We start from the raw sequence: 43,689 nt of genomic DNA on the forward strand, positions 1-43,689 counted from the left end.
GGGCGAGCTGCCCACCGTCCGCGCCGCGGACATCCTCGGCGAATGGCAGGGCGCCGCCTTCCGGACCGGCCATCCCCTGTGTCGCGCCCTGGACCAGAGCCGCTGGCACGGCAAGACCTTCGTCTCGACGATGGACGCCAAGCCCCTGATCTGCCGGGCCGAGGACGGCACGCTGTTCTCGAACCTCGAACTGGGTGGCGGCGAAGCCACACTGTGGGACATCGAATTCCGCGGTGAGGTCACCGCGACGATGGTCTACGACGGGCGCGCCGTATTCGACCACTTCAAACGGCTCGACGACAACACGCTGATGGGCATCATGAACGGGCGTCCCGAACTGGTGCTCGCGGGCGGCGAGTTCTTCTACTTCCTGCTCGAACGGAGCTGAGCGGTGCCGCTCACCACCGCCGCCCTGTCCCGCGATCCGCGAGGGCCCTTCGCCGTCGAAACCGTCGACATCGACGACCCTCGTGGCGACGAGATCCTGGTGCGGATCGAAGCGTCGGGTATCTGCCACACCGATCTGGTTTCCCGCGCTGCCGGCACCGCCGATCGCCCGGTCCTGCTCGGACACGAGGGTGCCGGAACAGTGGAAGCGGTCGGCGCGGAGGTGACCACCGTGCGACCCGGTGACCGGGTGGTGCTGACCTACCGGCATTGCGGCAGCTGCCGCAATTGCCGCCTGGGCCGGCTGCCCTACTGCGCCCGGTCGAGCGCCCTGAACCAGTTCGGTGCCCGGCCCGATCGCAGCGCCCGCGTCACCGTCGACGGGAGCCGGGTCCGCGACGGCTTCTTCGGGCAGTCGAGTTTCGCCGGTTACGCCTTGACCACCGCCGACAACACCGTGCTGGTCCCCGCCGGTACCGATCCCGTCCTCGCCGCTCCCCTGGGCTGCGGATTCCAGACCGGAGCCGGTGCGGTCCTGAACGTACTGGCCCCGGAACCGGATTCGCAGTTGGTGATCTACGGGGCCGGCGCGGTCGGGATGGCGGGACTACTGGCCGCGGGCACCCTGGACTCCACCGCGGTGATCGTGGTCGAGCCTTCGGCCACTCGACGCGCACTGGCGATCGAACTGGGCGCGAGCGCGGCCCTCGACCCCGCCGACGGCGATACCCGTTCCGCCATCGGCGATCTCACCGGCGGTGGCGCCACCCATGCGCTCGACACCACCGGTCGACCCGACGTCCTGGCCGACGCGGTCACCGCACTGACGGTCGGCGGCGCGGTCGCCGTGGTCGGGCTCGGAGCCGGCGTACCCCAGCTGGACTTGCGCGATATCGTTTTGGGCGGCAAGACCATTCACGGTTGCCTCGAGGGCGACGCAGTGCCCGAACGGTTCATACCGGAGCTCCTGGCACTATATGCGGCCGGGCGGCTACCACTCGACCGGCTGATCCGAACCTATCCGCATACCGAGATCACCGCGGCACTGGCCGATCATCACGCGGGACAGGTCGTCAAACCCGTCCTGACCTGGTAACAGCCAGCCGCGACCGGACCCGGCGCCGGTCTGGTTCCCGGAGAATCGTCGACCGGTCCGCCGTGTCGCGATTTCCACCGGACGGCGCATAATCGACTGGTATGCGGGCACCCGGGCCGGTGGATTCCGATTCGGGCCGAAGGCGATACGGAGACGAGAATGGACCTGTCGAGCACACCCGTCCATCCGGCCGCTCCCCGGCTACTCACCGAGCCTCGGCTGCTGTTCGCATCGACCTCGTGGTGGAACGGTAGTGCTGTGAGCGTGCGCTGATGATCGAGGCCCGCCGACAGGTACCCAGCTCGATCGAGCAGGTGTTCGCTGTGCTCGCCGATGGCTGGTCCTATGGGCACTGGGTCGTCGGATCGACCCATATTCGCGCCGTCGACGCCGGATGGCCACAGGTGGGCACCCGGATTCATTACAGCGTCGGCGCGTGGCCGGTGACCGTCCAGCAGACGACGACGGTGTGTGCGGTGGATCCGCCGCACCGAATCGAGCTGGAGGCCGAACTCCAGCCGCTCGGCAGCGCATGGATCTGCATCGAACTCACCGCGGTCGGTGCGTACCGCACCGAGGTGACGATGTGCGAAAAGCTCGTTCGAGGGCCGGGGCGGTTCATCGCGGGCCCGGTTCAGGCCCTCGCACTCTATCCGCGCAACACCGAATCACTGCGTCGACTGGGTGAGCTGGTCTCCGGGCACTACGGCCACTGAACCACGATGCCGGTCACGGCGACAGGCGTGGAATACGCCGCACGCCGATCGCACGTACTGGTTTCACCCGCGGTGTGCGGGTAGCCGACCGATATGACGATTTCAGGACTGCGTGAGTTGACCGAACATCGGGGGCCGTTCGCATCGGTGTACGTCGGCACCGTGAGCGATACCGAGGATGCCGCACAGCAGCAGCGGCTGCAGGTGCGGGCGGTACGCGAAGCCCTGAGCGAGGACGGCGCGCAGGCCGATGTACTCGACGCCGTCGAACAGGGGCTCGCCGACCTGCCGCCGGGGCGCGCGGGCCAGGCGGTGATCGCCGACGCCGACGGGCTGCTCCTGGCCAAGCAACTCCCCCAACCGCCCGACCGGACCACCACCCGGGTGTCGCCGATGCCCTATCTGCTGCCGTTGCTGCGGCTGCGCCGCGCGACGCAGCCGCATGTCGTCGCGCTCGTCGACGAGCGCGGCGCCGACCTCTACACGGTGGATGCGCACGGGGTGCGTACCGATCACACGCTCGAAGGCACTCAGCACCCGGTGCACAAGGTGCGTGGCGGCGGCTTCGCACATCAGTCCATGCAGAGCCGGGTCGAGGAAACGGTGCGCCGCACCATCGACGCCACCGCCGAGGACGTGGAACGACTCGCCGACCAGGTCGGCGCGGCGTTCGTCATCGTCGCCGGTGAGATCACCGCCCGTACCGCTCTGGGTGGCGCACTGGCCTCACATCGACACCATGTGGTGCAACTGGAGGGTTTCAACCGCCAGGATCCGCCCGGCCGCGCCGAGTTCGAGCAGCGGGTGGACCAGGTCATCGACCGGCAGGCCGAGGATCATCTGCACGAGGTCGCCGCGCGGTTCGAGCAGGGCAGCGCACACGAACTGGCTGTTCAGGGGGTACCCGCCACCGCCGACGCGTTGGCCCGACGCAATGTGGAGACCCTGCTCATCGAGCCCGGCTCCCTCGGCGATCGCGACGTGCATGTCGGCTCGGACCCGACCTTCGTCCAGGCGGACGATCCCCGGACCGGTGACAGCGTGCGGCGGCGCGCGGACGAAGCACTTCCACTGGCGGCGGTCGCCGCCGACTCCGAGATCGTCGTCGTCGACCCGGAGTTCGGGCTCACCGAGGGCGTCGGAGCGGTGCTGCGGCACAGCTGACCGACCGAGGACGGAAGGAGACCATCATGGATCGAGGTAATGCCAAACACGGTGCGCGCCAGGATGATCAGTTGCGACACGAACTGGAGGGAACACTGCGCGGCAACCGTTCCAGCCGCGCCGAGGAATGGCGCGATCCGGAGCCTCCGGCCGACGACGACCCCGAGGTCGCGACCTCGGGCAAGCTCACAACGGAGACCCGGGAGCAGTAGCACACCGACGATGAGAAACCGCATCGGACTGTCACGGATATCAGCCTGCGACCAGCGGATTGCTCCGCCCCACGCCGGGTACTTCCTCTATACCGGGAACAATCCGGCAACCGCATCGGGCCCGTCAACGGCGACGGTCACTCGCATCAGGTCCGGCACAATGGCGTGTACGGGAGCGAAAAGCGATGTGGGCAGCGGATTGTCCATCTGGTCGAGGCGGTGGACCCGGCGCATCACAGGTATTCGGTAGCCACGGACGCCATTGTCGGTAGGACCGGGGTCGGCGTTAGTGCCGATGTCGGCCGGTGGTACCGACAATGTTGTGCCAGAGTTAGTTTGCGGGGTATTGCCCCACTCGGGTTTCGGCAGCGAAGGCTGTGCCGGCGGTGGGGAACCCACGATCGGCGGACGTCGGCTACGACCTCGGGTTACACCGCCTCGGTCCCGGCCTTCGGCTACGGTGCTTCACCGAGAGGCGCTTCACTGAGACGGCGAAGTTCCGAGGCCGCCGGGGCGGCGGCCTCGGAACGAGCTGTCGATCCGGCCCCGGCCTCAGACCAGGGTGACGATCAGCGCGATCGCGACCACCAGGAAGACGATCACGACGGCGACGGTCACGCCGACAGCGGTCACGCCGGTGGGCGGGAACCGATGACGGGTACGCGGCTCGGGCGCCGACAGCCCCGAAGTTTGTGCTGTTTCCGGTGGTGTGGAACCCGGGGGCACACCACCGCCGGGCTCGAGGTCGGGAGTCCGGGAAGGATCCGGGTCCATCGTCGACATGATCGCGTCCTGTCCGGGGCACCGTATGCCCCTTGCTGTTCGCTACGGCTCGCTACGTCCGGAATTCGGCGACGGTCTCGGCGAGCAGCCGATCCCATCGCTGTGTGAACGGCGCGAGGCCGAAATGTGTTGTCGCCCAGTCGCGTGCTGCGAGGCCGGTGTGTTGGGCGAGAGCCGGGTCGCCGACGAAATCGTCGATCGAGGCGGCGAGCTCGTCGATGTCGGTGGAGACCACGCCGGCTTGTTTCGGCACCGCCCACGGTGCCGCGGTGGTGCCGACCGCCACCACCGGCATCCCGACGAACATCGCCTCGAGCAGGGACAGTCCCAGTGAGGTCCAGCGTGCCGTGTGGACGAACACCCGGCGCCGGGCGATCTCGCTGTGCAGCTGTTCCTGGCCGACATCACCCGCGCCGTACACCTGGGTGGCCGGGCAGTGTTCCCATTTGTGCAATTCGCAGGTGTCGATGCCGAAGACGTCGATCGGTACGACGCGGGACAGTTCCTCGAGCAGATCGGTTCCGGTGATCCGCCACCGCCGCACCGGCTCGTTGACAATGGATGCCGCGCGGTCGAGTTCACCGGTGTACCGGTAGCCGGGATCGACCACTCCGTGCGGGATCACCGTTGTCCGGCAGCGGCCGTTGTCCCACATCAAATGGTTGAAATCCGTGACGTGGACCAGGGTGACATCACCACGGTCGGCCATCGGATGCCGGCTGGTGGCCGCATGCTCGCGCGGCGTGTCGTGCTCCACGTAGATCACCGGAATCTCCGGACCGGGCACCCGGCCCAGCCAGTCCCGGGCCAGCTCGAACTCCTCGGGGCGTTGCACGACCACGACGTCGACCGGTTCACCGGCCAGCTGCGCCGGGGAGATCTCGACGGCGTTGTCCGGCCACGGGCGTCCGCAGCGGCCCAATGCCCACGGTGGATGCTCCGGCTCACTCGGCACCAGATAGGTGTGGCTGCCGTGTACGAAGGAGGTCGTCCACGACCCGTGCACGTGCCAGACCAGCACGCGTATCGGGGTGGGAGCCGTTGCCGGAATGGAGCTCACTGCCAAAACGCCTCCGTCTCGGCGCGGGCGCCGGTGACATCGCCGCGCGCACGACGTGATTCGTTCATTCGGCTATTCCTCCTGATATCGGTGAACAGTGGTGTCAGTGCACGGACCAGGCCATATCGCCGGCCCCGGCCGTCGCTGCTGCACGGCGGTAGGCCGCCGAGGTGTCTCTGGAGACCCGGTCCCACGAATAGCGAGCGCGGGCGCGCTGCAGCCCCGCGTCGCCCATGGTCCGCCGCTCCCGTTCGGCGCCCAGCAGACCGGACAGTGTCTCGGCCAGGGCGGCGGGATCGTCGGGCGGAACGAGACGACCGGTCACCCCGTCGAGGACCGTGTCGAGCATCCCGCCGACGGCGGTGGCGACCACGGGCTTCGCACAAGACATCGCTTCCAGCGCAACGATGCCGAAGGGCTCGTACCAGGGTGTGCACACCACCACATCCGCCGAACGCAACAACGCCGGCATATCGATGCGCCGAACCGAACCACGTAGCTGGACCTGTTGTGCCACTCCGTATTCGGCCGCGACGGCGCGTAACCGCGCGTGTTCGGCCGCATCCTCGGCATCGGTCGATCCGCCCGCGACGACCAACTCCGTATCCGGTAGTTCGGACAAGGCCGCGATCGCGGTGTCGAAGCCCTTGCGTCGCACCATGCGCCCGACCGAGACGATGCGGTGCGGGTACCGCCGATCCTCGGCCGGCCCGTCGGGGGTGAACAGCGACAGGTCCACACCGCACGGCACCACCGAGGTGCGCGACTGTGCGACGCCCATCTTCGCCAGTTCGTGCACCTCGTCGGAGCAGGTGGCGACGATATGCGTGGCCTCGGCCGCGACGACGCGTTCGGCAGCGATCCGGAATCGCGGACTGGTGTCGGCCGGTCCCTGGTGCCGTCGCTTCACGGTGCCCAAGGCGTGAAAGGTCAGGACCACCGGGATATCGAGGTCGCGGGCCGCTCGTTCGGCCACGATTCCCGACATCCAGAAGTGTGCGTGCACCACCTCGGGCGGATCCACCACCCAGTGCCGATGCAGGAAATCGGCGAATTCGCCGAGATACGGCGGGATATCGTCCTTGGCCAGACGATGCGGCGGCCCTGCCGGAACATGAACGACTCGATACCCCGGCGCGACGATCACCTCGGAGGCCAGTGCCACGTCGTCACCGCGGGTGTATACCCGCACATCGTGACCGAGCCGGGTGAGCCCCGCGGCGAGTTCGGCGACGTGCACATTCTGTCCGCCCGCGTCGACACCCCCCAGCGGGGCGAGTGGACTGCCGTGCTCGGACACCATCGCAATCTTCACGCTTCCTCCGATTCACGTATAGCGCTCGGTGGATGCCGTCCTGGACGTACCGAACCCGACCCGTCATCAGGGCGAGAGCTGTTGGTCACCGCGACACTTCCGCCGGCGGCCCCAGTTTGGGCAGGATCGCCTGGCACAGCTGCTCGCAGCGGTGACAGGCCTGGGCGCAGATCGCGCAGTGCGCCATATGTTCGGCATGGGATGCGCACTCCTCGGCACATGACGCGCACGCGGTCGTACAGGCCGCCACCAGCGGCCCCGCGACCAGCGGATCGAAGCCCGTCTGGCGAGCCAGCACCCGGGCGGTCGCCGCGCAGATATCCGCGCAGTCGAGATCCTGCCGGATGCACTGCCGCAGCCGGTCCACCTCTGCTTCGGCCAGGCAGGCGTCCGCGCACATCGAACACGTCAGGGCACACGACAGGCACGCCTCGATACAGGCTGCCAGTTCATCGGTGCTGAGAGTGGCGGGCCCGCTGGTGCCCTGCGGGTGGGTTTTCAACATGTCGATCACGGGGGTCATAGCCACTCCTGAGTGTCACGATCCATCAGGCCGCCTGGGCCTGCCACATCCAGTGCAACTGCTCCAAGCGGGCCGCGATGTCGATGAGCAGATCCTGCGTCACCGGATCGGCCTTCTCGGAGGCGTCGATCCGCTCCCGCAGCCGGCGCACCACCGCGGCCAGCGTCGAAACGATCGACCGGATCACGTCGCCGTCCTGTTGCCACCCCTCGGGGAAGGGGTCGGCGCCCGAATCCGCGGCGACGGTCCGGGCCCGCCCGTCGGGGCTGACGCCGATGGCGGTGGCGCGTTCGGCCGCCGCGTCGGTGAATCCGCGGGCTGTATCGACCAGTTCGTCCAGTGCTTCGTGGACGGTGCGGAATCGGGGACCGATCACATTCCAGTGTGCCTGCTTACCGATCAGGCTCAGGTCGATGAGATCGACGACCGTGGCGCACAGCGCATCCCCGGCGATCCGTTGCTGTTCGGGTTCCAGCACCGTCGAGATCGGATCGGTGATCGCACCGTGTTTGTTCTTCCCGGACTTGGACTTGGACGATTCGGCCACGAGTGTCTCCTTCCTGACTGACTCCGTCTGCCTGCGTCTGCCGCCGTACCCGCTCTCCCCGCCGTCAAACGGCAGGCACGATCAGCCGGCCCCCTCGGCCATCGCCAGGTACACCACCATCACGGCGAACAGGAACCACCCGGCGCCCTGCCAGACCGGCCACGGGCGACCGGCGCGCCACTGCCGGATGGTGATCACGAAGGCACCGATCCCACCCAGCAGCAGCACGATGCCCGGTGCGAGTCCGACCACCAGGCGTGCGGAGGTGTCGCAGAGCACCTGCTCGGCGTTCGCGCACCGGTCCCGCGAGGCCGCCCAGCCGAATGTCGCACCGGCGAGCACGGCGGCGAGCACCAGGACGGCGCCCACGTAGGTCGCCGCGTGCCGGAAACTGGGCGGATCGCTCCAACGCGTACTCACCTCGGGCACTCGCGTCACCTCCTCGACCACACCTGACGCACTGCCGGCCGCGGGTCTCGCGCGGCAGCCGCACTCCTTCGCACTACCCGCGACGGCCGTCGTTATTCGGGACAGCGCGGAGCCCGTTTGCACACCGGCCTGCCGGGTAGGCGCACTTCTGAGAAGGGGGCCGATGTGGGTTCCCGGCCCGTCCACCGTCTCACCGAGCTGCGCGCCGCGGCGGTGCCGGCCGGTATCGACCCGGAGGTGATCCGATGCGCGTGGTGGTGACAGGAGCGACGGGCAATGTCGGTAGCGCGGTGCTCGAGGCGCTGACGCAGCGCAGTGCGGTCGATTCGATCGTGGGCCTGGCCCGGCGGTTGCCGCGCCCTTCGGCCGGCGCGGTCGAATGGGTCCGCGCCGATGTTCGCGACGCCGATCTGGCCTCGGTGTTCCGGGGCGCCGACGCGGTCGTCCATCTGGCCTGGGTCTTCCAGCCGACACACCGCCCCCTCGAGACGTGGCGAGCCAACGTCGGCGGCACCGAGCGGGTCCTGGACGCCGTCGCGCGGGCCGGGGTGCCGACGCTGGTCATCGCGTCCTCCGTCGGCGCGTATTCTCCGGCCCGGCACGACGATCCGGTCGGTGAGGACTGGCCGACCGAGGGCTGGCCACCGGCGGGGTACATGCGCGAGAAGGCGTATGTGGAGCGACTGGTGGATCTGTTCGAACGCGACCATCCGGATCGGCGGGTGGTGCGGATGCGGCCGGCGTTCACCTTCCAGCGGGGCTCGGCGGCCCAGCAGCGGCGGCTGTTCATGGGCCCGCTGGTGCCCGGGAGTCTGCTGCGCCCGGAACTCGTGCCGATGCTGCCCGTTCCGTCGGGGATGCGACTGCAAGCGGTGCACAGCGACGACATCGGTGCGGCCTACGCGTCGGCGGTGACGGGCACCGATGTCCGGGGGGCGTTCAATCTCGCCGCCGACCCGGTGATCGATCGAGCGAAACTGGGTGAGCTGTTCTCCGCGCCCACGGTCGCGGTCCCGCCCTCGGCCGTGCGCGCTGCTCTCGCGATCGGCTGGCGTATGCACCTGGTACCGGCGCCGGTGGAACTGTTCGACGCGATGATGCGCCTGCCGATCATGGACACCTCGCGAGCCCGCCGGGAATTGGAGTGGTCCCCGCAGGTGGATGCCATGTCCGCACTGCGCGAGGTGCTCGCCGGGATGCGCAGCGGTTCCGGCGGCCCGACACCGCCGCTCGCGGCCGATGCGGGCGGGCGTTTCCGGGTACGCGAGTTCACCTCCGGAGTCGGCGGGAGCGATCCGGTGGACTCCGATTGACCATCCGAACTGGGTTTTCGTATGGTTATGTGAGCGACGGTTCGAGAACCCGGTGAGAATCCGGGACGGTCGCGCCACTGTGAGCATCCTCGTGGATGTGAGTCAGGTCATCGGATCGACGCGGTCAGCACCGTCTAGCGGGGACGCGTAATCCCCGGAGGAGAGCACCATGGCGACGTCGTACGTTCCCGAATCCCGTACCGAATCGATTCCCCTCTCGATTCCCACCACGGCGCTGTGGCTGGCCGGAACCACCGTCCTGGCCCTGCTCGCTCTCTATTTCATCGGGATCGACCAGGGGGCGGTCTCGATCTTCGGCAGGGATATGCACGTGCACGAATTCGTCCACGACGCACGCCATTTCCTCGGCTTCCCTTGCCACTGAGTGCGGGACCGAGCAGTCATAATGGAAAAACGAATCATTGCTCGCGGCGTCGCGCTGGGTGCCCTGGGCGGGCTGTTGGCGTTCGTCTTCGCCCGGATCCTGGCCGAACCGATCATCGCGCGAGCCATCGACTACGAAGGTGCACGCGAGGCCGCGCACACCGAAATGCGCAGGGCCGGCGGCCACACCCACGGTGTGGAGGAGGCCGAGCTGTTCACCCGCACGGTGCAGGCCAATCTCGGTATCGGGTTCGGCATGGTCGTGTTCGGTGCCGCGATGGGCGCCTTGTTCGCCGTCGTGTACTGCCTGCTCATCGGCCGGGTCGGAAAGCTGAGCCCACGCAGTCTCGCACTGTGTGTGGCCGGCGGGATGTTCGCGGTGCTGTATGCGGTCCCGTTCTTCAAATATCCGGCCAACCCGCCCGCGGTGGGTAACGGGGACACGATCGGAGAACGCACGGGCCTCTATCTGCTGATGGTGCTGATCTCCGCGGCCGGTGCGGTGGTGGCGGTCTGGGCAGGCCGTAAACTGCAAGCGCGACTGGGCAACTGGTCGGCGACCGTCGTCGCCGGCATCGGTTTCGTCGTGGTGGTGACCGCGATCGCGGCGCTGCTACCCTCGCTGGGACATCTGGCGGCCAACCGCGAGCTCGGCACCGTCGGTGAGACACCGGGCCCGCTGCGTGGTCCGGACGGGCAGATCCTCTCTCCCGGTTTTCCCGCAGACGATCTGTACTACTTCCGGTTCTATTCGTTTGCGGCGCAGGCCCTGCTGTGGTCGGTGATCGGGTTCGGATTCGCGACGCTCGCGCCGCGACTGTTCGGGCGGATCAGCGAACCGGGTACCGCGCCGGCACCGCTGGTATGAGCACCCGCGGCGCCTCGGTCACCCGGCTCACCCTGGTGAGTCATGCGATGACCGAGGCGATGCGGGTGGCCCGGTTTCCACTCGACGAGCCGGTCGACGACCGTGCGGGCGCCGCAGTCGGCGCCACGGCGCTGCGGGCCGATCGGATCTTGATCGGCCCGGAACGCCGCGCGGCACAGACCGCCGCCGTGCTCGGATTGCCCGGCACGGTCGACCCCGCGCTGCGGGATCTGGACTGCGGCGAGTGGGCCGGGCGGCCCATGGGCGACCTCGATCCGCTGGAACTGATGTCGTGGATGTCCGACCCGAATTTCCGGGGCCACGGCGGGGAGTCGGTGACCGAGGTGATCGAACGGGTCCGACAGTTCCTCGATACAGTCGCCGACCGGCACGAACGCATTGTCGCGGTCACCCATCCCGCGATCGTTCGCGCGAGCGTACTCGTCACACTCGCCGCGCCGCCGGAATCGTTCTGGCGCATCGACATCCCACCCTGTAGTGCTACCGCACTGCACCGTCGGGGTCCGGGCTGGACACTGCGGCACACCGCGCAACCGCTCTGAAGCGGACTACGCCTGCACCGACGAACCGGATACGTCGGCAGGTCCGCCTACTTCTTCCCGTCGATGAGGCCCGCGAGTACCGTCGCCTCACTGATATCGATCCGTTTGGTGGCCGACAGCAGAGTCAGCGTGCCCTGCCCGGCGAGTTCGCGGAGATGGGCGAGCGCGTCGGAGCGTTCCTGATCCTTCAGCTCGTCCCGATAGCGGCTGCCGAACTCCTCGAAGCGGTCCGGGTCGTGGGCGTACCACTTGCGCAGTTCGGTCGAGGGGGCGACCTGTTTGCACCATTCGTCGAGGTGCGCGCGTTCCTTGCTGATGCCGCGCGGCCAGATCCGGTCGACCAGCACCCGGGTGCCGTCTCCCGGATCGGCATCGTCGTAGATTCGCCGGACCCGGACCTGTCGTCGCGTGCTCGCCATCGGGCCTCCCTTCGCTCGCCGCTCACTCCGTTGCGCACCCCCTGCCCCGGCACGCGTCCATGCTCTTCCCGAGCGTAGTCGCGGTACGCCCTGCTGCCGAGGGTGCGCGCACCCGGCCTACCACACCGGGGCCAGGGCCCGATTCGTGAACGGCCAACCTACCTACGATGACGTAAGTTACGGTAGCGTAGGTTGCATGCACTCCTCGACCGCCGCACCCCGCATCCCACCGCCGGTCGAATTCGACAACCGCGACGCCGTCTACGACTACTACCGCACCCACCAGCCACAGCTGTGGCGCGCGCGCATGAACTGCGCCGTCACCGCCTACCGCGCCCGGCCGGAGGTGCACTACACCGCCGGTGCACGCGAGCAGATCCGCGCGCTCATGCACGCCGACCGCCGCCTGATCATCGTCATCAACCACCTGAGCGTGGACGACCCGCGCATGGTCGCCGGTTACGCCTGGCGCAGCGTATTCCGTTCCCGCATCGGGCATATCCGCGTCCTGGCCAAGGACGAACTGTTCGCCGAACCGCGACAGCGTGCACGCATCGAGACGATGGGTGCGATTCCGGTGTTCCGCGGCAAGGATCACGGCCCACGCGCCGCCTACGATGCCGGACAGCAGCTGATGGATGTGTGCGTGCAGCGCATGGTCGGCGGCGACGACCTGGTGCTGTTCCCGGAGGGTACCTGCAACGACACCGATCCCGCCCGCGTGCAGACCGTCGGCACCGGCGTCGGGCATATCGCGGCCCGAGCCAGGAAGGCCGGCGCCGCACCGGCTTTCGCCTTCCTGGGGCTCAGCTACGGCACCGGTGGGCGGGCGACATTCCATCTCGACCTGCCGCTGGCGGACTTTCCGGAACGACCGGCACAGATCACCCGGACCGTGGCCGCCCGCATGCAGCAGGCGCTCGACAGCGCGGTGGCCGCCACCCGCTGAGTGCGGATCAGCCGGCCGGGCGGGTGCGTACGCCGGGCCCGGCGACCGATCCGGCGACCGCGCGGAACGACTCGAATTCCGCCGCCGACCGCACGCCCGCAGCATCGAGGGCATACCCCTTGAAGGCGGCGGCCGCCCGAGTGGGTACATACCGGGTCGGCGCGGAGTGTGGGAAAGCTCTTTCGCCGTAACCGATATCGCCCCAGAAGCGCACCTCGGTCCGTGCGCTGCGCATATATCGCTCCGCCCATTCGCGGGCCGCCACCCCGAGTGCGGAGACCTCACCGGCGATCGAGAAGGCCTGTGGTGCCGGCAACTGTTGCCGGCAGCTCAGCACACATCCCAGGTCGGCGACGCCCAGGCCGAGAATGGCCAACGGCCGGACATCGACCGGCGACTCGACCGCCACGGTCACCTCCCAGCCCTCGGCCGCCCGATCGAAGAGCCAGCCACCCGCCCACGTGACGACGTCGACCGGATCGGCGGCGACCACGACCAGCCGGTAGCGCAGCGCCCGCCGACCGGCTTCGGCGAGCACACACTCACCAGGGGATTCCGCCACTCGAGCGCTTGTACGAGACCAGTGCGATACAGCAGACATAGCACTTCCGTTCCGATCAACCACGACTGAACTCCCCGTTCGGACGGCCCACATCGTCCGGTCCGAAGAGTAGTTCATTTTTCCCCGACGGGAGAAAATATTCGCGAAACTCGTATGTCGCGAGGTGGGACGCGATGTCCGATATCCGGTCGACGGTCCGTAACCTGAGGGAGTGGACGGCGCGAACGCAATCAAGCCGGGGGCCGATACCGCGATGCCATCACGACGCGGGCGGGGCCGCCCGCCTCGCCTGAACCGCGAACGAATCGTCGCGGCGGCACGCACTCTCGCACCGGAGACGCTGACGATGCGAGCGGTCGCCGACCTCCTCGGCGTCGATCGCAAATCGCTCAACTATTACGTCAGCGACCGCGAGGGACTACTCGAACTGGTCGCTCTGGACGCGTTCGAAACAGCGTTCCACCGCCTCGAACTGCCCGCCGACGGTGACTGGCGCGACCTGCTGCGCCTGTTCGCCACCGCCGTCGCCGAGGCACTGACGCAGGTGGGCGTCCTGATCTGGCATGTGCGCTTCTCCGGAACGGTCGGCATGTCGGTGCTGGCGGAGATCGAGCACATGATCGAATCCCTGGTCGAGGCCGGTTTCGACGCGATGGAAGCCGGTCGCACCATGCGCCTGCTCGCCGATGTCGCCTTCGCGGCGGCGCGGGAAGCTCTCCAGGCCGAGCGCGGGCATATCGACCTGCAGGCCGAACATGTCGCACGGACCCTGAATTCGGAATCGGGACACGGTTTTCCGCTGCTGCGCGAGGTGGCCACCACCCGCGAGGCGGCCGCCGGCATCGGTGACCAGTTCGCATTCGATCTCGAGCTCGTCATCTCGGGACTCGAGCGACGACTGGAATCACGCAGACCGTAATCCCGGTTCGCCGACGACACCGCAGTACAGCGGACCGCGACGGGCGCCGCTCCCCCGACTCGGCCGGTGTGGTGCCGCCGCCCGGCCGGTGCGGTCCTCTAGTCTTTGAGCGCCCGTGGCCGACGATCGGAGTCCCGTGAATCTGTGGAACTACATCCGGGGGCGGGGTGACACGCTGGCGTTCCTCACCTACCAACATGCCTCCCTGGCCTTTCAGACCGTGCTCGTCGGCACCGTCGTCGCGATACTGGTCGCGGTCGCGGTCTACCGGCTGCCGGTGTTGTCGCAGCTGACACTGACCTCGAGCCGGGTCGCGCTGACCATCCCGTCGCTCGCACTGCTCGCACTGCTCCTGGTCCCGTTCGGCCTCGGTGTGGTCCCCTCGTTCGTGATGCTGGCGTTCTTCGCGGCGTTGCCGGTGATCGGCAATGCGATCGTGGGCCTGCGCTCGGTGCCGCCGACTCTGGTGGAATCGGCGCGCGGTATCGGTTTGTCGCGGCGGCGCATTCTGCTGACCGTCGAGTTGCCGATCGCCTGGCCGGTGATCCTCACCGGCATCCGGGTCTCGACCCAGATGATCGTCGGCGTGGCCGCGATCGTCGCCTACGTGCTCGGCCCCGGCCTCGGGTCGCTGATCTTCAACGGCCTGTCCCGGCTCGGCGGCGCGAACGCCCTCGAGATGGCGCTGACGGGCACCATCCTGATCGTTGTCGTCGCGCTGGTGTTCGACGCGCTGCTCGTGCTCCTCGGACGCCTCACCATCGCGAAGGGACTCCAATGACCGACGTGACCAGCCCCCCGGCCGCCGAACGCACCGTCACCGGGGCCGCCATCACCCTGGATTCGGTGGTGAAAAGGTATCGGGGCCAGGAGAAACCCGCGGTGGAACGGCTCGACCTGGAGATCGAGGCCGGACAGATCGTCGCATTCGTGGGGCCGTCCGGATGCGGTAAGACCACCACCCTCAAGATGATCAACCGCCTGATCGAGCCCACCGAGGGCCGCATCTTCATCGGCGGCCGCGACGTCACACACGAACATCCCGACAAGCTGCGACAGTCGATCGGTTACGTGATCCAGTCCGGCGGGCTGTTCCCGCACTGGTCGGTCCGCAAGAACGTCGGTGCGATACCGCGAGTGCTGGGGTGGGACCGCAAGCGCATCGCCGAACGTACCGACTATCTGCTGGAGTTGGTGGGCTTGGATCCCGGCGACTTCGCCGACCGGCTCCCCAAGGACATGTCCGGTGGGCAGCAGCAGCGGGTGGGCGTCGCGCGCGCACTGGCGGCCGATCCGCCGGTGCTGCTGATGGACGAACCGTTCGGCGCGGTCGACCCGATCACCCGGGTCCGCCTGCAGGACAGCCTGATCGCGATCCAGCACGAACTCGGCAAGACCGTCGTCGTGGTGACACACGATTTCGAGGAGGCCACCAAACTCGGTGACAAGGTCCTCATCCTGTCCGAGGGCGGCCACATCGAGCAGTACGCGCGCCCGGAGGAGATCCTCACCGCGCCCGCCACCCCGTTCGTGGAGGAGTTCGTCGGCTCGGGTGCCAAGCTCGCGTACCTGACGGTGCAGCGGGTGCGCGACATCGCCTCCGACGCGGTGGTGACGGCGCGGATCGGCGAGCCCGCCCAGCAGGTGATCGACCGGGCGAAGGCCGCCGGGCAGACCTGGGTGGTGGTGGTCGACGCGGCCGGGCGGCCCCGATCCTGGCCCACCCTGGACGAACTGGCGACCAAACCGGAGGTTTCGGACTTCCTCGATCGCCGGCTGCCGGTCGTCGCGCGTTCCTCCACCCTCAACGACGCCCTCGACGCCATGCTCGCCACCAGCCAGGGCGCCACATTGGTCACCGACGGTCGCGGCGCGGTGGTCGGCTCGCTGAGTATCGGCTCGGTGACCGAGGTGATCCGGGACAAGCTGGCCGACGTGCGCGGCGACCGCGAGGCCCCGTCCTACGAAACCTATGTCGACGGAACCGATCCCGCGCCGACACCGGTGATCGCGGCCGACGACGAGCACGATTCCGGTGAGCCGTCGTGACGCGGCGGCGCTCGATTCCGATGGACGTGTGGTTCGAACCGCTCGTCATCGCGGTCATCGGCATCGGCTACGTATTCTGGTATCGCGCACAAACGTTCACCTCGACCGAGCAGGCCTCGCTCGCCTGGGCCACGCTGCGTACCACCATCCGCTCCCATATCGAACTCACCGTGATCGCGACGCTGATCGTGGTACTGGTGGCGATTCCACTGGGAATCGCGCTGACCCGGCCGGCACTCGCGCGGTTCGAGCCGGTCGCGGTCAATATCGCCAACATCGGTCAGGCCGCGCCGGCGGTCGGGCTGCTGGTGCTGTTCACCTTCTGGCTCGGCACCGGATTCCGCACCGCGATCGTCGGCCTGGTCGTCTACGCGATCCTGCCGATCCTGCAGAACACGATCATCGGTCTCCGGCAGGTGGATCGGCGAACCATCGAAGCCGCGCGTGGGATCGGCTTCTCCGCCGCGCGCACCCTGGTGCAGGTGGAGTTGCCGCTGGCGGTCCCGGTGATACTCAACGGTGTTCGGACCGCCCTGGTGATCCTGGTCGGCACCGCCACCCTGAGCACCTTCATCGGCGCCACCAGCCTCGGCACCCTGATCACCACCGGGGTCACGCTGTTCCTGCCCAAACTGCTGGTGTCCGGCGCGATTCTGGTCGGGCTGCTGGCCTTGACGATCGACTGGCTGGGCCGGTTGGTCGAGTTGGCCGCGACTCCGCGGGGTGTGTCGTGAGGGCGCCGCAGGCACTGCTGGGTGCGCTCGCGGCCGCGGTGGTCGCGATACTGCTCACCGGATGCGGTCTGGTCAGTTCGTCGGGCACCTTCCACGATGCGCGACTACCGAACGGTGAGCAGCCGCTCGACGGCGCGAAGATCGTCGTCACCTCGAAGAGCTTCACCGAGGGGGTGCTGCTGGGCAAGATCACCGCGACCTACCTCGCCGCCGCGGGCGCGAAGATCACCGACCTGACCGGTGCGCCGGGATCGGCGTCCTCACGCCAGGCCCAGTTGAACGGTGACGCCGACGTGCTGTGGGAGTACACCGGCACCGGCTGGGTCACCTACCACAACGAGACCGAGATCATCTCCGACCCGCACGAACTGTGGCAGCGCGTCCACGACGTGGAGCAGCGCGACAACCAGCTGATCTGGCTACCACCGGCGAATTTCGACGACACCTACGCATTCGGCGCGTCCGGGCCCACCGCGCAGCGGCTCGGGGTGCACTCGCTCTCGGATGTGGCGGCGCTGCCCGTGGCCGATCGCACCTTCTGCGTCGACGACGAATTCTTCAGCCGCAGCGACGGTTTCCTGCCGATGCTGGAGAAGTACGGCATCCCCTACAACACTCCCGACGGTGTTCCGGCCGGGAACGTCACCCGGATGGACGCCGGCGTGGTGTACACCGCCACGGCGAACAGTTCGCCGTGCAACTTCGGCATGATCTACACCACCGACGGCCGGGTGAAGAATCTGCATCTGGTCGTCCTCGACGACGACCGGAAGTTCTTCCTGCCGTACAGCGGAACCGCCGTGGTGCGCGAGGAAATCCTCGACCGGTACCCGCAGATTCGGCCCCTGATCGCCACCCTGTCCGAGCGCCTGACCAACGATCTGATGCAGGACCTCAATGCACGCGTCGACATCGACGGCGAAGACCCCGCCGACGTCGCCTACGACTGGCTGAAGAGCGAAAAACTGGTGCAGTAGCCGGACTCACGTGGCTGCGGCGAGGCGCGGGATGATTCCGCCGGCGAGCACGTCACGCACCTGCCGTTCCGACAGCCGGTGACGGGCTGCGATATCCACACCGGCGGTGACGTTGTGCACCGGCACCGATTTTCCGGCCGCCAGCGCCTCGCGCAATCCGTCGATACGCAGCACATCCCCGGCGCTGATCCGGTCGTAGTCGGCCGGATCGTCGAACTCCAGGGCGACGATGCCGAAGTTGGCGAGATTCTGCCAGTGGATGCGCGCATAGGATTTCGCGAGCACCGCACGCAGACCCAGGTACCGCGGCGCGATCGCGGCATGTTCACGCGAGGAACCCTGCCCGTAGTTCTCTCCACCCACGATGACGTGCCCGGTGCCACTCGATATTTCCGCTGCCTTGCGTGGGTACTCGGGATCGATACGGATGAAGGCGAATTCGGCCAGCGCCGGAATATTCGACCGGTACGGCAGTGCGCGTGCCCCGGCCGGGGAGATGTCGTCGGTGGAAATGTTGTCACCGACCTTCAGCAGCACCGGTGCCTCGATCACATCCGGGAGCGGGTCGAAGACCGGCAGCGCCGAGATGTTCGGCCCCTTCACCAGTTCCACCGTTGCCGCTTCGTCGGCCGGCAGCGGCGCCACCAGCATCGCGGTGTTCACCGACGCGTGGCTCGGCAGATCCAATGCCGGGTAGTCGAGGGCGAGATCCTCGGCGAGATCACGCGGATCGGTGATCTGCCCGGTCAGCGCCGACGCAGCAGCGGTCTCCGGCGAGCACAGCCACACCGAGTCCTCGTCGGTGCCCGAACGTCCCGGGAAATTGCGGGGCATGGTGCGCAGCGAATTGCGGCCCACCGCGGGAGCCTGCCCCATCCCGATACAGCCCATACAGCCGGACTGGTGGATGCGGGCCCCGCCGCGGATCAGTTCGAACGTCGCGCCCATCCGGGTGAGATCTTCCAGGATCTCCCGCGAGGTCGGGTTGACGTCGAAGCTGACGTCGTTGTGGGTCTGGCGGCCGGTGACCATGGCGGCGGCGATCGCGAAATCACGCAGGCCGGGGTTCGCGGACGAACCGATCACCACCTGCGCCACCGGCTCACCGGCGACCTCCCGCACCGGCACCACATCACCCGGTGAGGACGGTTTCGCGATCAACGGTTCGATCGTGGTGAGGTCGATGTGCTCCTCGATGTCGTAGCCGGCTCCCTCGTCGGCGCGCAGTTCGCTGAAATCGCCGGCGCGGTCCTCGGCACGCAGGAACTCCTGCACGGCGTCGTCGGCGGGGAACACCGTGGTGGTGGCGCCGAGTTCGGCACCCATGTTGGCGATCACATGCCGGTCCATCGCGGTCAGCCCGGCCAGGCCGGGGCCGTGATATTCGATGATCCGGTTGACGCCGCCCTTCACGTCGTGGCGGCGCAGCATCTCCAGGATGACGTCCTTGGCCGAACACCACGGCGGCAGCTCGCCGGTCAGCTCGACACCCCAGATCTGCGGCATCGTGATGTGCAGCGGTTCGCCGGCCATGGCCAGTGCCACCTCGAGCCCGCCGACGCCGATGGCGAGCATGCCCAGCGATCCGGCTGCCGGAGTGTGGGAGTCGGAGCCGACCATGGTGACGCCGGGTTTGCCGAACCGCTGCATATGTGTCGGGTGGGAGACACCGTTACCGGGTTTGGAGAACCACACGCCGTAGCGGCGGGAGGCCGACAGCAGGAACTCGTGGTCCTGGGCGTTCTTGTCGTCGGTCTGCAGCAGATTGTGGTCGACGTACTGGGCGCTCAGGTCCGTCCGCACCCGATCCAGCCCCAGTGCCTCGAGTTCCTGCATCACCAGGGTCCCGGTGGCGTCCTGAGTCAGGGTCTGATCGATGTGGATGCCGATCTCCTCCCCCGGCACCATACGTCCCGAAACGAGATGGCTCCCGATCAATTTCTGCGCGACGTTGCGCGGGCCGTTGTCCTGGCCGTCCGTGCCGGTCATCTGCCTTCCTCACCGCCCGCCGCGGCCGCGGCACGGGCACGATCGTGGGTGTCTGGTCCAGTCGTGGTCGGTGTACCACCGACACCGCCCCGCAATCCGATCCGCGAATGCGGTATAACGTTCGTTATAGACAGGGAGGTGGGCATGACCAACAGGCCGGCAGCGAACACGCCCCGGGATTCACGAAGCAGGCTGGTCGCCGGCGCCGCCGAGATGATCCGCCGCCGCGGACTGTCCGCGACCAGCGTCCGCGACCTGGCCAAATACGCCCACGCTCCGCTCGGTTCCACCTACCACCATTTTCCCGGCGGAAAATCCGAAGTGGCCACCGAGGCCGTCGCCTTCGCGGGCGAGATGATCTCGGACGCACTCGCCCGCGCGCTGCAACGGGGCCCCGTCGACGGCCTGCGCTCATTCCTCACCGAATGGCGCGGCAACATACTCGACAGCGAGTTCCGCGCCGGCTGCCCCGTACTGGCAGTAGCGATCGAGGATGTCCCCGATGCCGAGGGCGCACCCCGCGCCGCTGCTGCGATCGCGTTCGCCCGGTGGACCGATCTCTTGGCCGCCTCGCTGCGTGAGCACGGCGCCGATCCGGTCACCGCCGAGAACACCGCGACGCTGATCATTGCCGCATTCGAGGGCAGTCTCGCGATGTGCCGGGCCGAACGCAGTACCGCACCCCTCGACCGCATCGGTGCCCAGCTCGACACCCTGGTATCCGCCGCGATCGCCCCGCACCGGGATCACCCGATTCCCCCGCCCGAAGGAGAAACACTGCCGTGAATTCGACCGAGATCCGTACGCACCCATTCGATCTCGCCACCGAGCTGGTGGCCGCGGGTGCGGGTCGCTACGAGGGTCGCACCACCGCGCCGTATGCGAACATGGTCGGCCCCTTCGGCGGTGTCACCGCCGCGACCGCGCTGCGGGCCGTGCTCGACGACCCGCGCTGCGCGGGCGAACCGGTATCGATCACGGTCAACTACGCGGGCCCGATCGCCGAAGGCCCGTTCACCATCGAGAGCCGGCTCGTGCGTACCAACCGCAGCACGCAGCACTGGATGCTGACCCTGAGCCAGGGCGACGCGGTGCACACCACCGCCACCGTGGTCTGCGGTGCCCGGCGCGCGAGCTGGTCCGACACCGAAATCACCGCGCCCGCGGCGCCGGCACCGGAATCGGTGGCGATCACCACCCCACCCGGATTCCCGGTGTGGATGGACAACTACGAGATGCGTTTCGTCGAGGGCCACGGCCCGCTGGCCGGGGAACAGGTCGAACAGCCCACCTCCACCACCACACTGTGGGTCCGTGACACCCCGCCCCGCCCGCTGGACCAGCTCGCGCTCACCGCGCTCAGCGATGTGTTCATTCCGCGGGTGATGGTGCGCAAGGGCACGATGGTCCCGGCAAGCACGGTCTCGCTCACGGTGTATTTCCACGCCGACGCCACCACACTGGCGGAGCAGGGTGCGCAGCCCGTTCTCGCCACCGCCGGTGCGCAGCATTTCGGCGACGGGTTCTTCGACCAGACCGCACAGCTGTGGGGTGTCGCGGGCACGCCGCTGGCCACCAGTCATCAGCTCGTGTACTTCAAGGGCTGAATCTCGCCGCCCGGAACGGGTATCCCATCACTCGACCCGAGGATGGTGATGCATGCACTGGTTGGCGGCACCGGAGTACTGGTTCGCGCGGGAGGTGTTCCAGCGTGGCCTGGCGGTGGTGTATCTGCTGGCGTTCACCGGTGCCGCACTCCAGTTCCGGGCCCTGATCGGCAGGCACGGCATGCTGCCGGTGCCGCGTTTCCTCGCGCGCGCATCGGCACGGCAGTCACCGAGCATTTTTCACCTCCACTACTCCGACCGGTTCTTCGCCGGGACGGCCTGGTTCGGCGCGGCCCTCGCCCTCGCCTTGATCACCGGTGCCGATGATCTGGTTCCGCTGCCGGTGGCGATGCTGGCGTGGTCGGTGGTGTGGGTGCTGTACCTGTCCATCGTCAATGTGGGGCAGGTCTGGTACGGCTTCGGCTGGGAAACTCTGCTGCTCGAGGCGGGATTTCTCGCCATCTTCCTCGGCAACGATCGCACCGCGCCCCCGCTGCTGGTGCTGTGGTTGGCCCGCTGGCTGCTGTGGCGGGTGGAGTTCGGCGCCGGGATGATCAAATTGCGCGGCGACCCCTGCTGGCGCGATCTGACCTGTTTGTATTACCACCACGAAACCCAGCCGATGCCTGGGCCACTGAGCTGGTTCTTCCATCACCTGCCCAAGCCGTTGCACCGGGTGGAGGTGGCCGCGAACCATATCGCCCAGCTGGTGGTCCCGTTCGCGTTGTTCACGCCGCAGCCGATCGCGAGCATCGCCGCGGCGATCATCGTGGCCACCCAATTGTGGTTGGTGCTGTCGGGCAACTTCGCCTGGCTGAACTGGCTGACGATTCTGCTCGCCTGCACGGCGATCGACGCCCGTGTCGCCGGGGCGGTGTTGCCGCTGCCGCAGGCCCCGGCACTACCGGACCCACCCCTGTGGTTCGCGATCACGGTCCTGACGTACGGCGCCGTGGTCGTGGTGCTCAGCTATCGGCCGGTGCGTAACCTGCTGTCCGGAAACCAGCACATGAACGCCAGTTTCGACCCCTATCATCTGGTCAACACCTACGGCGCTTTCGGTATCATCGAACGCACCCGCTCGGAACTCGTGGTCGAAGGCACCCTCGATACCGACCTCACCGCGGACACCGTGTGGCGGGAGTACGAGTTCAAGGGCAAACCCGGTGCGCCGCATCGGATCCCGAGGCAGTGGGCTCCGTACCACCTGCGGCTGGATTGGCTGATGTGGTTCGCTGCCGTGAATCCCGGTTTCGCGCGCCCGTGGCTCGGGCCGTTCCTGCGTCGACTACTGGACGGTGATTCCGACACCGTGAAACTACTGCGCCACAACCCGTTCCCGGACACCCCGCCCGGGGCGGTGCGGGTGCGCCACTATCTGTACACCTTCAGTACGCCGAGAGAACTACGTACCGAACGGGTCTGGTGGCATCGTGAACCGGTCGGCATTCTCGTGCCGCCCATCACGCGCGCCGGTCTGCGTACCTGATCGGGCCCGCACCGGCGGCGGCACGGCATGCGTCCTGCGCGGCCGCCGTCGGGTGCATATTTCTAGTCGGCCGGGCCGAGCAGCCTCTGCAGCAGCGGGTCCAGCACGGCATCGGGCACCCGATTCATGATCCGGCGCTGCAGATCCGGGCGCACCGAATAGCGCCGGCGCGGGCGGTCGGCGGTCGCCGCGCGCCACACCGCCTCGGCGAGAACCGACGGATCGTGCGCGCTGTCCTGCTCCTGGACCGCCATATCGCCGACCCGAGTGGTCAAACCCTTGAAGTAGGTCGACTTACCGGCTGCCCGATCGAAGCTCGCCCGGATCCCGGCCACCATATTGGTGCGGAACGGGCCGGGCTGCACCGTGCTGACCGGGATGCCGAGGAACATCAGCTCACGCCGCAGCGCGTCGGTGTAGGCCTCGACGGCGTGTTTGGTCATGGCGTACGGGCCGTTGAGCATCAGCGCCTTCTGCCAACCGGTTTCGGAGCTGATGGTCACCACCCGCCCACCGGCCCGGTGAATCAGCGGGAACGCCCCCTTGATCACCCGGTAGGTGCCGAGCACGTTGATGTCGAAGATGCGGCGCATATCCTCGTCGTCGGCTTCGACCAGGGATCCGACGAACATCCAGCCAGCGAAGGTGACCACCGCGTCCAGGCCGTCGGGTGCGTGCTCCTGCGCCACCGCGACGGCCGCGTTCACCGAGTCGGTATCGGTGACGTCGATTTCGATGGGCACCACATTGGGTGCGGGGTCGGGCGGGCGCAGATCGGCGGCGAGTACCGTCCAGCCCCGCTGCGCGAACAGCGTCGCCGCCGCCCCGCCCAGACCGCCGCCGGCCCCGGTGATCAGTACGGTCTTCTCGGCCATCAGCCCATCCCTCCGGTCCCCCGGTCAGGTCCGGGTGCCCTGTTGATACGTGCGCAGATTAGAACAGGTTTCAAGCGTTGATTCAATCATGGTTGGGTCACGGCCGCAGGCGCAACGAAAGGCACCCCGGCACACGATGCGGGTGCCGCATCCAGGGACAGCTCGGATTCGGTGAGTGCCGCGAGTACCTGTTCCTGATGGCTGATCACGATCAGTGCCGTTCCGTTGCGGCGCAGGCCGGCCAGCAGATCGACGACGATCCGGCGCGATTCGGCATCCAGCGAGGCGGTGATCTCGTCACAGATCAGCACGCTCGGTTCGGCGGCCAGCGCCCGGGCGAGCGCGACCCGTTGCTGCTGCCCACCCGACAGCGCGGCCGGGCGGCGGGCGGCCAGCGCGGGGTCGAGCCCGACCGAGATCAGCAGACGATCGGCTTCGGCCGCAGCGGCAGCGCCGTCCATCCCGCGAAACAGCCGCAGTGGTCGCTCGAGCTGTGCACCCACCCGGTGTGCCGGATTGAGCGATGTGGCCGGGTTCTGCGCGATCAACCGGATCGCGCGCAGCTGGGGTGCTGGGCGGGCCTCGAGCCGCAGTGGCAGCGCCTGCTCGTCCAGCCACAGGGTGCCGGCCGACGCCGGATGCAGCCCGGCCAGTGCGCGAGCCAGCGTCGTCTTCCCGCTGCCGGAACGCCCCGTCACGGCCAGGCCGGCGCCCACCGCGAGATCCAGCGAAACACCGTGCGCCACATGATGCGAGCGATATCGCAATCTCAGCCCGCGCACCCGCAGTATCGATCCCGTGCCGGCCCCTGCCGTGTCACCCGCGGCCCGCATGCCGGGGTCGTATCCCCCGACCGTCAGCGCCACACTCGGCTGCTCGACAGGCGCATTCTCCCGGCGGTCGACGGTCGCGGACGGTTCGCGTACATCGTCCAGGGTCGCCGCACCGGCAGACAGCAGCTCGGCCGACAGGTCAACCGCCGGCGGTGCGAGATACGCCGCCAGTGGTTGCAGCGTCTGCATCCGCCCGTCGGCGAGCTCGAGCACCTCGTCGATCAGCGGTGCCACACCGTTCAGGTCGTGGGTGATGATCACCAGTGCCGCATCGGATTCGCGGCGCAGCTCGGCCAGGGTGGCGACGATGCCGGACCGGGTGCGGGCATCGAGCCCGGTGGTCGGTTCGTCCAGCACGACCAGCGCCGGATCGCCCAGCAGCGCCATGGCCAGCAGTACCCGCTGCTGCTGGCCGCCCGACAGCTGATGCGGGAACCGGCGCCGGAAGGCACGATCGTGTGGCAGGCCGACCCGTTGCAGCGCCGCCTCGACCTCGGTGGTGGTGTCCGTGGTCCCGTACAACCGGGCGATCTCCCCGATCGACGTGCCGATCCGCAGTGCCGGATTCAGCCCGGTGGACGGATCCTGTGGCACGAAACCCACTCTGCGGCGGCCCATGTCGTCGACCCGCAGCTCGACCTCCCCGGCCGCCCCGAGCCCCGACGGCAATGCCCCGAGCAATGCCGCGGCGAATGTGGTTTTTCCGGCACCGGATGCTCCCACCACGGCCAAGCCGCAACCTGCGCCCACACCGACCGTGACGCCCTCCAGAAGTACTGCACCCGAGGCCGTGTGCACGCCGAGCCCTTCGGCGCGCACCCTCTTACCAGCATCCGATCCGATCCCTCGGCGCCCCCTTGCACCAGCATCGGAGCGCGGGGGCACACCGCCGTGCGTACCGTTCTCCCCCGGGGTTCCCGTGGTCGGTGCCGGTCCCGTCCTCCGGATTCGAACGGCATCGCCGCCCTCGGCAGTAGCCCCGGCGCGCCCGGCAGTCCAGCGACCGCGGAAGCCACCACCGGCACGCCGGCCCAGGAACCCTCCCGCCCGCCTGCCGGACGCTACCGTCCGGTCGCCCAGCATATTCGCGGAGACGACGAGCACGGCGACTCCCAGCGCCGGGGCCAGTACCGCCCACGGTTGCACACCGAATCCGGCCCGGTTCTCGGTGATCATCAGTGCCCAGTCCGGATCGGGGGGCCGCTGCCCGAAGCCGAGGAATCCGCCCACCGCGACGATCGACACCACCCCGGAGAGCCGGATTCCCGCATCGGCCACGATGATCGGGCGCAGGTTCGGCAACACCTCCACCAGCGCGGTGCGCCACAGGCTTTCCCCACGCATCCGGGCATCGTCGAGATAGGGCAGGTCGGCGATATCGTGCACCGCGGTGCGGACGATCCGCGCGATCCACGGGGCCGAGCCCAGCACCGCGGTGGTCAGCACGGCGGCCGTGCCCGGTCCCAGGGCGGTCGCGATCACCGCGAGGATCAGGAACCACGGCAGCACCATCACCGCGTCGACCGGGCGCATCAGCCACGGGTCCGCGCGCCGGCGCAGCCCCGCGATCAGGCCGATCCCACCGCCCACCGCATAGGCCAGTACCAAGGCCGGCAGTGCGGCCCCCAGCAGCGACCATCCTCCACACAGCAGCCGAGACAACACATCACGGCCCACGATGTCGGTGCCCAGCAGGTGCTCCGGCGACGGCGTCCGGAACGGGGGCCCGACCGGCGCGGTCGGCGAGTACGGTGCCAGCACGGGCCCGAGCACCACCATCAGGACGACGGCTCCCAGTACCGCCCACCACCCGGCGCGCCTCATCCGACGGCCCCGGTGGCCACGGCACGCGCCCGCGGACTGGTCAGCAACGCGAGCAGGTCGGCGAGCAGGTACGCACCGATACCGAAGGCCGCGAGCAGCACCGCGGTGGACTGTACGAACGGATAGTCGCGCGCGGCGATCGCGGTCAGCAACTCCTTGGAAATGCCCGGATACTCGAACAGCGTCTCCACCACGGCGATACCGCCGACCAGTCCCACGATCGCCCCCGCGAGCGGATGCACCGCCGTCGACAACACCGCCGGGCAGACGTGCCGCACGGCCAGGCGCCGATCCCCGACGCCGTTGATCCGCGCGGCACGAATATACGGCGATTCCATCACCTCCACGGTGCGCGCCCGCACCATCCGGATCGGATGTGGCAGGAGCCCGGCCAGCAGGCACAGCACCGGCAACACCAGAATTTCCGGCCGGCTCCACGCACTGGTCCCCGCCGGAATCAGCGACACGGCCGGCAGCAGCCGAAAACTCAACGACACCACCGCCACCAGCACCACACCGATCACGAACGCGGGCACCGATTCCAGCGTCAGCGCGCCGATGCTCAGCAGCCGGTCCACCCGCGAACCGGGGCGCAGTCCGGCGAGCAGACCCAGCCCGATCGACAACGGAATCAACAGCACCACAGCGCATGCCGCGAGCGCGGCACTGTTGGCCAGCCGCTCACCCAGTACCTGCCCCACCGGGCGACCCGAGATCAGCGAACGCCCCAGATCACCGTGCAGCAGTCCGCCGGCCCAGTCCAGGAAGCGGATCGGCGCCGGACGGTCGAGTCCCAGTTCGGCACGTAGCGCCGCCAGCTGCTCCGGCGACGGATCGCCCCCGCCCTGGCGCGACAGAATCACCACCGCCGCATCCGAATCCAGCACGGCGAACAAGGCGAATACCAGCACCGCGACCACGAGCAGCACGGCGACGCCGGCCGCGAGACGCCGGAAAATGTAGCGTGTCATCAGGTTTCACCGCGAGGCGAGCCAGGTGGTCGAATAGTTCGCCCAGTCGTCGGTCCCCGGCACGCCCGCGCGCATCCCGCCCACCGTGCTGTGCGCCGCGTCCGGTCGCTGGGCGAAGCTGTGCACGATATAGCCACCCTCGCGCCAGAGCTGTTCCTGCAGTCCGTGATACAGCTCGCGGCGCCGATCCGGGTCCATCGCGGCCCGGGCCTGCGCGAAGCCGGCGTCCCAGTCCGGTCGTTTCCAGCCGGTCCCGTTCGACGGGGAGGTACTGGTCGTGGTCTGGCCGTAGAAGTAGTCCAGGCTGTAGTTCCACCAGCCGATATGACTCAGCGGCGCCTTTCCGCTGACCTGCGAGAAATAGGTGTCCGCGGGAACGGATTTCAGCTCGATGGTGATCCCGGCGGCCTTGGCGTGCTCGGCGTACAGGGTGGCCGACTCCACCATGCCGGGCATGGCGTCGGCCGTGGGCAGGGTGACCCGCAGGTTCTCCTTCCCTGCGGCACGGAGCAGCTCCCGTGCCCGGGCCGGATCGTAGTGACGTTGCGGCAGGGTGTCGTCGTAGAACGGCGCCCCTTTGCCGTAGAGATCGTTGCCGACCTCGCCGTAGCCGTAGTACACCGAATCCACCATGGCCTGCCGGTTCACCGCAAGCCGCATGGCCTGCCGCACCCGCACGTCGTCGAAGGGCGCCACGTCCACCCGCATCTGGAGGGCACCCATCAGTCCGTTGGGCGGCACGATGACCTGCACATCCGGCTTCGACGACGCGGTATGCGCCTGCAGATAACTCATTTCGTGCGCCACATCGGCGGCGCCGGACAGGAAAGCGTTCATCCGTGCCTCGGTCTCGGCGATCTGAATGATCTCCACCTCGTCCAGTCGCGCCGGGCCGTCCCAATGCAAGGGGTTGCGATGCAGCAGCGTCCGGTCACCCGGCGACCAGGAGGACAGGGCGAAGGGGCCGGTTCCGACCGGCAGAGTGCGCTCGTCGAAGGTCGTGGTGCCGTTCTTGACGACGTAGCAGTACCAGCCGGCCAGGACCGATCCGAAATCGGCGATCGGTGCCTTCATGCCCACCACCACACCGAGATCACCGTCGGCCCTGGTACGCGGCATATCCACCATCGCCAGATCACCGGCGGAATCGTTGACCGGATCGAGCATCCGCTCGAAACTCCACAGCACATCCCGCGAGGTCAGCGGTGATCCGTCACTGAATACGACACCCGGCCGGAGCGTGATGCGCCACTCGCTGCCGTCGCGGCCGGGTTCCAGCGCTTGCGCCAGCCGGTACCGCAGCCGCAGATCGTTGTCGTAGGCGACCAGCTTGTCCCACACGTTCTTGGAGACCGCGCCGCCCGCGGAGCTTCCCACCCGATGCGGGTCGAGCAGATCCGAACTCGCGGAATTGCCCGCGATGACTGCCCGCAACCGGCCCCCGTTCTGCGGCGGCCCCTGCGGACCGCCGGATCCCGCATCCGTTCCGCAGCCGGCGAGCCATGCCGCCGCACCTGCTGTGGTGAGCCCGGCCAGCGCCAGGAACCGCCGCCGGTTCGGGCCGGGCGGACCTGCTGTGAAGTTGTTCATCGCCATCCTCGTGCGTTATCCCGACATCACGGCACAGGTGTCCTGGCTCCCGGATCGTCGCTCCCCACCGGCCTTCCAGCCTGGGTAGGCCGTGGCCGTTCGTCGGCGGGTCACTCCTCGGTGACAGTTGCGGGACAGCCCCGGATTCGCACCGGCGTTCCCTGCACCGTGTCAGACGGTACCGGCACGGATGAACCCGACATTCAGGTCCCTCTCGGGTCTGCCCAGGATTCTGATCGCCTGCTGTGGCGGCTGCGCCCAGGTGGCCGACCCTCGCCCCCGACCTCCGGTAGCCGCACGTACGCGGTCCGGCCAACCGGGCGAAGAATAGTCGACCACTACATCTGCACCCAGCTTGTCCCGGACCAGTTCACGTTTGGGTGTGCTGCCGACAGCGCCGATGACCCGCGCGCCCGCCACCCGCGCCAACTGCACCAACAGGCTGCCCACCCCGCCGGCTGCCGCGGCGACCAGCACCCACTCATGCGGTCGGATGCCGGCAGTCTCGACGAGCGCCAGCGCAGTGGCACCGTCATCCAGCAACGCTGCTGCCTCCGGCAGACCCAGCCCGTCCGGCACCGGGATCAGCGCTTCCACCTCGGCCGCCGCCAGCTCGGCGTTACCGCCGTAACCGCTCGCCGTGTGTGTGACCACCCGACGTCCGATCCACGCTGGATCCGTCCCCGGCCCCACTGCACGCACCCGACCGGCGATCGAGGCGCCCGGAACGTACGGCGGGGTGGGCAGCGGCGGTCCAGGAGTAAAGCCTCGCCTGATTTGGGTTTGAACGAAATCGATGGCCGCCACCGACACCTCGATCACGACATGTCCCGCACCGGCCACCGGGGCCGGCGCCTCGGTCGGCACCAATACCTCCGGTTCTCCGAATCGAACCGCCTGTACCACGCGCATATCCACTACCTTGCCTCGGTGTGCTGGTCGAGCTCCTGCACCGACTATGCAACCTCGACCACGCTTCAGGTCAACTCGTGTGCCTGCACGCGCAGGTCTTCCAGGCCACGTTTCATACGCCCGTGGCATGTGGATGGAAACCCGCTGTCCGGGTTGAGAATTCAGTGATGCGCGGCTTATGAAATACGGTCCAGCAGACAGGTCAGCGCGAAACGGACGGTTTGGTCGAGCACTTCGTCCGGCTCCCCGTCGAAATGTGCGGAACATGCGGTGACTCCGGCCTCGGAGGCGGTGCCGAACCAGACCGTTCCGGCGGGTTCGCCGTCACTGGGGTCGGGACCGCCGACGCCGGTCACCGCGACCGCGATATCGGCGCCGAGCAAGGTGCGCACATTCCTCGCCAGCGCCTCCGCGGCCGGGCGCGATACCACCGGCACATCGGGCATATTCAGAACCGTGCGCTTGACCTCGGGGTGGTACGCGACGACACCGCCGCGCAGCCACGTCGCTGCCTCCGGCGCGGCGCCCAGTGCGGCCGCGATCTTGCCGGAGGTCAGCGATTCGGCTACCGCGACGGTCTCGCCACGTGCAGTGGCCAGATCGGCGACGCGGTGCGCAAGCTCCTGCTGCGTCACCGCGCCGCCGTCCGCGTCGGCCGAGCTACTCATCCGGCCCCGCCGGCGTCTTCGCGATAGGCGGCCAGCGCAGTGTCCAGTTCCTTCTCCAACCGCTTCACCTCCGCCTCGTCCCCGGCGTCGGACGCGGTGGTGATGTCCTGCCGTAGCTGCGCGATCACGTCGTGTGAGACCACGAGAACCTCCTCACGAGAGCGCGCGTGCTAGCGGTCCTGCTGATGGGACTGCTGGCGTGCCTCGTCGACCCTCGCGTCGGCGCGCGCCTTCTCCGCTTCGGCTTCCTTCTGGGCGGCCTCACGGTGCGATTCGGCCTTCTCCTGCTGGGCCCGTCCTTCGGATTCCAGATCGTTCTTGCCGGTCACGATCCCGGCTGCTTCCTTCGCCTTACCCTTGGCGTCTTCCACGACGCCCTTGATGCCCTCGCGCGGGCCGGTGTTCTGATCGGACACGGAATTCCCCTTCCGTCGTATTTTCACCGGACATGGTCTCGCCTACCCAGCACCACAGACCTCAATCGGCCTCCCGCCCGTCACCGCCGTCACATCACCCCGGACACTAGGCTCACGGCATGAGCCGTATCTTCACCACGAGCTTCGCCTCCGTATATCCGCACTACGTGACGAAGGTGGAGAAGAAGGGTCGCACCCAGGCAGAGTTGGACCAGGTCATCGAATGGTTGACCGGTTTCGACGAGCAGGCGTTACGTCACCACCTGGACGCGGAAACGACCTTCGAGGACTTCTTCGCCGAAGCCAACCTGAACCCGAATGCCGCCCTGATCAAGGGAGTGGTGTGCGGAGTGCGCGTCGAGAACGTCGAGGACCCCCTCATGCAGAAGATCCGCTACCTCGACAAGCTCGTCGACGAACTGGCCAAGGGGAAGAAGATGGATACGGTCCTGCGGTCCTGAGCGCCAGGGTCCGACACAGAGCGGCCCCCAAGTGTTCGGAGCCGGCCCTGACAACGAAAAACGTCCGGCCGTCGGCCGGACGTTTTCGAATGCACCGTATGGGGCGCTACCGGATGTCGAAGGCTCCGGACTTCGCACCGGCCAGGAAGGCGTCCCATTCGTCGGGCGCGAAAACCAGCGCCGGACCGCTAGGGTTCTTGGAGTCACGGACGCCGACGCGACCGGCCGCGAGGTGCGCCGCTTCGACACACTCCTTGCTACTCGAGCTGCGGCTGCTCTTGAACCACTGTGCCCCGATGAGATCAGCGCTGTTCATCATGCTCCTTCGCTATCGTCAGGACCAAGTCCCTGGTTGACTTCTCGTCCAGAGCCGATTGACCGATCCGGATGACCGCATCCTGGTATCGGGCAATCTCCTCCGGTCGCTCCAGGTACTGGTCGCTGGTATGCCCCTGAACGTACACAATGGGAGGCTCCGACATCCATGCCGTTCGTTGCTCGGGAAACTCGAGCAGAACGAACAATCCGACCTCCAGCCCAACATGCGTGGCGCTGAACGGGACGACCCGAATCGAGACATTCGACTGCATGGTTACTTCAGCCAAGTACCGCAACTGCTCAGCCATCACAGCGCCGCCACCGACTCGATGCCGCAACGCCGCTTCGCTCAGGATGATCTCCACTGTGAGATCAGGATCTTCTCGGAGGCGGGACTGTCTCCGTGTCGCGATCTCGATACGCGTCTCAACATCCAGGGTCGACATTCCCGGGTTGGCGGCCCAGGTCATGGCTCGGCGATAAGGCTGAGTCTGAACGAGTCCCGGCAGCAGAGTCGGCGCGTAGCTGACGAACTTACTGGCCGCGATTTCCAACCCCAGGTAGAGGTCGAAGTCTTTCGGAACGGCTTCCCGAAACGGGTACCACCAGGACTTGTAGGAGAGCCCGCCAACGAGTTCCAACAGAACTTCGGCAACGTCATCGGACGCCCGGTAAATCCGGCACAGCTCGCGTACCTGCAGCCCCGAGATCCGGGTCGACTGGCCGGTCTCCAGGCGCCACAAGGTCTGATGGCCGACCCCGATCGCTTTACGGGCGGTATCAACGCTGACCCCTGATGTCTCACGCAGATGTCGGAGCTGTCGTCCAAGCATCCGACGCGCGAAAGTGCTGTCGCTCGTCTTGTCTCCCATCCGTCCCTCCCAGACTGATACCCGCTCACCTCTCGCTTCGGAATGAAGTCTCGCGCACTCTGGAATCCCACGTATCGAAAACTGGAATGTTGCACGATTTTTCTGCATTCGGCTAGAAGGAAGCTTCCAAGGCGGCGTCAACGCAGGTCTACTGAGCATGCACCCGGCGCAGGCCATCCCCCAGATTCATTGAGGGACATCGGATCAACGCCCGGAGCGCCACGAACCGATGGTCCATCATGCACAGTTCCCCTTGCTGCCTCGATGGACCCTGCGCCGGGTTGCTCACCAGGAGACCATCTAACAACAGGGGATCTCATGCACGCCAATGGTTTACACGTTCGATTGTCGATTTCGACGTATCCGGCACCGCTACCGATCCGCGTCCCCGGCCACAGCGGGATACCGGACGGCCCCGCAGCAGTCCCGCCACCACTCGACCTGCTGCAGTCGATCGCATGTGCTGTCCGGCGCTGGACCACCGAGGCGGGAGTACCAGATGTCCACCGCTGATCGTCCCGCCGCAATCGGCCTCGTCCGCCGCGACATCGCACCCGCACACGTGGATCTCCACGATCTGGCCGCCCGGCACGGATTCCGTTTGGTATTCACCGTTTTCACCGACAGCAGCCCACTGGCCACGGCACTGGCACTGTCCCGCCACGCCGCCGAGTGCGATGCTCGCGCCGTGGTGGTGCCCGGATTCGAACATGCCGACCTGGTTCGGCATCTGATTACCGACAATGCCGCGCTGATCACCCCGATGCGCCGCTACCTGCGCGGCCACCGCTGGCCGACCGGCACTCGATGCACACCTCCCCCGAATGGCTGATCTGACATTGCTACAGCTACTACTCAGCCTGCTCGGCCTCACCATCGCCCTGTGGTGGCCGGCGGGAGACGACCCGAAATACACAGACACCAGTCAGGAATCGAGAGACAACTACCCGGCCGCGTCGCAGACCAGCAAGAGGGCGCGGACAGCAGCTCGTCGACGGGCCGGCCGAAGCCGAGAATACGGATACGGTCCTGACATCCGAGCTGTTCCGGGGTTTTACGGCGGTTTGTTCACTGATATCATTCGAACATGCATTCGAGGGGGCGGGGAATTGCGGACGCGGTCACGGAACCGCTGCTGACCGCGGTCACCGACTTACTCGCACAACCGCTGACGGCACTCTCCGATGAGCAGGTGGTGGCGGTGATGCGGCAAATCGAGATGTGCACTCGTCAGCTCGCCACCGCCCAACATCGACTGTTGATCGAAGCCGAGGAACGCGGCCTGCCCGCTCACGCCGGCGTGAAGACAGGTAAGCGATTCCTGATGCAAACGCTGCGTTTGTCGGGTGCCGACGCCGGCCGCCGCGTCAAGGCCGCACAATGGGTCGGGCAATTCCATGATCTCAGTGGTGAGGTGCGCGATCCGCAGCTCCCGTGCGCCGCTGATGCACTGACCCGAGGGGAAATCTCAACCGATCACGTCCACGGCATCGCGCACGTGATGAATCGGATACCGCGCGGCGCGGCAGAGGCCGATCGAGAAGCGGCCGAACAGCTTCTGACCGAATTCGCCTGCTCCGGGTCCCCGGACGACCTCTCTGCTGTCGGTGACCGGATCATCGCCTACCTCGACCCCGACGGCCGTCTCACCAACGATGCCGATCGGGCCCGCATGCGCGGGCTGACCATCGGGCGCCAGCGCCCGGACGGCATGTCGTCGGTCCGCGGTGACATAGACCCCGTGCTCCGCGCCCTACTCGATCCGCTGCTGACAAAGTACGCACGGCCCGGCATCTGCAACCCCGAAGACCCCGACAGCCCGAAGGTGAATATCGACACTGCCGATCCCAGCGTTCTGGATAAGGCCGTACGAGCCGATCATCGCAGCCCCGCCCAGCGCAACCACGACGCATTGACCGCCATCCTGCAGTCCGGCGTGGTCGCTGAAGACCTCGGCAGTCATCGCGGCGTGCCGGTGAGCACCATCCTCACGATCAAACTCGAAGACCTGGAACATGATTCGGGTGTCGCGGTCACCGCCACCGGTAGTGTGGTCCCGCTGAGGGCTGCGCTGACACTTGCCGAGAGATCCCGACCGTATCTGGCCGTCTTCGACCGCACTGGCCTCCCATTACATCTGGGCCGGATGAAACGCCTCGCCTCCCCCGCCCAGCGTTTGGCGTTGATCGCTGCGCTGCGCGGATGTTCCCGGCCCGGGTGCGATGCGCCTGCCAGTTTCTGCGCGGTCCACCACGTGCGCGACTACTCCAAAGGCGGGCGCACCGACATCGACAACCTCGTTCTCGCCTGCGACAGCTGCCACGCCCTGATTCACGACGGCCCAGGCGGGTGGCACACCATCACCGGAGATGAAAACTCTCCGTATCCGGGTCGCACCGCCTGGATCGCGCCCGAACACATCGACCCCACTCGCACACCCCGAATCAACGACCGCCACCATGCCGGCGAACTTCTCGCAGCAGTGCTGACTCGCATCCACGTCCGCAACGAACGCGAACGCCTCGAACACCGGCAAGCTCAACGCGAAGAGCAACGACGTGTGTCCCGCTCGCACCCTCCGGGCACGAGCGCAGCATATGGGCCGCGGCTTGCGAGAGCCCGGCGCGGCGCAGTCCCGTTACAGTCGGCCGATGCTGCCCATGACGGCACCTGACAGCACCACTCGTCCGTGGGGTGCGAGCACACGATGGTCCTTGAAACAACCAGCGAGTGGCCGTACCCAAGTGAGGTTATCCGCGAGGTCGTCGGCCCGCCTCCGCTGCGAGACGCGTTCGCCGAGCTGTCGCGCCGCGCGGGGCGCGCGTACCGGTCAGGAATCGAGAAGTAATCGCCGCGGCGCCCGCATATCGTCGTAGACATGAACATCACCGCTGATCAGAGCACCATCGAAGCCATCACCATCGAAGCCGCCGACGCCACCTCCGCGGCCGCGTTCTACGACTCCGCGTTCGGTCTCGGCGACCGCCTGCGGGTGTGTGAATCGCAGGAGCCGACGAGTGGGTTCCGGGGGTGCGTGCTGTCCCTCGTGGTCGCACAGCCCGGCGTCGTCGACAGTTACTTTGCCAGCGCCGTTGCTGCCGGGGCGACGGTGATCAAGCCGGCGAAGAAGAGTTTCTGGGGGTACGGCGGGGTGCTGCAGGCTCCGGACGGGACCTTGTGGAAGATCGCCACCTCGGCGAAGAAGGATTCGGAGCCGGTGCAGCGCAAGGTCGACGAGTTCGTGATCCTGCTCGGTGTCGACAATGTGAAGGCGACCAAGCAGTTCTATGTCGAGCGCGGCCTCACCGTCGGTAAGAGTTACGGCAGCAAGTATGTCGACTTCGAAGCGCCCGAAGGATCGATCAAGCTGGCGCTCTACGGTCGTCGCGCGGCCGCCAAGGACGCCGGGGTGCCCCCGGAGGGCACCGGATCGCATCGGGTCGTCTTCGCCGGTGGCGTAGGCGCTTTCACCGATCCGGACGGCTTCGTCTGGACGATCGCGGCCTGAACCGTCAGGCAGCCTGCTTCTTCGGTGGCGGGGCACTCGTGCGGCGACGGCGCGGCCGTTCCTCCGGCACCAGCAGGCAGATGATCGCGACGATGATCCCGGCGCCGTACAGATACAGGCCCCAGGTTCCGGTGAGCAGGTGGTTGTAATCGTGCTGCAGCCGGTCGCCGAATCGTTCCTCGAACCGCCACGCCCCCAGGCCGAGCGCGGCCAGGGCGGCGAGCACCCCGATCCAGCCCAGCGTGTGAGATCCGAACAGGCCCGCGAGCATCACCACCAGCGCCACGATCAGCAGCACCACCGTGTAGGACTCACGCAGCTGCAATACATTGTTCTGCACCGCCTCCAGCGGGATACCGGTGGCGAAGCCGTCGCGGATTTCGGTGAGACGGATGTGCCGGGCTTGCACCGAACCGAGGAAGGGGCCGAAGGCGCCCGCCGCCATCACGGCTCCGCAGGCGAACAACACCAGGTGAACTGCTGTGCGCATAGGTCCACGGTATGCCGCGTATGTCCGTGATGCGGCGAGCAACGCGCAATTGTCTCCGTGTCGCGACGCTTATGCGCCGGTGGTCGATCCGGGACGCACGATCATCAGGACCGTGACGGTCGCCCAGAGCACGTTGAAGATTCCGGTGGTCATGGCCAGGCGGCCGGCCACCTTCTCGATTCCCTCGCCGCCGGCGAGGGCGGCGCGCTGATCGGGCAGGATCATGACACCCAGCAGCGCGGCGGCTGCGAGGGTCAGCGCGATCGATACCGACAGCCATCCGTCACCGAGCACGCCGAGGGCGGCTGCGGTAGCGAACCCGAGCACCGGCACGGCACAGCCGACACCGGCGTAGACCCGGCAGACACGGTGCAGGACAACCGGGTTCGCGGCGCCGGTCCCCCGCACTGCGGCGGGGAACATACTCGCGGCGACGGTCACCGGGCCAATGGCTATCAGCGCGGCCAGAACATGCAGCGACAGCAGAACTTCGGTCACTGCACGGTCTCCGGCGCCGGACGACGCACACCGGTGACCTTCGAGGCGGGCAGGCGGCCGGCCTTCGCCGTGCCGCTCAGGCCGTCGCCGTCGATGGTCACCGCGAAGGCCAGGTTCAACCGCATCGGCTTGGTGACGGCCTGGTTCCAGGCGAGCCGGCTGCCGGAGAGTACGACGTCGCGCAGCGTCACCTGCTCGTCGGCACCGTGTGCGGTGCCGACGAGGGTATCGCGGTCACGGCGCAGGTCCACAACGGCGGCGATGCGGCCGATCGGGGTGGCTATGGTCAGGTCCCAGATACCTTCGGCGGGCATGGTTTTCCTCACGGATCGATGGTGGTGACGTGCAGTTCAGACAGTGACGGGGACCGCGCCTGCGGGGCGCCAGACGGTGCCGCGGCGCTCGTGGGCGAACAACTTCTCGACCGCGTGCGCAATCCGGGGCCCGAGTTCGCGTTCGAGCAGATACATCCCGAGGTCGAGCCCGGAGGTGACGCCCGCACCGGAGACGAGATCGCCGTCGTCGACCACGCGGGCGGCGACCGCGTGTACTCCGGTGGCGTCCAGCAGATCCAGCCCCAGGTGATGGGTTGTGGCACATCTGTCCTCGAGCAAACCGGCCATGGCCAGGACGAGCGATCCACCGCATACGGTCGCCATGGTGATCTGCGGATTCGCCATCGCGGCACGCAACAGTTCGGGCAGGTCGGTGCGCAGAGTGCGGCCGAGCAGTACCGGAACGGATTCGTCCGGTCTCCACTCGCCGGCCGCTCCCACCACCTGGTCGGGCACGTCTTCCGGGTCCCCGACCCGACCGGACGCGCCCGGCACGATCACCAGCCCGGCGCGGCCCGGGTCGAGCGCCGCAGCCGCATGTAGCCGCAGGCCCCCGGTGCCGCCGACCACCTCCCGCGCCCCTTCGGCGGACACGAGTTCGACACTGATCGCCCCCTGTGATGCGGCACCGCCGGCGTGTAGCACCTCGTAGGGTGCGATCACGTCCAGCGGATCGAAGCCGTCGAACAACACGATCTGCGCATGCATGCAGGATTCCCTTTCCCCGTCGAGAGCTGCCGGCGATACCGGCAGCCCCCGACGCTAATGGGGTGACTTCCCTGCTCCCAGTGGCATTTCTGCCAGGTTTCGACGGGATATCGACAGAGTGCTGGAAATGGCTCCTCACCGTGCGATATTCGATGCTGTTGCGCATACTTCCCGCAAGATCCAGTTCCGTGAGGAGCTATATTCTCGCCATGCACACCGTCGCCGTTCTGGCCCTGGACAAGGTGATCTCGTTCGATTTGGCCGTACCGGTGGAATCCTTCACCCGAACCCGTCTACCGGACGGCCGCCCCGGCTATCGAGTTCGGGTGTGTGCCGAACAGCCCGAAGTCGACGCGGGTGTCTTCACCCTGCGCGCGCCGTTCGGGATCACCGCGCTCGACGGCGCCGACACCATCATCGTGCCCGGCACCAGTGATCCCGCCGCGCCGATCTCCCCCGCCGTCCGCCAGGCCCTGCGCGCTGCCGCGGCACAAGGCACCCGCATCGCCTCCATCTGCACCGGCACCTTTCCGCTGGCGCAAACCGGACTGCTCGACGGCCTGCGCGCCACCACCCACTGGATCGCCGCCGCGCAACTGGCCGCCGCGCATCCCGGGATCGACGTCGATCCCGATGTGCTCTACGTCGACAACGGGCAGATCCTCACCTCCGCCGGCGCCGCCGCCGGGCTGGACCTGTGCCTGCACATGATCCGCCGCGATTACGGCTCCGCGGTCGCCGCCGACACTGCCCGGCTGTCGGTGATGCCGCTCGAACGTGAAGGCGGCCAAGCACAATTCATCGTGCACGGCTACCCGCCCACCCCGCGTGGCCATGCGCTCGAGCCGGTGCTGTCGTGGTTGGAGAACAATCTCGACGCCGAACTCACACTCGACGACATCGCCACCCACGTCGGTGTCAGCACCCGCACCCTGATCCGCCGTTTCCGTGAGCACACCGGCACAACCCCACTGCAATGGCTGCACCGCGCCCGTATCCGCCGCGCCCAGCACCTGCTGGAATCGACCACCCATTCGGTGGAGCGGATCGGCACCCAGGTCGGCTTCGGCTCCCCCGCTGCTTTCCGGGACCGTTTCAAGCGCACCACCGGCGTCAGCCCGCACAGCTACCGCCGCAGCTTCAGCTGATCCCGCGCCCGACTCGAGCGACGCCGGTACGAGGTCGCGACGCTCGGCGGGCACACGGCCGGGCATCGAACAAAGACGCCGGGCATCGAACAAAGACTCCGCGCCGCAGGTTGAAGGCGCCGAGGCCGGGTACGGGCTGGATATGGAGTTACTGGTGATCCTCGTTCTGGTCGTGCTGGTCGCGGCGGTGATCCTGTACCGCTGGATCCGCAGCCGCCGCGACGGTCCGCCCGCACCTCCCGACCACGAGGGGAATCCCCGCTGAGCCGCACGCATCGTGACCTCCGACGGAAGGCGAGATCGGTGACATCGCTATGGCTGGACCGCACCCCGGTCTCGGTACCCGTGACCCCCGCACCGGGCGAGGAATACGACTGTGTCGTGGTCGGCGCCGGGCTGACGGGGCTGACCACCGCGCTACTGCTCGCCCGTGCCGGACGGCGGGTGGCCGTCCTGGAGGCTCGCACCATCGGTGCGGTCGCAACCGGAAACACCACCGGCAAGCTCAGCCTGCTGCAGGGCACTCATCTGTCGGCGATCGCCGCGAAACACTCGGCGAGGACCGTATTGGACTATGTCGCAGGCAATTTGCAGGGGCAGCAGTGGCTGCTGCGGTTCTGCGCCGAGAACGATGTCGCCACCCAGCGCGAGGACGCGATCACCTACGCCGGTACCGAAGCGGGTGCCGCCTTGGTGGGCAAGGAGTTTCGCGCCTGTGCGGATGCCGGACTGGAGGTGGAGCAGACCGATGCGACGGAACTACCGATGCGAACCTACGGCGCGGTCCGGCTCCCCCGCCAGGCGCAGTTCGATCCGATGGATGTGCTCGAGGCCCTGACCCTGCAGGCATGCGATCACGGGGCGACGATCTTCGAGCACACCCGCGTCCACGGTGTGCACAGCGGTGTCGTCGATACCGAGCACGGCAGGATCTGCGCGGGGGCCGTTGTGCTGGCGACCGGCACCCCGATTCTGGACCGGGGCGGATTCTTCGCCCGGCTGGAACCGAACCGCTCGTATGCGGCCGCACTGCGGGTGCCCGGTGAATTCCCGCGCGGCATGTACCTGTCGGCCGACTCACCGACCCGATCGCTGCGGTACGCACCGCACCGCGGCGAGGATCTGCTGCTGGTCGGCGGCAGCGGGCACATCGTCGGGCGCAGCCGCTCCCCGCAGGCGCATCTGGACGAGATGATCGACTGGGCCCGCACCCACTTCCCCGGCGCGCACCCCACGCACCGCTGGGCGGCGCAGGACTATGCCTCGATCGACGAACTGCCCTACGCCGGCCCGCTGCTCCCGGGCAACGACACCGTGCTCGTCGCCACCGGATACGCCAAGTGGGGTATGACCAATGCGGTCGCGGCGGCGCTGGCACTCACCGGCACCGTGCTCGGCGGGCAGCAGCCGTGGGCCGACGCCTACCGCACCTGGCGCGGCAGCGAACTCGCGGGCGCGGCGAAAGCGGCATCGCTCAACGCCCACATGGCGCGGTATCTCGCCACCGGCTGGATCGACGCGATCCGATCCGGCGGCGACGGCGCGCCCGCCGAGGGGCAGGGCCGGGTGGAGCGCCGCGGTGCCCGGCCCGTCGGCGTCTGCACCGTCGACGGCGCCACCACCGCGGTGTCTGCGGTGTGCCCGCACCTGTACGGCGTGCTGAGCTGGAACGACGCCGAGCAGTCGTGGGACTGCCCGCTACACGGGTCCCGGTTCGCACACGACGGAAAGCTGCTGGAGGGACCGGCAACTCACGACCTCGAACAGGCGTGAGCCTCCGCTTCCCGGAGCGGCTACACCACGTGTTGCCTGCCGTACGCGGCGAATTCGGCTTCGAGGGCAGCCTTGTCGACCGCCGTCATCAGGCTGTACTTCGGCTCGCCGCGACCGATCCAGCGGTACACCGACTCCTCGGTGCGCCACTTCTGTTCCTGCAGATCGCGTTTGAGCACCTTGTTGGACCCGGTGACCGGCAGATTTCCCGACACTCGCAGCAACCGGGGCGCGCCCTTGCTGCCGAGATCCTCTTGTCCGGTCAGGAACTGCGCGAACTCCACCGCATCGAAGGCCGCGGGATCGGCGACCTCGATCGCCGCCATGACCTGATCGCCCGAGCGTGGATCGGGCACCCCGAAGACGGCGGCGGCGATCACGCCGGGATGACGGCGCACCACCTGCTCGATCAGCAGGGTGGAGGTGTTCTCACCGTCGACCCGCAGCCAATCCCCCTTGCGCCCGGCGAAATACAGGAAGCCGTCGGCATCGAGGTAGCCGAGATCGCCGGTCCAATACCAGCCGTTGCGGACGCGTTCGGCATCGGCGACGTCGTTCTTGTAGTACCCCTCGAACGCGGCCGCCCCGGCCTTGTCGATCATCTCGCCGATCGCGTCCTCGGGGTTGAGGACCCGGCCGTACTCGTCGAGTTCGGCCGGCACGCACTCCTGCATGGTCTCCGGGTTTACGATGGCGACGCCGGCATGGGTGGGGCGCCCCAGCGCGTTGGGCGGGGCGTCGTCGGCCGGAGTGGACAGATTGGCGCCCTCACTGGATCCGTAGCCCTCGAACAGGAACGCGCCGAAGCGACGCCGGAACTGCTCCTGGTCGGCGACGGAGGCCTCGGTACCGAAGCCACGCACCAGGGTGTTGTCGCTGTCGTTGTCGGCTTCGGGGGTGGCGAGCAGGTAACCCAGGGCCTTACCGACGTAGGTGAAGAAGGTGGCATCGAAGAATCGGACATCGGCCAGGAATCCGGAGGCGGAGAATTTCCGGGTCAGGCAGACGGTGGCGCCCAGTGCCAGCGACGGCGCCCACAGCGCGAACAACGCGTTGCCGTGGAACAGCGGCATGCAGCAGTATTCGACATCTTCACGGACATGGTCGAACTTGTCGATCGAACCGTAGGCCATACCCGCGAAGCGGCGCTGACTGCATTTGACCGCTTTCGAACTGCCCGAGGTGCCGGAGGTGAACAGCAGCAACAGCAGCGAATCCGGGGTCGCGGTGACGGTGGGTTCGCAGCGATGCGCATCGATCAGCGCCGGATAGCCCGGGTCGTCGATGAGCAGGAAGCGGTCGGCGTCGAGGCCGAGATCCAGATCGCGCAGGCGTGCCATGCCCGCGGCGTCGGTGACGATCAGCTGGCTGTCGACGTAGCGGATGTCGGCGGCCAGCTGAGCATCGCCGCGGGTGGGGTTGATTCCGGCGATGGTTGCGCCGGACAGGGCGGCGGCACCCACCCAGAAGATGAAATCGGGAACGTTGTCCAGTAGCACGCCGATGTGGAACGGACCGTCGCGGCGCATGGCGCGGGCCAGCTCCGCGCGGGCGGCCGATTCACGGACCACCGCATCCCAGGTCCAGTCCTGCTCGCGGGTGCGTAGCCCCAACCGCTGGTCACCCAGCCGGTCCAGCAGCAGTGTCGCGGTATCCGTGCGCCGGGTTCCCATGTCCGGCACTTTCGCAGTCTCCACGTCTCCTCCTATGCACCGAGTCCGACCGCTCGGGCCCTCGAGCCTGCCTGTTCTTCCGGCGCCGCGGCGAAATGCTCCCACTGGGTGGCACAAGTCACTGCGACGAGCGGACGAGGAGCGGACAAAGCCTCGAGCGTCCCGCGATATCTACCCCGTGAACACCCAGCGCGGGGGCAGAATATGAATTAACATCTTCACCAATTGCCGCTACCGGCCGATACTGCACTGTCGACGGGGCGGCTTCCCGAGCCGGGCCGAGGCCGCAGGCGAGATACGTGGAGGTTGGCGTGGGCGTCGAGGTCAGGACCGAGAGCGTTACGAAATCTTTCGGGTCCCAGCGGATTTGGCAGGACGTCACTTTGACGTTGCCGTCGGGTGAAGTCAGTGCTCTGCTCGGCCCCTCCGGTACCGGTAAATCTGTCTTCCTGAAGTCGTTGATCGGTTTGTTGCGCCCGGAGCGTGGGTCCATCTTCATCGATGGCACCGATATCACGACCTGCTCCAACAAGGAGCTTTACGAGATCCGCAAGCTGTTCGGTGTGTTGTTCCAGGACGGCGCGTTGTTCGGGTCGATGAACCTGTTCGACAATGTGGCGTTCCCGCTGCGGGAGCACACCAAGAAGCACGAATCCGAGATCAAGCAGATCGTGATGGAGAAGCTCGAGCTGACCGGTCTGCTCGGCGCCGAGGGCAAACTCCCCGGCGAGATCTCCGGTGGTATGCGTAAACGTGCCGGCC

The 43,689-nt window shown here is 67.7% G+C and carries 50 protein-coding genes and 2 riboswitches; of the genes, 26 read left to right on the top strand and 24 right to left on the bottom strand.

Annotation, left to right across the window (positions count from 1 at the left end; genetic code table 11):
* The 5 genes from NV2_RS28715 to NV2_RS28735 all read left to right on the top strand — a co-directional run.
* Positions 1-388: DUF4334 domain-containing protein (locus NV2_RS28715; RefSeq protein WP_067881440.1), on the top strand; the 388-nt coding region annotated here is incomplete at its 5' end.
* 3 nt (positions 389-391) lie between these two features.
* The gene (locus tag NV2_RS28720) at positions 392-1,483 is read left to right on the top strand and encodes an NAD(P)-dependent alcohol dehydrogenase (protein WP_067881443.1); all 1,092 of its coding nucleotides are present in this window, start codon (positions 392-394) and stop codon (positions 1,481-1,483) included.
* Between the two features lie 272 nt (positions 1,484-1,755).
* Complete coding sequence (locus tag NV2_RS28725; RefSeq protein ID WP_067881446.1) at positions 1,756-2,199, top strand: SRPBCC family protein; 444 nt, start codon at positions 1,756-1,758, stop codon at positions 2,197-2,199.
* Positions 2,200-2,292: 93 nt separating this feature from the next.
* On the top strand, positions 2,293-3,363 hold the full coding sequence (locus NV2_RS28730; protein WP_067881449.1) for an Rv2629 family ribosome hibernation factor: 1,071 nt from the start codon (positions 2,293-2,295) through the stop codon (positions 3,361-3,363).
* A 26-nt stretch (positions 3,364-3,389) separates the two neighbouring features.
* Entirely contained in the window at positions 3,390-3,575 is a 186-nt protein-coding gene (locus NV2_RS28735; RefSeq protein WP_067881452.1) for a hypothetical protein, read from the top strand.
* A 552-nt stretch (positions 3,576-4,127) separates the two neighbouring features.
* On the opposite strand, the gene NV2_RS31180 is transcribed toward NV2_RS28735, so the two are convergent.
* The 6 genes from NV2_RS31180 to NV2_RS28760 all read right to left on the bottom strand — a co-directional run bounded on the left by NV2_RS31180 (position 4,128) and on the right by NV2_RS28760 (position 8,232).
* On the bottom strand, positions 4,128-4,358 hold the full coding sequence (locus tag NV2_RS31180) for a DUF6480 family protein (protein ID WP_084475657.1): 231 nt from the start codon (positions 4,356-4,358) through the stop codon (positions 4,128-4,130).
* Positions 4,359-4,410: 52 nt separating this feature from the next.
* Positions 4,411-5,418: a glycosyltransferase gene (locus tag NV2_RS28740; protein ID WP_245662821.1), complete on the bottom strand. Its 1,008-nt coding sequence runs from the start codon at positions 5,416-5,418 to the stop codon at positions 4,411-4,413.
* 103 nt (positions 5,419-5,521) lie between these two features.
* The gene (locus NV2_RS28745; protein ID WP_067881456.1) at positions 5,522-6,733 is read right to left on the bottom strand and encodes a glycosyltransferase; all 1,212 of its coding nucleotides are present in this window, start codon (positions 6,731-6,733) and stop codon (positions 5,522-5,524) included.
* Between the two features lie 85 nt (positions 6,734-6,818).
* Positions 6,819-7,256, bottom strand: coding sequence for a four-helix bundle copper-binding protein (locus tag NV2_RS28750; RefSeq protein WP_067881459.1), 438 nt, complete (start codon positions 7,254-7,256; stop codon positions 6,819-6,821).
* A gap of 25 nt (positions 7,257-7,281) precedes the next feature.
* Positions 7,282-7,755 carry a Dps family protein gene (locus NV2_RS28755; RefSeq protein WP_067881550.1) on the bottom strand — a complete coding sequence of 158 codons (474 nt, stop codon included), beginning with the start codon at positions 7,753-7,755 and terminating at the stop codon, positions 7,282-7,284.
* Positions 7,756-7,884: 129 nt separating this feature from the next.
* A complete protein-coding gene (locus tag NV2_RS28760; protein WP_210749238.1) occupies positions 7,885-8,232 on the bottom strand; it encodes a hypothetical protein in 348 nt (115 codons plus the stop codon).
* Positions 8,233-8,477: 245 nt separating this feature from the next.
* On the opposite strand from NV2_RS28760, the gene NV2_RS28765 reads away from it, so the two are divergent.
* From NV2_RS28765 to NV2_RS28780, 4 genes are all read left to right on the top strand, one after another.
* Complete coding sequence (locus NV2_RS28765) at positions 8,478-9,545, top strand: NAD-dependent epimerase/dehydratase family protein (protein ID WP_067881462.1); 1,068 nt, start codon at positions 8,478-8,480, stop codon at positions 9,543-9,545.
* Positions 9,546-9,564: 19 nt separating this feature from the next.
* Positions 9,565-9,712: riboswitch (adenosylcobalamin (AdoCbl) riboswitch) on the top strand.
* A gap of 2 nt (positions 9,713-9,714) precedes the next feature.
* Positions 9,715-9,930 (top strand): CbtB domain-containing protein, encoded by a 216-nt coding sequence (locus NV2_RS28770; protein WP_067881465.1) that lies wholly within the window; start codon positions 9,715-9,717, stop codon positions 9,928-9,930.
* Between the two features lie 21 nt (positions 9,931-9,951).
* Positions 9,952-10,797 carry a CbtA family protein gene (locus NV2_RS28775; RefSeq protein ID WP_067881468.1) on the top strand — a complete coding sequence of 282 codons (846 nt, stop codon included), beginning with the start codon at positions 9,952-9,954 and terminating at the stop codon, positions 10,795-10,797.
* Positions 10,794-11,360 (top strand): histidine phosphatase family protein, encoded by a 567-nt coding sequence (locus NV2_RS28780; protein WP_067881471.1) that lies wholly within the window; start codon positions 10,794-10,796, stop codon positions 11,358-11,360. Before NV2_RS28775 ends, NV2_RS28780 begins: the two co-directional genes overlap by 4 nt.
* A 47-nt stretch (positions 11,361-11,407) precedes the next feature.
* Here the strand turns inward: NV2_RS28780 and NV2_RS28785 are convergent, their stop codons facing one another.
* A complete protein-coding gene (locus NV2_RS28785) occupies positions 11,408-11,779 on the bottom strand; it encodes a DUF488 domain-containing protein (RefSeq protein ID WP_067881474.1) in 372 nt (123 codons plus the stop codon).
* Positions 11,780-11,975: 196 nt separating this feature from the next.
* Here NV2_RS28785 and NV2_RS28790 point away from each other — a divergent pair, with 196 nt between their 5' ends.
* Complete coding sequence (locus NV2_RS28790) at positions 11,976-12,728, top strand: 1-acyl-sn-glycerol-3-phosphate acyltransferase (RefSeq protein ID WP_067881476.1); 753 nt, start codon at positions 11,976-11,978, stop codon at positions 12,726-12,728.
* Between the two features lie 7 nt (positions 12,729-12,735).
* Here the strand turns inward: NV2_RS28790 and NV2_RS28795 are convergent, their stop codons facing one another.
* The gene (locus NV2_RS28795) at positions 12,736-13,290 is read right to left on the bottom strand and encodes a hypothetical protein (RefSeq protein ID WP_157103139.1); all 555 of its coding nucleotides are present in this window, start codon (positions 13,288-13,290) and stop codon (positions 12,736-12,738) included.
* A 211-nt stretch (positions 13,291-13,501) separates the two neighbouring features.
* On the opposite strand from NV2_RS28795, the gene NV2_RS28800 reads away from it, so the two are divergent.
* From NV2_RS28800 to NV2_RS28820, 5 genes are all read left to right on the top strand, one after another.
* Positions 13,502-14,209 (top strand): TetR/AcrR family transcriptional regulator C-terminal domain-containing protein, encoded by a 708-nt coding sequence (locus NV2_RS28800; protein ID WP_067881482.1) that lies wholly within the window; start codon positions 13,502-13,504, stop codon positions 14,207-14,209.
* 136 nt (positions 14,210-14,345) lie between these two features.
* Positions 14,346-14,990 carry an ABC transporter permease gene (locus tag NV2_RS28805; protein WP_067881555.1) on the top strand — a complete coding sequence of 215 codons (645 nt, stop codon included), beginning with the start codon at positions 14,346-14,348 and terminating at the stop codon, positions 14,988-14,990.
* Positions 14,987-16,258, top strand: coding sequence for an ATP-binding cassette domain-containing protein (locus tag NV2_RS28810; protein ID WP_067881485.1), 1,272 nt, complete (start codon positions 14,987-14,989; stop codon positions 16,256-16,258). The genes NV2_RS28805 and NV2_RS28810 overlap by 4 nt, the downstream gene beginning before the upstream one ends.
* Before the next feature lie 20 nt (positions 16,259-16,278).
* On the top strand, positions 16,279-16,992 hold the full coding sequence (locus NV2_RS28815) for an ABC transporter permease (RefSeq protein ID WP_084475659.1): 714 nt from the start codon (positions 16,279-16,281) through the stop codon (positions 16,990-16,992).
* Positions 16,989-17,969, top strand: a complete 981-nt coding sequence (locus tag NV2_RS28820; protein WP_067881491.1) for a glycine betaine ABC transporter substrate-binding protein — start codon at positions 16,989-16,991, stop codon at positions 17,967-17,969. Before NV2_RS28815 ends, NV2_RS28820 begins: the two co-directional genes overlap by 4 nt.
* Positions 17,970-17,975: 6 nt before the next feature.
* Here the strand turns inward: NV2_RS28820 and NV2_RS28825 are convergent, their stop codons facing one another.
* Complete coding sequence (locus NV2_RS28825) at positions 17,976-19,958, bottom strand: aconitate hydratase (RefSeq protein ID WP_067881493.1); 1,983 nt, start codon at positions 19,956-19,958, stop codon at positions 17,976-17,978.
* Between the two features lie 144 nt (positions 19,959-20,102).
* Between NV2_RS28825 and NV2_RS28830 the strand changes: the two genes are divergently transcribed.
* Genes NV2_RS28830 through NV2_RS28840 form a run of 3 tightly spaced genes read left to right on the top strand, consistent with a single transcriptional unit; the run spans position 20,103 to position 23,054 of the window.
* Complete coding sequence (locus tag NV2_RS28830; protein ID WP_067881496.1) at positions 20,103-20,744, top strand: TetR/AcrR family transcriptional regulator; 642 nt, start codon at positions 20,103-20,105, stop codon at positions 20,742-20,744.
* Positions 20,741-21,565, top strand: a complete 825-nt coding sequence (locus tag NV2_RS28835) for an acyl-CoA thioesterase (protein WP_067881499.1) — start codon at positions 20,741-20,743, stop codon at positions 21,563-21,565. The genes NV2_RS28830 and NV2_RS28835 overlap by 4 nt, the downstream gene beginning before the upstream one ends.
* Positions 21,566-21,617: 52 nt before the next feature.
* Complete coding sequence (locus NV2_RS28840; RefSeq protein ID WP_067881502.1) at positions 21,618-23,054, top strand: lipase maturation factor family protein; 1,437 nt, start codon at positions 21,618-21,620, stop codon at positions 23,052-23,054.
* A gap of 62 nt (positions 23,055-23,116) precedes the next feature.
* Here NV2_RS28840 and NV2_RS28845 read toward each other — a convergent pair whose 3' ends face one another.
* From NV2_RS28845 to mbp1, 8 genes are all read right to left on the bottom strand, one after another.
* On the bottom strand, positions 23,117-23,929 hold the full coding sequence (locus tag NV2_RS28845) for an SDR family NAD(P)-dependent oxidoreductase (RefSeq protein ID WP_067881505.1): 813 nt from the start codon (positions 23,927-23,929) through the stop codon (positions 23,117-23,119).
* A gap of 86 nt (positions 23,930-24,015) precedes the next feature.
* Positions 24,016-26,586, bottom strand: coding sequence for an ABC transporter ATP-binding protein/permease (locus NV2_RS28850; RefSeq protein ID WP_067881508.1), 2,571 nt, complete (start codon positions 26,584-26,586; stop codon positions 24,016-24,018).
* Entirely contained in the window at positions 26,583-27,557 is a 975-nt protein-coding gene (locus NV2_RS28855; protein WP_067881511.1) for an ABC transporter permease, read from the bottom strand. Before NV2_RS28855 ends, NV2_RS28850 begins: the two co-directional genes overlap by 4 nt.
* Positions 27,558-27,563: 6 nt before the next feature.
* The gene (locus NV2_RS28860; RefSeq protein ID WP_067881558.1) at positions 27,564-29,147 is read right to left on the bottom strand and encodes an ABC transporter substrate-binding protein; all 1,584 of its coding nucleotides are present in this window, start codon (positions 29,145-29,147) and stop codon (positions 27,564-27,566) included.
* A gap of 14 nt (positions 29,148-29,161) precedes the next feature.
* Positions 29,162-29,354, bottom strand: a riboswitch (cobalamin riboswitch).
* A complete protein-coding gene (locus tag NV2_RS31185) occupies positions 29,319-30,059 on the bottom strand; it encodes a zinc-binding dehydrogenase (protein ID WP_157103140.1) in 741 nt (246 codons plus the stop codon). Its footprint overlaps the riboswitch before it by 36 nt.
* Before the next feature lie 176 nt (positions 30,060-30,235).
* Positions 30,236-30,727: a CinA family protein gene (locus NV2_RS28865; RefSeq protein WP_067881513.1), complete on the bottom strand. Its 492-nt coding sequence runs from the start codon at positions 30,725-30,727 to the stop codon at positions 30,236-30,238.
* Complete coding sequence (locus NV2_RS31600; RefSeq protein WP_157103141.1) at positions 30,724-30,870, bottom strand: hypothetical protein; 147 nt, start codon at positions 30,868-30,870, stop codon at positions 30,724-30,726. The genes NV2_RS28865 and NV2_RS31600 overlap by 4 nt, the downstream gene beginning before the upstream one ends.
* 27 nt (positions 30,871-30,897) lie before the next feature.
* Entirely contained in the window at positions 30,898-31,143 is a 246-nt protein-coding gene (mbp1, locus tag NV2_RS28870) for a microaggregate-binding protein 1 (protein WP_067881516.1), read from the bottom strand.
* 119 nt (positions 31,144-31,262) lie between these two features.
* Here mbp1 and NV2_RS28875 point away from each other — a divergent pair, with 119 nt between their 5' ends.
* On the top strand, positions 31,263-31,604 hold the full coding sequence (locus tag NV2_RS28875) for a DUF2200 domain-containing protein (protein WP_067881519.1): 342 nt from the start codon (positions 31,263-31,265) through the stop codon (positions 31,602-31,604).
* A gap of 106 nt (positions 31,605-31,710) precedes the next feature.
* On the opposite strand, the gene NV2_RS28880 is transcribed toward NV2_RS28875, so the two are convergent.
* Together NV2_RS28880 and NV2_RS28885 are read right to left on the bottom strand one after the other, a co-directional pair.
* Positions 31,711-31,920 (bottom strand): DUF397 domain-containing protein, encoded by a 210-nt coding sequence (locus tag NV2_RS28880; RefSeq protein WP_067881522.1) that lies wholly within the window; start codon positions 31,918-31,920, stop codon positions 31,711-31,713.
* Positions 31,907-32,794: a helix-turn-helix domain-containing protein gene (locus tag NV2_RS28885; RefSeq protein ID WP_067881525.1), complete on the bottom strand. Its 888-nt coding sequence runs from the start codon at positions 32,792-32,794 to the stop codon at positions 31,907-31,909. The genes NV2_RS28880 and NV2_RS28885 overlap by 14 nt, the downstream gene beginning before the upstream one ends.
* A gap of 499 nt (positions 32,795-33,293) precedes the next feature.
* On the opposite strand from NV2_RS28885, the gene NV2_RS28890 reads away from it, so the two are divergent.
* From NV2_RS28890 to NV2_RS28900, 3 genes are all read left to right on the top strand, one after another.
* Complete coding sequence (locus NV2_RS28890) at positions 33,294-33,626, top strand: hypothetical protein (protein ID WP_067881528.1); 333 nt, start codon at positions 33,294-33,296, stop codon at positions 33,624-33,626.
* Between the two features lie 255 nt (positions 33,627-33,881).
* The gene (locus NV2_RS28895) at positions 33,882-35,468 is read left to right on the top strand and encodes an HNH endonuclease signature motif containing protein (protein WP_084475661.1); all 1,587 of its coding nucleotides are present in this window, start codon (positions 33,882-33,884) and stop codon (positions 35,466-35,468) included.
* A gap of 204 nt (positions 35,469-35,672) precedes the next feature.
* Positions 35,673-36,302, top strand: coding sequence for a VOC family protein (locus NV2_RS28900; protein ID WP_067881531.1), 630 nt, complete (start codon positions 35,673-35,675; stop codon positions 36,300-36,302).
* Positions 36,303-36,306: 4 nt separating this feature from the next.
* Here the strand turns inward: NV2_RS28900 and NV2_RS28905 are convergent, their stop codons facing one another.
* The 4 genes from NV2_RS28905 to NV2_RS28920 form a co-directional block, all read right to left on the bottom strand.
* On the bottom strand, positions 36,307-36,792 hold the full coding sequence (locus tag NV2_RS28905) for a hypothetical protein (protein ID WP_067881534.1): 486 nt from the start codon (positions 36,790-36,792) through the stop codon (positions 36,307-36,309).
* A 69-nt stretch (positions 36,793-36,861) separates the two neighbouring features.
* Positions 36,862-37,290: a hypothetical protein gene (locus tag NV2_RS28910; RefSeq protein WP_067881537.1), complete on the bottom strand. Its 429-nt coding sequence runs from the start codon at positions 37,288-37,290 to the stop codon at positions 36,862-36,864.
* A complete protein-coding gene (locus tag NV2_RS28915) occupies positions 37,287-37,616 on the bottom strand; it encodes a hypothetical protein (RefSeq protein WP_307613586.1) in 330 nt (109 codons plus the stop codon). The genes NV2_RS28910 and NV2_RS28915 overlap by 4 nt, the downstream gene beginning before the upstream one ends.
* A 24-nt stretch (positions 37,617-37,640) precedes the next feature.
* A complete protein-coding gene (locus tag NV2_RS28920; protein WP_067881541.1) occupies positions 37,641-38,333 on the bottom strand; it encodes a DJ-1/PfpI family protein in 693 nt (230 codons plus the stop codon).
* Between the two features lie 209 nt (positions 38,334-38,542).
* Between NV2_RS28920 and NV2_RS28925 the strand changes: the two genes are divergently transcribed.
* The 3 genes from NV2_RS28925 (at position 38,543) to NV2_RS28930 (ending at position 41,254) form a co-directional block, all read left to right on the top strand.
* Positions 38,543-39,481: a GlxA family transcriptional regulator gene (locus NV2_RS28925; RefSeq protein ID WP_067881562.1), complete on the top strand. Its 939-nt coding sequence runs from the start codon at positions 38,543-38,545 to the stop codon at positions 39,479-39,481.
* 142 nt (positions 39,482-39,623) lie between these two features.
* On the top strand, positions 39,624-39,746 hold the full coding sequence (locus NV2_RS32765; RefSeq protein ID WP_281198570.1) for a hypothetical protein: 123 nt from the start codon (positions 39,624-39,626) through the stop codon (positions 39,744-39,746).
* Between the two features lie 38 nt (positions 39,747-39,784).
* Entirely contained in the window at positions 39,785-41,254 is a 1,470-nt protein-coding gene (locus tag NV2_RS28930) for an FAD-dependent oxidoreductase (protein WP_067881546.1), read from the top strand.
* Positions 41,255-41,274: 20 nt separating this feature from the next.
* On the opposite strand, the gene casI is transcribed toward NV2_RS28930, so the two are convergent.
* Positions 41,275-42,927, bottom strand: coding sequence for a steroid-22-oyl-CoA synthetase (casI, locus tag NV2_RS28935; RefSeq protein WP_067881565.1), 1,653 nt, complete (start codon positions 42,925-42,927; stop codon positions 41,275-41,277).
* Between the two features lie 311 nt (positions 42,928-43,238).
* Between casI and NV2_RS28940 the strand changes: the two genes are divergently transcribed.
* A partial coding sequence (locus tag NV2_RS28940) for an ABC transporter ATP-binding protein (RefSeq protein WP_174550648.1) occupies positions 43,239-43,689 on the top strand: 451 nt, incomplete at its 3' end.

Origin of the sequence: Nocardia vermiculata NBRC 100427 (assembly GCF_001613265.1) — a bacterium.
Lineage (GTDB): Bacteria > Actinomycetota > Actinomycetes > Mycobacteriales > Mycobacteriaceae > Nocardia > Nocardia vermiculata.

Bases quoted from the DNA above. Each gene is read 5' to 3' on its own strand.
- NV2_RS28725 (WP_067881446.1), top strand. From the start codon at position 1,756: ATGATCGAGGCCCGCCGACAGGTACCCAGCTCGATCGAGCAGGTGTTC.
- NV2_RS28730 (WP_067881449.1), top strand. From the start codon at position 2,293: ATGACGATTTCAGGACTGCGTGAGTTGACCGAACATCGGGGGCCGTTC.
- NV2_RS28735 (WP_067881452.1), top strand. From the start codon at position 3,390: ATGGATCGAGGTAATGCCAAACACGGTGCGCGCCAGGATGATCAGTTG.
- NV2_RS31180 (WP_084475657.1), bottom strand. From the start codon at position 4,358: ATGTCGACGATGGACCCGGATCCTTCCCGGACTCCCGACCTCGAGCCC.
- NV2_RS28750 (WP_067881459.1), bottom strand. From the start codon at position 7,256: ATGACCCCCGTGATCGACATGTTGAAAACCCACCCGCAGGGCACCAGC.
- NV2_RS28765 (WP_067881462.1), top strand. From the start codon at position 8,478: ATGCGCGTGGTGGTGACAGGAGCGACGGGCAATGTCGGTAGCGCGGTG.
- NV2_RS28770 (WP_067881465.1), top strand. From the start codon at position 9,715: ATGGCGACGTCGTACGTTCCCGAATCCCGTACCGAATCGATTCCCCTC.
- NV2_RS28775 (WP_067881468.1), top strand. From the start codon at position 9,952: ATGGAAAAACGAATCATTGCTCGCGGCGTCGCGCTGGGTGCCCTGGGC.
- NV2_RS28780 (WP_067881471.1), top strand. From the start codon at position 10,794: ATGAGCACCCGCGGCGCCTCGGTCACCCGGCTCACCCTGGTGAGTCAT.
- NV2_RS28785 (WP_067881474.1), bottom strand. From the start codon at position 11,779: ATGGCGAGCACGCGACGACAGGTCCGGGTCCGGCGAATCTACGACGAT.
- NV2_RS28790 (WP_067881476.1), top strand. From the start codon at position 11,976: ATGCACTCCTCGACCGCCGCACCCCGCATCCCACCGCCGGTCGAATTC.
- NV2_RS28810 (WP_067881485.1), top strand. From the start codon at position 14,987: ATGACCGACGTGACCAGCCCCCCGGCCGCCGAACGCACCGTCACCGGG.
- NV2_RS28815 (WP_084475659.1), top strand. From the start codon at position 16,279: ATGGACGTGTGGTTCGAACCGCTCGTCATCGCGGTCATCGGCATCGGC.
- NV2_RS28825 (WP_067881493.1), bottom strand. From the start codon at position 19,958: ATGACCGGCACGGACGGCCAGGACAACGGCCCGCGCAACGTCGCGCAG.
- NV2_RS28830 (WP_067881496.1), top strand. From the start codon at position 20,103: ATGACCAACAGGCCGGCAGCGAACACGCCCCGGGATTCACGAAGCAGG.
- NV2_RS28840 (WP_067881502.1), top strand. From the start codon at position 21,618: ATGCACTGGTTGGCGGCACCGGAGTACTGGTTCGCGCGGGAGGTGTTC.
- NV2_RS28845 (WP_067881505.1), bottom strand. From the start codon at position 23,929: ATGGCCGAGAAGACCGTACTGATCACCGGGGCCGGCGGCGGTCTGGGC.
- NV2_RS28850 (WP_067881508.1), bottom strand. From the start codon at position 26,586: ATGAGGCGCGCCGGGTGGTGGGCGGTACTGGGAGCCGTCGTCCTGATG.
- NV2_RS28855 (WP_067881511.1), bottom strand. From the start codon at position 27,557: ATGACACGCTACATTTTCCGGCGTCTCGCGGCCGGCGTCGCCGTGCTG.
- NV2_RS28860 (WP_067881558.1), bottom strand. From the start codon at position 29,147: ATGAACAACTTCACAGCAGGTCCGCCCGGCCCGAACCGGCGGCGGTTC.
- NV2_RS31185 (WP_157103140.1), bottom strand. From the start codon at position 30,059: ATGCGCGTGGTACAGGCGGTTCGATTCGGAGAACCGGAGGTATTGGTG.
- NV2_RS28865 (WP_067881513.1), bottom strand. From the start codon at position 30,727: ATGAGTAGCTCGGCCGACGCGGACGGCGGCGCGGTGACGCAGCAGGAG.
- NV2_RS28875 (WP_067881519.1), top strand. From the start codon at position 31,263: ATGAGCCGTATCTTCACCACGAGCTTCGCCTCCGTATATCCGCACTAC.
- NV2_RS28880 (WP_067881522.1), bottom strand. From the start codon at position 31,920: ATGAACAGCGCTGATCTCATCGGGGCACAGTGGTTCAAGAGCAGCCGC.
- NV2_RS28885 (WP_067881525.1), bottom strand. From the start codon at position 32,794: ATGGGAGACAAGACGAGCGACAGCACTTTCGCGCGTCGGATGCTTGGA.
- NV2_RS28890 (WP_067881528.1), top strand. From the start codon at position 33,294: ATGTCCACCGCTGATCGTCCCGCCGCAATCGGCCTCGTCCGCCGCGAC.
- NV2_RS28895 (WP_084475661.1), top strand. From the start codon at position 33,882: ATGCATTCGAGGGGGCGGGGAATTGCGGACGCGGTCACGGAACCGCTG.
- NV2_RS28900 (WP_067881531.1), top strand. From the start codon at position 35,673: ATGAACATCACCGCTGATCAGAGCACCATCGAAGCCATCACCATCGAA.
- NV2_RS28905 (WP_067881534.1), bottom strand. From the start codon at position 36,792: ATGCGCACAGCAGTTCACCTGGTGTTGTTCGCCTGCGGAGCCGTGATG.
- NV2_RS28920 (WP_067881541.1), bottom strand. From the start codon at position 38,333: ATGCATGCGCAGATCGTGTTGTTCGACGGCTTCGATCCGCTGGACGTG.
- NV2_RS28925 (WP_067881562.1), top strand. From the start codon at position 38,543: ATGCACACCGTCGCCGTTCTGGCCCTGGACAAGGTGATCTCGTTCGAT.
- NV2_RS32765 (WP_281198570.1), top strand. From the start codon at position 39,624: ATGGAGTTACTGGTGATCCTCGTTCTGGTCGTGCTGGTCGCGGCGGTG.
- casI (WP_067881565.1), bottom strand. From the start codon at position 42,927: ATGGGAACCCGGCGCACGGATACCGCGACACTGCTGCTGGACCGGCTG.